Origin of the sequence: Bilifractor sp. LCP21S3_A7 (assembly GCF_052118825.1) — a bacterium.
Lineage (GTDB): Bacteria > Bacillota > Clostridia > Lachnospirales > Lachnospiraceae > Bilifractor.
Window position 1 is genome coordinate 115343 of sequence record NZ_JBQKGL010000006.1, and the last position, 57671, is coordinate 173013.

At 51.7% G+C, this 57671-nt stretch carries 39 protein-coding genes and 1 riboswitch (2 of these 40 running past the window's edge); of the genes, 30 read left to right on the top strand and 9 right to left on the bottom strand.

Going from position 1 to position 57671, the window contains the following annotated elements; genetic code table 11:
• Together glgB and ACTQ1O_RS07305 are read left to right on the top strand one after the other, a co-directional pair.
• On the top strand, positions 1-1435 hold the 3' portion of the coding sequence (gene glgB, locus ACTQ1O_RS07300) for a 1,4-alpha-glucan branching protein GlgB (protein ID WP_441486709.1). It extends 680 nt beyond the left edge of the window; the window shows 1435 of its 2115 coding nt (coding positions 681-2115); its start codon lies beyond the left edge, outside the window; its stop codon occupies positions 1433-1435.
• Positions 1436-1767: 332 nt separating this feature from the next.
• On the top strand, positions 1768-3570 hold the full coding sequence (locus ACTQ1O_RS07305; RefSeq protein ID WP_441486710.1) for an ammonium transporter: 1803 nt from the start codon (positions 1768-1770) through the stop codon (positions 3568-3570).
• Positions 3571-3776: 206 nt separating this feature from the next.
• Here ACTQ1O_RS07305 and ACTQ1O_RS07310 read toward each other — a convergent pair whose 3' ends face one another.
• Positions 3777-4349: a DUF1836 domain-containing protein gene (locus ACTQ1O_RS07310; RefSeq protein WP_441486711.1), complete on the bottom strand. Its 573-nt coding sequence runs from the start codon at positions 4347-4349 to the stop codon at positions 3777-3779.
• 827 nt (positions 4350-5176) lie between these two features.
• On the opposite strand from ACTQ1O_RS07310, the gene ACTQ1O_RS07315 reads away from it, so the two are divergent.
• The 3 genes from ACTQ1O_RS07315 (at position 5177) to ACTQ1O_RS07325 (ending at position 7521) form a co-directional block, all read left to right on the top strand.
• On the top strand, positions 5177-6028 hold the full coding sequence (locus tag ACTQ1O_RS07315) for a DegV family protein (protein WP_441486712.1): 852 nt from the start codon (positions 5177-5179) through the stop codon (positions 6026-6028).
• Between the two features lie 207 nt (positions 6029-6235).
• A complete protein-coding gene (locus ACTQ1O_RS07320; RefSeq protein WP_441486713.1) occupies positions 6236-6625 on the top strand; it encodes a hypothetical protein in 390 nt (129 codons plus the stop codon).
• A 110-nt stretch (positions 6626-6735) separates the two neighbouring features.
• Positions 6736-7521, top strand: a complete 786-nt coding sequence (locus ACTQ1O_RS07325) for a thymidylate synthase (RefSeq protein WP_441101125.1) — start codon at positions 6736-6738, stop codon at positions 7519-7521.
• A gap of 105 nt (positions 7522-7626) precedes the next feature.
• Here the strand turns inward: ACTQ1O_RS07325 and ACTQ1O_RS07330 are convergent, their stop codons facing one another.
• Positions 7627-8445, bottom strand: coding sequence for a histidinol-phosphatase HisJ family protein (locus ACTQ1O_RS07330; RefSeq protein WP_441486714.1), 819 nt, complete (start codon positions 8443-8445; stop codon positions 7627-7629).
• Positions 8446-8809: 364 nt separating this feature from the next.
• Here ACTQ1O_RS07330 and ACTQ1O_RS07335 point away from each other — a divergent pair, with 364 nt between their 5' ends.
• The 19 genes from ACTQ1O_RS07335 to ACTQ1O_RS07425 all read left to right on the top strand — a co-directional run bounded on the left by ACTQ1O_RS07335 (position 8810) and on the right by ACTQ1O_RS07425 (position 38462).
• Positions 8810-9361 (top strand): CidA/LrgA family protein, encoded by a 552-nt coding sequence (locus ACTQ1O_RS07335; RefSeq protein ID WP_441486715.1) that lies wholly within the window; start codon positions 8810-8812, stop codon positions 9359-9361.
• Positions 9362-9376: 15 nt separating this feature from the next.
• Positions 9377-10069, top strand: a complete 693-nt coding sequence (locus ACTQ1O_RS07340) for an LrgB family protein (RefSeq protein WP_441101122.1) — start codon at positions 9377-9379, stop codon at positions 10067-10069.
• Between the two features lie 429 nt (positions 10070-10498).
• Positions 10499-11977, top strand: a complete 1479-nt coding sequence (locus tag ACTQ1O_RS07345) for a C40 family peptidase (RefSeq protein ID WP_441486716.1) — start codon at positions 10499-10501, stop codon at positions 11975-11977.
• 202 nt (positions 11978-12179) lie between these two features.
• A riboswitch (cobalamin riboswitch) is annotated at positions 12180-12370 on the top strand.
• Between the two features lie 200 nt (positions 12371-12570).
• Complete coding sequence (locus ACTQ1O_RS07350) at positions 12571-16308, top strand: Ig-like domain-containing protein (protein WP_441486717.1); 3738 nt, start codon at positions 12571-12573, stop codon at positions 16306-16308.
• Positions 16305-17654 (top strand): ABC transporter substrate-binding protein, encoded by a 1350-nt coding sequence (locus ACTQ1O_RS07355; RefSeq protein ID WP_441486718.1) that lies wholly within the window; start codon positions 16305-16307, stop codon positions 17652-17654. Before ACTQ1O_RS07350 ends, ACTQ1O_RS07355 begins: the two co-directional genes overlap by 4 nt.
• Before the next feature lie 478 nt (positions 17655-18132).
• Positions 18133-19629, top strand: a complete 1497-nt coding sequence (locus ACTQ1O_RS07360; RefSeq protein WP_441486719.1) for a S1C family serine protease — start codon at positions 18133-18135, stop codon at positions 19627-19629.
• A gap of 521 nt (positions 19630-20150) precedes the next feature.
• On the top strand, positions 20151-21773 hold the full coding sequence (gene ilvB, locus ACTQ1O_RS07365) for a biosynthetic-type acetolactate synthase large subunit (protein WP_441486720.1): 1623 nt from the start codon (positions 20151-20153) through the stop codon (positions 21771-21773).
• A 14-nt stretch (positions 21774-21787) separates the two neighbouring features.
• Positions 21788-22261, top strand: a complete 474-nt coding sequence (ilvN, locus tag ACTQ1O_RS07370) for an acetolactate synthase small subunit (RefSeq protein ID WP_441101345.1) — start codon at positions 21788-21790, stop codon at positions 22259-22261.
• A gap of 78 nt (positions 22262-22339) precedes the next feature.
• A complete protein-coding gene (locus tag ACTQ1O_RS07375; protein WP_441486721.1) occupies positions 22340-24055 on the top strand; it encodes a family 43 glycosylhydrolase in 1716 nt (571 codons plus the stop codon).
• Between the two features lie 33 nt (positions 24056-24088).
• Positions 24089-24694, top strand: a complete 606-nt coding sequence (gene thrH, locus ACTQ1O_RS07380; RefSeq protein ID WP_441101343.1) for a bifunctional phosphoserine phosphatase/homoserine phosphotransferase ThrH — start codon at positions 24089-24091, stop codon at positions 24692-24694.
• 110 nt (positions 24695-24804) lie between these two features.
• Entirely contained in the window at positions 24805-25503 is a 699-nt protein-coding gene (locus tag ACTQ1O_RS07385; protein ID WP_441486722.1) for a YkgJ family cysteine cluster protein, read from the top strand.
• A gap of 24 nt (positions 25504-25527) precedes the next feature.
• Positions 25528-26991, top strand: coding sequence for a hypothetical protein (locus ACTQ1O_RS07390; protein ID WP_441486723.1), 1464 nt, complete (start codon positions 25528-25530; stop codon positions 26989-26991).
• On the top strand, positions 26992-28401 hold the full coding sequence (locus ACTQ1O_RS07395; protein ID WP_441486724.1) for a M18 family aminopeptidase: 1410 nt from the start codon (positions 26992-26994) through the stop codon (positions 28399-28401).
• A gap of 147 nt (positions 28402-28548) precedes the next feature.
• Positions 28549-30639, top strand: a complete 2091-nt coding sequence (locus tag ACTQ1O_RS07400) for a PAS domain-containing hybrid sensor histidine kinase/response regulator (protein WP_441486725.1) — start codon at positions 28549-28551, stop codon at positions 30637-30639.
• A gap of 328 nt (positions 30640-30967) precedes the next feature.
• Complete coding sequence (locus ACTQ1O_RS07405) at positions 30968-32572, top strand: hybrid sensor histidine kinase/response regulator (RefSeq protein ID WP_441486726.1); 1605 nt, start codon at positions 30968-30970, stop codon at positions 32570-32572.
• A 31-nt stretch (positions 32573-32603) separates the two neighbouring features.
• Positions 32604-32987, top strand: a complete 384-nt coding sequence (locus ACTQ1O_RS07410) for an Hpt domain-containing protein (RefSeq protein WP_441486727.1) — start codon at positions 32604-32606, stop codon at positions 32985-32987.
• A 258-nt stretch (positions 32988-33245) separates the two neighbouring features.
• Entirely contained in the window at positions 33246-33836 is a 591-nt protein-coding gene (locus tag ACTQ1O_RS07415) for an AAA family ATPase (RefSeq protein WP_441486728.1), read from the top strand.
• Between the two features lie 360 nt (positions 33837-34196).
• Positions 34197-36965 (top strand): bifunctional amino acid transporter/iron-containing alcohol dehydrogenase, encoded by a 2769-nt coding sequence (locus ACTQ1O_RS07420; protein ID WP_441486729.1) that lies wholly within the window; start codon positions 34197-34199, stop codon positions 36963-36965.
• 126 nt (positions 36966-37091) lie between these two features.
• A complete protein-coding gene (locus tag ACTQ1O_RS07425) occupies positions 37092-38462 on the top strand; it encodes an aspartate aminotransferase family protein (protein ID WP_441101334.1) in 1371 nt (456 codons plus the stop codon).
• Between the two features lie 373 nt (positions 38463-38835).
• Here the strand turns inward: ACTQ1O_RS07425 and ACTQ1O_RS07430 are convergent, their stop codons facing one another.
• The 4 genes from ACTQ1O_RS07430 to ACTQ1O_RS07445 all read right to left on the bottom strand — a co-directional run bounded on the left by ACTQ1O_RS07430 (position 38836) and on the right by ACTQ1O_RS07445 (position 44508).
• Positions 38836-39939 (bottom strand): PDZ domain-containing protein, encoded by a 1104-nt coding sequence (locus tag ACTQ1O_RS07430; protein ID WP_441486730.1) that lies wholly within the window; start codon positions 39937-39939, stop codon positions 38836-38838.
• 354 nt (positions 39940-40293) lie between these two features.
• The gene (locus tag ACTQ1O_RS07435) at positions 40294-40932 is read right to left on the bottom strand and encodes a DUF4340 domain-containing protein (RefSeq protein WP_441486731.1); all 639 of its coding nucleotides are present in this window, start codon (positions 40930-40932) and stop codon (positions 40294-40296) included.
• A 238-nt stretch (positions 40933-41170) separates the two neighbouring features.
• Positions 41171-43429 (bottom strand): Gldg family protein, encoded by a 2259-nt coding sequence (locus ACTQ1O_RS07440; RefSeq protein ID WP_441486732.1) that lies wholly within the window; start codon positions 43427-43429, stop codon positions 41171-41173.
• A complete protein-coding gene (locus ACTQ1O_RS07445) occupies positions 43429-44508 on the bottom strand; it encodes an ABC transporter ATP-binding protein (RefSeq protein WP_441486733.1) in 1080 nt (359 codons plus the stop codon). Before ACTQ1O_RS07445 ends, ACTQ1O_RS07440 begins: the two co-directional genes overlap by 1 nt.
• 412 nt (positions 44509-44920) lie before the next feature.
• Here ACTQ1O_RS07445 and ACTQ1O_RS07450 point away from each other — a divergent pair, with 412 nt between their 5' ends.
• From ACTQ1O_RS07450 to ACTQ1O_RS07460, 3 genes are all read left to right on the top strand, one after another.
• Positions 44921-45646: a hypothetical protein gene (locus ACTQ1O_RS07450; protein ID WP_441486734.1), complete on the top strand. Its 726-nt coding sequence runs from the start codon at positions 44921-44923 to the stop codon at positions 45644-45646.
• A gap of 95 nt (positions 45647-45741) precedes the next feature.
• Positions 45742-46413, top strand: coding sequence for a class I SAM-dependent methyltransferase (locus ACTQ1O_RS07455; RefSeq protein ID WP_441486735.1), 672 nt, complete (start codon positions 45742-45744; stop codon positions 46411-46413).
• Between the two features lie 120 nt (positions 46414-46533).
• A complete protein-coding gene (locus ACTQ1O_RS07460; protein ID WP_441486736.1) occupies positions 46534-48729 on the top strand; it encodes a Tex family protein in 2196 nt (731 codons plus the stop codon).
• A gap of 388 nt (positions 48730-49117) precedes the next feature.
• Here the strand turns inward: ACTQ1O_RS07460 and ACTQ1O_RS07465 are convergent, their stop codons facing one another.
• The 3 genes from ACTQ1O_RS07465 to ACTQ1O_RS07475 all read right to left on the bottom strand — a co-directional run bounded on the left by ACTQ1O_RS07465 (position 49118) and on the right by ACTQ1O_RS07475 (position 52827).
• On the bottom strand, positions 49118-50485 hold the full coding sequence (locus ACTQ1O_RS07465; protein WP_441486737.1) for a sodium-dependent transporter: 1368 nt from the start codon (positions 50483-50485) through the stop codon (positions 49118-49120).
• Positions 50486-50512: 27 nt separating this feature from the next.
• Positions 50513-51697 carry a MocR-like pyridoxine biosynthesis transcription factor PdxR gene (gene pdxR / locus ACTQ1O_RS07470; RefSeq protein ID WP_441486738.1) on the bottom strand — a complete coding sequence of 395 codons (1185 nt, stop codon included), beginning with the start codon at positions 51695-51697 and terminating at the stop codon, positions 50513-50515.
• Between the two features lie 266 nt (positions 51698-51963).
• A complete protein-coding gene (locus tag ACTQ1O_RS07475; RefSeq protein WP_441486739.1) occupies positions 51964-52827 on the bottom strand; it encodes a YitT family protein in 864 nt (287 codons plus the stop codon).
• A gap of 646 nt (positions 52828-53473) precedes the next feature.
• Between ACTQ1O_RS07475 and ACTQ1O_RS07480 the strand changes: the two genes are divergently transcribed.
• The 3 genes from ACTQ1O_RS07480 to ACTQ1O_RS07490 form a co-directional block, all read left to right on the top strand.
• The gene (locus ACTQ1O_RS07480) at positions 53474-54508 is read left to right on the top strand and encodes a 3-deoxy-7-phosphoheptulonate synthase (protein WP_441100446.1); all 1035 of its coding nucleotides are present in this window, start codon (positions 53474-53476) and stop codon (positions 54506-54508) included.
• A 142-nt stretch (positions 54509-54650) separates the two neighbouring features.
• Complete coding sequence (locus tag ACTQ1O_RS07485; RefSeq protein ID WP_441486740.1) at positions 54651-56270, top strand: vWA domain-containing protein; 1620 nt, start codon at positions 54651-54653, stop codon at positions 56268-56270.
• A gap of 152 nt (positions 56271-56422) precedes the next feature.
• On the top strand, positions 56423-57671 hold the 5' portion of the coding sequence (locus ACTQ1O_RS07490; RefSeq protein WP_441486741.1) for an ATP-binding protein. The gene runs 260 nt beyond the window's last position; 1249 of the gene's 1509 nt are visible here — the first part of the coding sequence; its start codon is at positions 56423-56425; its stop codon lies beyond the right edge, outside the window.

The window sequence follows — 57671 nt, forward strand, 5'->3', positions numbered from 1 at the left end:
GAAGCGGTTGATCGACACCTGCCATCAGCACGGGATCGGCGTGATTCTGGATGTCATCACCGTGCATTTCGCGGTGAATGATTATGGTCTGTGGAAGTATGACGGAACACCGCTGTATGAGCATGCGTTTGCCGATAAGAGCACCAGCGAATGGGGCAGCTGCAACTTCAACCATTCCAGAGGTGATGTCCGGAGCTTTTTGAATTCCGCAAGTGAATACTGGCTTTCGGATTTCCATTTTGACGGACTTCGCTTCGACGCGGTGGGAAATCTGATCTACTGGCAGGGCAGCGAAAATCTCGGCAGAGACGAGAACGCGATTGTGTTCCTGCAGAATATGAACCGCGGATTAAAGAAGCTTGACGGGAATGTCCTTTTGATCGCGGAGGATTCTTCTGCCTATCCGGGCGTTACAAAGCCCGTGTCGGAGGGAGGACTCGGATTTGACTACAAGTGGGACATGGGGTGGATGAACGACACTTTGAATTATTTCCGCACCCCTCCGCAGAACCGTTCCGCAGAGTACCATAAGCTGACCTTTTCCATGCAGTATTTTTATAATGAAAAATATCTGCTTCCCCTGTCGCATGATGAGGTGGTTCACGGAAAGGCAACCATCATGCAGAAGATGGCAGGCGATTACGCGGACAAGTTCCCGCAGGGAAGAGCGCTGTATCTGTATATGATGACACATCCGGGCAAAAAGCTCAACTTCATGGGCAATGAGATCGGACAGCTCCGTGAATGGGACGAGAAGCGGGAGCAGGACTGGTTCCTGACGAAGTACCCGATTCATGACGCGTACCACAGACTGACGGTTGATATGAACGAGATCTATATGAAGCATTCCGCCTTCTGGCAGAAGGACTATGACCGTCTCGGGTTTCAGTGGATTGAGGCGGATGACACCAGCCAGAGTGTCTATGTGTACCGGAGAACGTCCGACACTGAGGGGATTCTGTGCTTTTTCAACTTCTCAAACGAGGAACAGACCTATTCTTACAGGCCGACAGGCGATGAGAATCTTCATCTGCTGATCGACTCGGACAATTGCATCTATAACGGCACAACACCGGAGGATAAGCTGGAGCGTCTGATTCGTGTGAGAAAAAAGAATGGAGCGGTTCCGGTTACTCTCGCTCCGTATTCCGCAAGGCTCTATCAGGAGGTGATGCCGGCGCTGGATCCGGACGAGAAAAAAGCCGGACAAGCCGGCAGGGCAGGCTCTTCGGGCAGCGCAGCAAAGACAGCAGGTCCGGCAGACGGCAGGACGAAAGTTGCTGGTCCGGAAAATGGAGGGACGGAAGCATCGGATCCGGGAGAAGGCAGAGCAAAGGAAGGGATTCCGGCAGATCGAGGCAAATCACGGCAGTCTGCGGGCAGGAAATCTCGGCGTACGCATTCCGGTCACGGAGAGAACCGCAAAGATAAGTAAGAAAAAGCAAAAATACGCAAGAAGGGACATTAATAGCAGAAATAAGAGCTGCCTACTTCAAATTAAGCATTTTCAATTTGGGGTAACATGCTTATAATGTGACCATGTACAGAGAGGTACCGATTTGTCGGTATCTCTCTTTTTTTACGCGAACAGTGAGCCGCAGCCGAATGCGAAGTATTTGTATGCGGCGAGCGTCGCGATAGCGAGATATAACTCGCATAGCGCGTTTTATCTCGTTGTATAAGCCCGGGGATGCATGCTGCGAAGCGGCGCAGTAACCTGGAGGACTTATATCATTCGTTCTGTATTCGATTTCGGGAGGAGAACATATGGATTACAGTATTACAGACACTTTATGGGTTTTTCTGGCGGCGATCCTCGTATTTTTCATGAATCTTGGATTCGCTTCCGTTGAGGCTGGCTTCGCCAGATCCAAGAACACGGTAAACATTCTGTCAAAGAACTTTATCGTCTTCGCGATTTCGTCTCTGGGCTTTATTCTTCTGGGATGGGGCCTGATGTTCGGGGGAACCGGCGGGTTTGTCGGAACCTCGCATCTCTGGGTTCTCGGAAACGCGGACCTTTCGTTTTATGACAATACGCTGACCAGTGCGGTTCCGTTCTGGGGCAAGTTCTTCTTCGAGCTTGTATTCTGCGGAACAGCGGCGACGATCGTATCCGGTGCCGTGGCGGAGAGAGTCAAATATGTGTCCTTCATAATTTTTTCCTTTATCCTGACACTGCTGATCTATCCGATCATCGGACACTGGATCTGGGGCGGCGGCTGGCTTGCACAGATCGGCTTCAAGGATTTCGCCGGTGACACCGTGGTGCATTCTCTCGGAGGATGGTCAGCGCTGAGCGGAGCTCTGATCCTCGGACCCCGTATCGGAAAATATGACAAAAATGGCAAACCGAGGGCAATCCCCGGACACAACATGTCTCTGGCGGTTATCGGACTTTTCGTGCTCTGGCTTGGATGGTTCGGATTCAACCCGGGCTCTACCCTGACCTTCCAGAACCCGTCAGATGTCATGCACATCCTCATGACCACAAACTCATCCGCCATCATGGCGGTTCTGACATCCACGATCACAGCATGGATCGTGATCGGCAAGCCGGACCTCGGCATGACGGTTAACGGATGCCTGGCCGGACTTGTAGGAATTACCGCAAGCTGCGCATATGTAACGGTTGGAGCTTCCATGATCATCGGCGCGATCGCCGGTGTCATCGTGGTATTCGCGGTCGGCTTTTTCGATAAGCTTCATATCGATGATCCGGTCGGCGCGTGCGCGGTTCATCTGTGCAACGGCGTCCTTGGAACGGTGGCGGTCGGCCTGTTCTCGTGCAGGGGAGTAACAACTCTTTCCACAGAAAACGGACTGTTCTACGGCGGCGGGTTCCATCTGCTCGGGGTAGAGCTCCTCGGCATTGTCGCAGTCGGAGCCTTCAGCTTTTTTGCATCGTTTGCGGTGTGGCAGATTCTGAAGCATACCATTGGAATTCGTGTCACGAAAGAGGAAGAACTTCAGGGTCTGGATATCGGCGAGCATGGAAACGTTGCTTATCCGGATTTCGCTCCGGCGACAGCTACTGCCTTCAATACGGAAATTGATGATGACGATGAGAGAAAATTCGGAAGCGGAAAGATTGCGGCTGCAATCGGCGGAAGCACACCGGCGGATCTGAAGAAGGCAGCAGGCGCGGAGGCAAGTGTTCAGGAGGCTGTTCCGGTCACAAGAGTGGAGAGAGCCGGCGCAAAGATCACGAAGGTGTCCATTGTGGCCAACCAGACACGGTTCGCGGAGCTGGAGGATGCACTGGAAAATATTGGCATCACCGGAATGACGGTTACCAACGTCTTTGGACACGGCATGCAGAAGGGACATTCGACCTACTTCCGCGGCGTACCGGTGGAGACGAGACTTCTTCCGAAGATCAAGCTGGATGTGGTCATCTGCAAAGTATCCTCTGAGGAGCTGATTGATACGGTTCAGAAGGTATTGTATACCGGCAGATACGGAGACGGAAAGATTTTCCTGTACGATGTCGAGGATGTCGTAAAGATTCGTACCGGTGAGCATGGATATGACGCCCTTCAGGATGATCCGGGAGCACAGGACGACTGACAAAGGGCGAGAAAGAAATTTTAATATGGAAAAGATCCCGTATCAGCGGACGATGGAATTTTCATCCGAAGATACGGGATCTATTATTTACGCGAACAGTGAGCCGCAGCCGAATGCGAAGCATTCGTGTGCGGCGAGCGTCGCGATAGCGAGATAAAACTCGCGCAGCGTGTTTTATCTCGTTCTGTGTCTATTGTTCTGCGGTCTTAATTCGGTGTTCTTAATTCTGTGTCCTTTCTCTCACTGCCGGCCTTGTCTTCTCCGTTTTCCGCCAGCTGGGCATAGTAGAAGTAGCGGTCCATGTAGATTTTGTGAGAAATTGTGATGACCGTATTGCGAAGCAGAATGTGCCCCTCGGAGTCATCGGTTGATGCCGGCGGAATTCTGTCCTCTGCCCCGGTCATGTGGTGCAGAGCCTCTTCCATCTTCTTGCGGAACTGCTCATAGGAATATTCCGTGTCATAATCTTTCTCCTGAATCGCAAGAAGAAAACGGATTTCCTCCAGCGAGAGAACGCATTTGGTAACCGCGATGAAGAACAGAAGGGCAATCTGCTCGCGGTAATACATCTTGTGAATCGGATTCGGTATCAGTTTATGCTTTACATAGTTGCTGACCATGGATACGGTCAGCGGATCATCGCGGATTGGATCCAGATAATCATTGATATATGCGACCACCTGCTTCAGATAGAGTCCGACGTTCGGAATCTGCGTATAAGCAGGCATCTGAAAATTGTTCAGACTTTCTGCAATCTGTTCTTCGCGTGTGGTTGGCATCTGTTTCATCTCCCGGAACTGAATATTCGTGCGACTGGACTTATTATGCATGCAGCTTTCTGTGCATGCTTCGCATGCCCAAAACTGCCTGCTTGACGACGGCTTTAATGGCAAACTGTATAAGTCCCCGCGGCACGAGAGCTGCTTCGCAGCTTCCGTGCCGCTAACAGGCATTCGCACTTCCGTGCCGCTTACGCGTCACTTCGTGCTCATACCTGTTGTCGTCGCTAATGTTCTTGCCCATTGGTGAGCAAGCTCCCCATGGGCCAAGAACATTGCGATTGGTAGTATAAAGCCAGCTGCTCCGTTGCTTCGCAACTCTCGCAGCTGCACATGTATGAGCATTCTCGCGTTGCTTCGCACCGCTCCATGCTCATACATGTTAGCGTCGTTCAAGCATGCAGCTTTCTGTGCATGCTTCGCATGCCCAAAACTGCCTGCTTGACGACGGCTTTAATGGAAAACTGTATAAGTCCCCGCGTCACGAGAGCTGCTTCGCAGCTTCCGTGCCGCTAACAGGCATTCGCATTCTCGCGGTGCTTCGCATCGCTTCGTGCTCATACCTGTTGTCGTCGCTAATGTTCTTGCCCACTGGTGAGCAAGCTCCCCGTGGGCCAAGAACATTGCGACTGGACTTATACAGTATATTTTATTCTATTGTGTGAGTCAAGTGAACCGCGTGTGCGGTTTTTGAAAAACTTGACAACGGGTATTTAAGAAACTATTATAGGGACAGAACTGATATTGAGGCAATGCGATACTTTTGCGCGGGAGGGTGGTGTGAGGGTGTCGTTTCGTGGCTGCGGGGCGGCTGCAGGGAGTGATTTATGCAGGAGAAGATTATTGTAATGGCGGACTCTTGCTGTGATGTCGGCAGGGATTTGCAGGAGAAGTATAACATCCGGGTTCTGCCTGTTCATGTGATTTATCCGGAGAGGGAGTACGAAGATGGTGTGGACATTGATCCGAAGACCATTTATCAGCGTTTTCCGGATGAAATCCCGACGACTTCTATGCCGTCTCCAGGGGAGATCCTGGATTTCCTGGAGAAGCTGAGAGAGGAAGGATATACACACTGCATTTCGGTGAATATCTCCGATCATCTGAGCGGGACGGTCAACAATGTGCAGGCGGTCGCCGGTGAGGTGGAGGGATTGACAACCTATGTATACAATACAAAGGATATCTCTTTCGGAAGCGGCGTATATGCGGTGTATGCGGCAAAACTGGTGAGGGAAGGAGTTCCGTTTGACGAAATCTGCAGAAGGATGGAGGAGAAACGTGAGGACTCTCATCTGATGTTCTATATGGACACTCTTGATTACCTGAAAAAGGGCGGACGAATCGGGAATGTCGCCTTTATGATCGCCAATGTGCTTCACATGAAGCCGATCATCGCCTGCGACCCGGACGGAGTGTATTATACCGTGGCGAAGATCCGCGGCGCCAGAAAAGGAAAGCAGAGAGTTATAGACGAAATCGCGAAGAGGGTGGGGGACAGGAAGTGCTGGCTGGCAGTCCTTCACGGAGATGATGAAGAGGAGGGAAAGAGGACGGTTGAGATGATCAGAGAGCGGATCCCTCAGGGAGAACTGATCTACTTTAACCAGATTAACGCCTCCCTTGCCGTGAACACCGGCCCCGGACTGATTGGAGTACTTGCCTTTGTGGAGCCATAAGCCCGGCCTGAAAGCCCCGCTGTTGCAGTTCAGCGGGAACAATCGTATAAAAGTGCACTAAAATATTTTTGAATTTCAGTAAATTTGTTTCAGGGCAGTGGCTTGACCGTGTGAATCAAACTGCTTATAATAAGAATAATGAAGCATTAAAGGATAACCGTCAGTCATCGTGGGGCTGGCGGTCTTTTTTTACAAGGATTCGGAAGCATGTGTGAGGAGAAGCTTTTTGACAATCCGAAAGAGGCGAGAGATGCGCTGTATTATTCGATCTATCCGGATCAGAACGGAAAGATCTGGATCAAGTTCTTCGGTATCTTTCGCTATGACTGGAATTTTCCATCCAAACCATGGAAGCTGCAGGAGTACTTCGGCGCGGACTTTGCGTACGAGGATTTTTTGAACATGACTCCCTCGGAGCTGCATGAGAACCTGTCTGAGATCAGGGATACGGTGGGAAACTTCTCAGATGAGGAGGTCCTGTACAGTATGAATCATTTTTTCACAACATACTGCATGCCTCCGGACGCAGGCAAGGTAACGAAAATGCCGCTGGATCATCTCACGGACCGCACGCCCTGCGGTCTGTATGTGACCTGATCAGGAATATTGTTCGGCGGAAAATTGTCGGGCCGCGCAAAATGATTTGCGGAAGACAATATTATCATATAGGTTTATTTCAATTGCTATGATTGGGAAAGGAAGGACAGATGACCGATTCGTTATATGATTTCGATATGGATGAGAAGATAGTATATGGAAGAAATCTTCCGGAAGCCTATCACAAGGCACTGCTGGCGCTGGATGAGAGCGGACGTGTGAACGACTGCCCGGACTGGAACTGCCGTCAGAAGGAGCTTTCCATGACCATGTGTGTGGCGGAGCCGCTCAGCGAGCCGATGATTTCAAAGTGCTTTATCGGCGGACCGAAGGAGCTGGAGCAGTATCGTCAGGAGATGCTGTACGGCATCCTGGATTTTGAGGTGGAAAAGGGAAACTGGGTGTATACCTACCATCAGAGATACGCGGACCAGATTCCCTTTATCGTGAGTGAGCTGAAGCGAAATCCCGGCAGCCGCCGCGCGGTTATGACGGTGCGGGACAAGCAGGCCGATATGGGAAGCGATGATCCGGCATGCCTGCAGCACATCCAGTATTTCATCCGGGAGGGCAGGCTGTGCTGCAAGGTTCTGTTCCGGTCCAATGATGCCTGCAAGGCTGCTTACATGAACGCGTTTGCTCTGATCATGCTGCAGAAGATGATCGCGGACGAGCTTGGTGTTGGCGTGGGAAGCTACACACACCGCGCGAACAGCTTCCATTGCTATGACAGAGACTTTGAGCTTCTGGAAGGATATGTAAAGCGCATTCGGAAATCCATCGAGGAGGACGACCCGGATGAAGTGACCTTCGATTACGAGGATGGCTGGGACGAGATGATGGAGGAGGCAAAGCCCGCCATCGCGGCACAGGTTGAAGAGCTGAAGCACAACTGAAGCGTAAGGGAAAAAGAAGCGGCAGCGGGAGAAGAATGAAAGCTTTAGCATGAACAGAGACACTGGATGCGGTATCCGGTGTCTTTATTTTTTATAGCCGGCTTCTCATCGCAGATCCATAATTCTGTGAAAAGAGGGAGTCCGCTTCTCAAAGGTTGTGAGCTCCCGGAAGCCGCATTCATATGCAATATCCTGTCCGGCTCTGAGAAATGCCCCGACATCTTCGGGACAGTGGGCGTCGGAGCCAAGCGTGAGAATCCGGCCTCCGCAGTCGTGGTACAGCTTCAGAAGTCTGGGGGTCGGCATGGTGGTCTGCATGGACTGGCGGAAGCCGGACAGATTCAGCTCGATCCCCCGGTCTCTGCGGATGATGACGCGATAAAGATTCTCGATCTTCTCGAGAAACTGTCCGATATTCACGGCGAAGCCTGCCTCAGCCATATAACGAAGCGGATAGGTGATGTGGCCGATGACATCATAATCATATTCAGAGGCATATGTCGTGAGAAGATCCAGATACTGATCATAGACCTGAACCGGGTCATGCTTGCGGAAATTGTAATAGTAGACATCCAGATCATTGTCCATCTGGTGCACCGATCCGATAACGAAATCAAGCTCCGGATGATCGGAGAGGAACCTGCGGCCTTCCCGGGGATTTGACATCGGCTGTCCCAGTTCGGCACCGATGACGACCTTCAGCTTTCCGGCATAACGGTCCTTTGCGTCCAGCAGGTCCGGATACAGATGGCCGCAGTCCAGGATATAGCTGTATTTCTGCAGATGAAAGATGTCCATATGATCGGTAATGGCAAGCTCCGATATGCCACGGTCAATTGCCGCCTGGCACATGGCGTCGATCGTCGCATGGGGAGCGCCATCAAAGGAAAAACAGGTGTGGGTGTGGTAGTCCGTGAAATACATGATTCAGATTCCCCTTTCTGTGCAGCGGAAGGCCGCCCGGCGCATGACGAAGGTCATGCGTGCGCATAGGCCATTCATCCATGCGGAGCATTTGCAATGTATGTATTCGTGATGCATGTATTCGTGATGTATGTATTCGTGCTGTATGTGTTTGTGATGCATAAGATTGTGATATCTGTATTTATAGCAGTTGTATTCCGTTCGCACAACAGTATAGCATGGATATCCGGCGGTTTGAGGAAAAATCCGAAAAAACAACTACTTGAAGTCAGATTCTGACGAGTTATTTTCGAAGGGATCTCCTATTATGTAAAAGATATTTATCGCACAAACACTTATCGCAGCACAAAGGGGAGAAACAGTCATGAAGTACATGAAACAGTTTGCGATCATTCTGGCAGTATCCTGCATCGGAGAGCTCCTGAATCATTTTCTGCCGCTTCCGTTTCCGGCCAGTATCTACGGTCTGGTGATCATGCTTATTCTGTTAATGACACACATCGTCAAGCTTCCGGATGTAGACGAAACAGCGACCTTCCTGGTGGACGTCATGCCGATGATGTTCATTCCGGCGGGCGTAGGCCTGATTACGGCATGGCCGGATCTGCAGCCGATCATCATTCCGATTCTCGTGATCACGATTGTGAGTACATTTCTCGTCATGGGAGTGACCGGAAAGGTAACCGATGCTCTGGTGAAGGGAACAGAGACCGGCGAAGAGAAAGAGCTTGCTGATGAGATCAGTGAGGATCTTGGGAGGATCAAATCCCTGCAGGAGGATGTCACGAGAAAAGAAGCTGCAAGGGTACTGGTGGAGGAAGAAGAATCCGAAAAGCCGTCCAGACTTGGTGAGGAACTGAGCCGGAGAGCTTCAAAGGACCAATTTGAGAAGAAGAACAAAACTGAGAACAGGTAAGAAGGAGAAAAGATCATGAATAACGTAATGCTGTGTTCTGCTACTATCGGTTTTGTCATCAGCCTGGTCACCTACGGATTCGGCGTCTGGCTCCATGACAAGACAAAGCTCGATATCATGAATCCGCTGCTGATCTCGATCGCTCTGACAATCGTGATTCTGCTCGCCTGCAAGGTAGATTACAAAAGCTACAACGACAGCGCAAAATATCTGAGCTACCTGCTCACACCTGCGACCGTCTGCCTGGCAATTCCGCTGTACAAGCAGATGGCTCTGTTAAAAAAGAACTTCCGGGCGATCCTGATCGGCGTCCTCGCAGGCTGCCTTACCTCCATGGGATCGGTACTGATCATGAGCAAGCTGTTCCGGCTCTCACACGCGGACTATGTCACCCTTCTTCCGAAGTCCATCACCACGGCGATTGGAATGGGAGTATCTGAGGAACTGGGCGGCGTCGTAACGATTTCTGTTGCGGTCATTATTGTCACCGGAATTATCGGAAATGTAATTGCTGTCGGAATGAGTAAACTCCTCTGCATCAAGAGCCCGATCGCAAGAGGGCTGATGTGCGGAACCTCTGCTCATGCCATCGGCACCGCAAAAGCTATGCAGATGGGAGAGATCGAAGGAGCCATGAGTTCCCTTGCCATCGTTGTATCCGGACTGATGACTGTCATACTTGCAAGCTTCTTTGCGATGCTGGGATGACCACGCAGGAACATATAATCGCACATCATCAGGATCATCAGGCATACTTGTTGCTCCGCTTCGGAATGCTTTTAATGTAAATCAGAAAATACAGATATCAGAAAAGACCTCACAGAACGCACCCATAAAGAGACGCAGAGGGACAAGCGGCACCTGGAAGTACAGAAAATTCTTTTTACAGGAAGGTATAGTTGATTACAAGCCCCGGCAAATCGCCGGGGCTTTCGTCATTCTGTCAGGCGCGGGTGAAGAATGGATTTTGGGTTAAGCATAAGACAGGACAATACTTTGTAACAAAAATGTAAAAAATTCCCATCACGCCGTTGCATTTTTGGGTGCCCTGTGATAGTATTGTAAAAGATTACAGAAAGTGTAACAAGAAGATTACAAAAATGCGCCTGAAGTTTTAAGCGCAGGGAGGTTATATTTTTGAAGGTCAGATTTAAGCGTTTACTTACAATTGGAATTGCAGCTGCCATGCTTAGCGCACAGCCGTTGCCTGTAAGTGCGGATGATTTCGACACTCAGATTCAGAATGCGGACAATGCAATCAGTGATCTGCAGAATCAGCAGGCAGAGACGAATCAGAATCTTACAGACATCCAGAATTCTATCTCCAGTATGGAATCCGACAAGCAGCAGATCCTTTCACAGATCGATGGATATGATCAGGAGCTTGTGATCACGATGGCGTCTATCTCTTCTCTGGATGATCAGATCGAGCAGAAGACGAAAGAGCTGGAGCAGACAACGGCTGATCTTGAGGAGGCAGAGAAGGATCAGGACACACAGTATCAGGCCATGAAGAAGCGGATACAGTACCTCTATGAGGAGGGCGGAGACAGCGGTTGGGCAAGCGTCATGATCGGAAGTCTCAGCCTTTCCGAGGGGCTTGATAATGTAGATAACACAAAGTCTCTTTATGATTATGACAGAGAGGAACTCGAAGCATATACCGAGACTGTATCAAAGGTTAAGACGCTGAAGGCACAGGAAACTTCTCAGAAATCTTCTCTGGAAGCTTCCAAACAGGAGCTGGAAGGCGCTAGGGAGAACCTGGAGTCTCTGAAGGCGGACGCGGAAGCAAAGGGAGAGGATCTGGATTCCCTGCTTTCGGATGCTCAGAGCAAGGCGGATGAGTATTATTCCCTGATCCAGGAACAGAATGCTCAGATTTCCGAGCTGCAGTCTCAGAAAGAAGCAGCACAGAATGCGAAGGCTGAGCAGGAAGCACAGCAGAAGGCAGCGGCAGAAGCAGCGGCGAAGCAGGCAGCAGAGCAGGAGGCAGCGGAGAAACAGGCTGCGGCACAGCAGGCAGCAGCACAGCAGGCGGCTTCTCAGACAGCAGACACATCCGCGGCGACCAGCGGATCATCCGCGACTACTTCTGCGGGAACAGACAGCTCTTCTGCAGATGCAGGTGCTGCAGACACGGGTACTTCAACTACAACTACGACAGACACAAGTACTGCAGACAGCAGTACCTCCTATGACAGTGGTTCTTCTGCTTCATCGTCTGTTTCGTCCGGGACCTCCTCCTCGGCTTCGACGGTGGGTGGAGTAAGCGGTCAGGATGTCGTGAACTATGCGCTTCAGTTCGTGGGCAATCCTTATGTATGGGGTGGAACTTCACTGACAAACGGATGTGACTGCTCTGGATTTGTTCAGCAGGTATACGCACACTTCGGTATTTCACTGAGCCGCACGACCTATACACAGGCGAATGAGGGCATTGCTGTATCATACAGTGAGATGCAGCCCGGCGACGTTATCAACTACGGAAGTCATACCTCAATCTATATCGGAAATAACATGATCGTTCATGCGGCGGATGAGTCTCTCGGCATTATCACTCAGAGCAATCCGGCATTTGAGCCGATTGTCACTATTCGCCGGTTCATCTATTAATCACGCATCGTACTCTCTGGAGCATGAAGATCCATAGAGATGTCTATTTCGAGTGGAGTATTTATTAACAGCCAGACAGGTATTTGATCCTGTCTGGCTGTTCTGCGTCGGATGTATCATTTATATCGGATACTGATTTATATATTTGCGGCATAGACTTTTTTACCGGTTGTAATTTATCAGTAATCCGCTATAATAAGAAAACAGGCAGATGATTATCAGTGCCGTCAGTTTGACGGACAATAGGAAATCAGGTGGAAAACCTGAGCGATCCGGTCACTGTAAGCAGCGAGCTAACCGCTGAATGTCATTGCATTGCATAAGGGAATGCGAGAAGGCGCGGGAAGTGTCTGAACTGCAAGCCAGGAAACCTGCTGATAATCCATAGAACCCGATTGTGCTTCCAGGGAAAGCAGAATCCTCAGAGAAATTTTCCGGACGAACAGAGCGTTCGTTTTCAGAATATTTCTTTTTGGCATGCGCTTTTCCGGTGCATGCTTTTTTGAGGCAAAAAACGGTCGGGTGCAAGTTTTGAAATGATCTGTTAAATATTTAGAAGTCAGTTAAACTGCATCTAAGGGGGAAGGTTCTTTATGAAGAAAAGAAATGGAAAACAATATCTGGCAGTGCTGCTTTCTGCAGGGATGGCTCTGTCCGGGGCTGTGCCTGCATGGGGCGAGGAAAGCCATCCGGTACAGGCGCAGGCAGAGCAGACTGCAGAGGAACCAGAGGAACAGAGTGTTTCTGCGGCCGTACAGAAGCAGTTTGAAAATGCACAGACAGTGGAGAATTCTGTGACAGATACATCTTCTTCTGCAGCAAAGGTTCCTGCTTCGTCAGCAGGAAGTCCTGACACGGCTGCTGCAGACAGCGCGGCAACAGGAACTGATGCGCAGGCTGAGGAAAAGACTACAGAAGTAGCTGAAAGTACGGAGGACTCCGGCCAGAATACAGGTAGAATTTCCGTGACTGCTGTTGCAATTAAGGACAGCCGGAATAAGATAGCTAAAAATATAGAGGGAAAAGATGCGCTTCTTCTGGTAGCAGGAGATGCTGAACAGGATCAGCTGACCGCTGAGATCACGCCAGCGGATGCAGCCGATCATACGGTCACATGGAAATCTGAGGACGAATCCGTAGTAAAAGTAGATGCAGACGGAAAACTGACTGCAGGCAGAGAAGGTACTGCAAAGATTACTGTAACGACCACAGACGGCGGGCGCAGTGCATCTCTGCTTGTAACGGTGCAGGCTGCCAAAGAGAATTCTTCTGCGGCAGATGGCGGAAAACAGGGATCTGCATCGGGGAAAGCAGAGGAAACACAGAAAACGGCAGATGACGCCGGAAATGATACAGAGGATTCAGACAATGTGCAGAAACAGGATGATTCCGCCTCTGTGATCTCTGGTTTTTCTACAGAAGGAGCGGAGGCGCTTCTGAAGGAAGAACCGAAGGTTCTGGCGTTAAGAAGTTTTATGATGGCTGCATCGGAAAAGGCCACTTCAGATGGAGAAAGCAGTTATGTACGGGCTTCCTATAATAACAGTACAGCGCTTGCAGATGGGACGTATCAGCCTGCAGACCAGAAAATGCCGACGAACTGCAAGGGAAAGCAAATACTTTCCTGCGATAAGATTCTGGTGAATAGCGGAAAGGCGTATGTGATACTGACCGCAACTTCCGGATTTACTACCTACTATGACGGAACTGCATCGGGAAAAGCGGACGCGGAGACGGAGAATACTTCGGCAGGATTCTATAAATTCAGCGGAGGACAGGTAACAGTTCCGGTTGCGCTGAATTCGGAAATGACATTTTCCGCTTATAACCCTTCGATGGGAAAATGGTTTTCTTATAGCTTTACAGTTAATCTGGAAAATACAGCACAGCCGGAATATGATAATACCACAACGCTGCCGGACGGAGATTATCCGGGAAATGATGAACCAATATCCACATCGGCGAATGGAATAAAAGTTTACTGTGATCAGATTGTCGTCAAGGATGGGACGGCAAAGGTTCATATTTACTTTACCAGCAAGAATTATTCTCATGTGTATATCGGCGCGGCGGCAGGTTATGAGCAAAATACAAAAAATCCGGAGAAAGTGGATGAAAAACTTGCTGCTCTCCTGAATGACAAGGTCAGGACAATTCCGACAAGCCAGGAGGTGATTAATGGTTCAACTGTAAGTGCGGCCTGGATTCCGGTAAAGCTGAATACGCCCATGACATTTTCCGGCAGAAATACCGGTATGACCGGGAAAGTTATATGGAAAACCTTTCCGGATATTACCTTCCGCGCCGAGGAAAAAAAGATGAACCTTTCTGTTTCCGTAAAGGATGAGAATGGTAACGCCATTCCCGCGGATGTTACCGTTGCGGAAGGAAGCCAGACATTCCCTGCGAAGGAGGGAAAATATTCTCTGACTGTGGGAACTGCTTACACCATTTCCGCGTCCGCGGACGGGTATGAATCTGCCAGTGTTTCCTACACAGCGGCGGACACTTCGGAAGATACGGTCATCCTTTCATTGAAGAAAAAAACGCAGGAAAGCGGCTTCCGGACAGGAGTGCTGACAATTAAAAAGACCCCTGCAATGTTTAAGATCGTTTCTGCCTCACTGGAAGGAACGGAGAATAATCGGAAGCTCAGAATTGCGCTGAACGGAACGTCCTATACACAGTTGTTCCGGGGATCTCAGGCGGATGCGGCAAAATCGGACAGCGCAGCCAGAATCGGTTATTCTGTGAATCAGAGCGGAAAATACGAGTTTGTGATTCCAGTGACGGAAAAAGACGGAACGTTTTCTCTGGCAGCGCTTTCCAAAAACAGGAACGCATGGTATGCGCGGACGATTACGCTGGATCAGTCGAATATGACTATTTCCTGTGAGGCTATGGACTGGCAGTCGGATCCCTATAAGCCTGTACCGGATGGAGCGGGAAAGCAGCAGGGAGGAAGCAGCGTACAGGGCGGCGGTCAGGGCAGCTCAGGTAATGGAAAGAAAACTATATCTGACAGTAAGGCAGACAAAACAGAAAGTACAAAGGGTGCAACCAGCGGCGGAAATGCAGTGGGTAAATACCGGTTCTCCTATTCCGGCGGTTCCGGAAGGGCAGTTATCTCCTGCAGTAAGGTGGAAATCGTAAACGGACAGGCATATGCGACGATTACCTTCTCCAGAGCAAACGGCGGCACGTCCAACTACACGGCGGTCCGTGTGGGAGGAAGAACCTATAACGGCTCCAACACATTTACCATACCGGTGAATCTGAATGGAAATACAGCAATCAGTGCTCTGACATCAGCCATGTCGGCGGAGCATTGGATTGATTATACCCTGTATATCGGGGAATCCGGCAGCAGCGAGACCGGAACTTCTGTTAAGGATTCCACAAAAGCACTGGATGAGAAGGCACCTGAGATAACCGGAATTAAGAGTATCGGGGAGACGGAAATTACTTATTCCGATAAACTGAAAATCTTTAACTATGAGAACGACATCCATCTGATTGAGGTAAATCTGATTGCGGACACCGCAAGAACTGATACCTCTGACGAGGCAGAACAGACAGATGAGAGCACTTCGGAGAGCGGGAAGACAAAATCGACAGATTCCCCAGAGAAATCTGTCGATGCAGAGACAGATAACGTGGAAGAATCCGTAAGTTCCACCTCTTCTGCGGCGAGTCCGGAAGAGAAAGAGGAGAAGCTTTACACCAATCCTATTGTAAAGTATCTTGTTGTTCCTGAGAGCCAGGAAATTCCTGCCGGATTGGAGAAGGATGTAATCATCATCCGTCAGCCTGCGGACAAGACCTTTGTCACGTCTCCGGAGGCGTTGAAAATACTGTCAGAGCTTGGCAAAACAGAGGATATTAAAGCCCTGGGTGTGGAAGATAACGATATCGAAGATGGATCCGTCCGTTCTGCGCTGGAAAAAGAAGACGGTGAGGATGGAAAGATCTATCAGGCGGGCACCTATGATAAATGGGATCTGAAAACACTGATTAAGCAGGAAACGAATTTCGCGATAGAGTCCTCGAAGATCCTCCCGAAGGAAGAAAAGAACGCGGATGAGGATATGAAATCCTTTGAAAAGCTCGCCTCTCAGGCGGTTCAGATGGACATGGCCATGTTTGTGGACAGAAGCGCAGATGAGAAGAATGATCTTGCAAAGGCAGAATGGTACAAGGTATACGGGATTATTTTTGATGCGCAGGATCAGGCGGAAGAATTATATAAGAAAGCAGTGGACAAGGCTTCAGAGCAGGAGAAAAAAGAGGCTGTTGAAGCGCTGAAAGCGGAGAAGAGTACAGAAAAATGAAGAACAAGAACATATTTCTGAAACAAGGGATTCCACTGCTTCTGTCAGCGGCAATACTGCTGTCCGGATGTGGCGTTTCTTCTGGTGACACCGTTTCTGTGGGCTCCGGATCGACACAGAACAGCCCGGCATCGGAAACAATGGAAGATTCAGGAAGCACGGTGTCCGTATCCGGGGGAGAAACGGTTTCTGCAGTTTCTTCCTCAGAGGATACCGGGATATCTTCGTCGGAATCCACTTCTGCAAAAGCGGCAGAGGCAGAAACCACACTGCAGACGGTAAGCGATCCGGACAGCGCTCCGAAGATAGACGGACTGACGTACACCGGCACCATGGCGCTTCAGTATGCGACCTGTTTTAACGTATATTACTATGAGGGCGGCTATAAGTTGATTTCTGTTCCGAAGAGCGGAGATTATCTTCTGGTGCCTGACGGAAAGGAAGCACCGAAGGGACTGTCTGATGACATTACAGTAATCGGACAGCCGCAGAATATATATCTGGCGGCAACTTCTGCCATGTCTCTGTTCTGCGCGCTGGACAGTCTGAATGTTATTACTATGTGCGGGATCAAGGCGGATGACTGGACGATTGACGCGGCCCGAAAGGCTATGGAAGACGGATCCATTATTTTTGCGGGAAAATACAATGAGCCGGATTATGAAACTATGGTAGAGAAAAACTGCGATCTTGCCATTGAATCGACGATGATTCTGCATAACCCGGAAGTGCAGGAGATGATTGAGAACATCGGTATTCCGGTGTTTATCGACCGATCGAGTTATGAATCCGAAGCGCTTGGCCGCACAGAATGGATCAAGCTTTACGGAGCAATGGTAAATAAAGAGGATGAAGCGTTTGCTCATTTTGCGGAGCAGACGAAGGTTATTTCGGATCTGGAGGGAGAGAAGAACACAGGAAAAACGGTGGCTTTCTTTTCAGTGGGAACAGATGGCACAGTGACTGTTCGTTCCGGCAATGATTATATCGCCAACATGATAAAGGAAGGCGGCGGTGACTACATTTTTGCGGATCTCGACACCGGGGAGGACTCCAGTGTATCGGTCAGCCTTTCCATGGAAGAGTTTTACAATAAGGCCAACCAGGCGGATTATCTGATTTACAACGGAGCCATCGAAAACGGACTTGGATCGGTGCAGGACCTGATCGACAAGAGCAATACCTTTGCCGATTTCAAGGCTGTCAGGGATGGAAATGTATGGCAGGTGGGAAAATCCATGTATCAGGCCACGGATACCGTCGGGCAGTTTATCACCGATGTCCATCTGATGCTGACAGGAGGCGATGAGTCGAAGATGACCTTCCTCTCCAGGGTAGCCTCATAGTCAATCCCGAACGATCCGGCGCAGCACGGTCTGGTGAACGTGAATGATCCGGTATAGCACGGTCCGGTGAACGTGAATGATCCGGCCTCGTACTATACGTTTATTATCAGTTGAACCTGAACCGGAAAAGCTGCCGGGACCGGATCGGTGCGTTGCGGTCCGGGACAGAAAATGCACATATTGCAAGCATCACACTTTCATCACAATCTCATCAAAAATGAGACACAGAATTCACAAAATTAGATCACAGAGTTTCGATACTATATAAATCGTAAGGAAGATATACAGAACAAAGGGAAATTTCAACGTCGCAGGGTTTGATACGAAGCGGCTGAATATCGAATCGAATGGACATCGAATCGAATGGACATCGAATCGAATGAATATCGAATCCTATGAATATCGAAACGAAGAAATCAGGCAGGAATTCAAAAGCTCTGCGGACCAGGCGGCGGAGAATGGTGAAAGGGTGAATATTATGAGTGAATTCAATAACGGTTATTATGACAATAACAACAATAGCAATGGACAGAATGATTTTCAGCAGAATGGGAACGAGAATAAGAAGCTGAACCGGAGGGAACGCCGCAGGCTGGCAAGGGCGGCAAAAAAGAACGGGAGCGGGCACAGATGGGGCACGGTAATCGCCAGCGCACTTGTCTTCGGACTGATCGCGGGAACCGTAACCTATGGTGTAAATGCCGGAGCCTCGGCATTGAATACAACCACTTCTTCAACGTCATCGTCTGCCGCGACACAGACCGCTACACTGACTAAGGCTTCGGATTCCGGCGAGAACAGCACATCGTCATCCTCCTCTTCAAGTGGCGATCTGACTGTCTCGGAGGTGGCGGCAAAGGCAATGCCGTCCATGGTTACGATTTCTACCATGTCGGTAGAACAGATGCAGAGTTTCTTCGGCGGATCCCAGCAGTATGAGGTGGAAGGCGCAGGAACAGGAGTTATCGTCGGAATTACGGATGATGAGGTTCTGATTGCTACCAATAACCACGTCATCGACGGCGCGACGACGATTTCTGTAGGATTCTCCGATGATTCTGTTGTGGAAGGCCAGATCAAGGGCACGGATTCGGACAATGATCTCGCACTGGTAGCAGTCAAAAAGAGCGATCTGAGCGATGATACACTCGGCCAGATCAAGGCGATCACCATCGGGGATTCCGATGATGTACAGCTTGGAGATCAGGTTGTCGCCATCGGTAACGCTCTCGGATACGGACAGTCTGTCACCTCCGGATATGTGAGCGCTCTGAACCGTGATCTCAGCTTCTCGGATGGAAGCACGACGACGCAGTCAACCGGTCTGATTCAGACCGATGCCGCGATCAACGCGGGCAACTCCGGCGGTGCTCTTCTGAATATGAAGGGTGAGCTGATCGGTATCAATGAGGCGAAGAGTTCTTCCTCGAGCGGGGAAGCTTCCGTCGACAACATGGGATACGCAATCCCGACGGCAAAGGCGGAGTCGATCCTTGAAAAGCTCATGAATGAAACCACAAAGACGACTTACAGTGATGATAAGAGAGGATATCTCGGCGTTTCCACGGCGGATGTAACCGAACAGTACGCTCAGGTATACAGCATGCCGGAGGGCATCTGTCTGACGAGTGTTCCGGACGGAAGCCCGGCGGCAGAGGCAGGACTGCAGAAGGGGGATGTCATAACGGCGATTGACGGAACATCCGTCTCCACAACAGACGATCTGACGACGCAGCTTAGATATCATAAATCGGGCGACACCGTGACCATCACCTATCAGAGATCGGATAACGGAAAGTATACCGAGGGTTCTGTCAAGGTTACTCTGGGAAGCAAGAGCGATGTGGAAGCTCTTACCGGAGATTCCGGATCGGGAAGCATGGACAACTCCGGCAGCAGTTCCGATTCTGACAGCTCAGATAATTCCGGAAACGGCGGGTACAGTTATGGATTCGGATTTCCGTTCGGGGGCTGAATCATTTGATGCGGCATGAAGCCAAAAAGAAAAAAGTTCCAGAAGCCTGCAGGGGCCTCTGGAACTTTTTTTACGCGAACAGTGAGCCGCAGCCGAATGCGAAGTATTCGTGTATGGCGAGCGTCGCGATAACGAGATAAAACTCGCGCAGCGTGTTTTATCTCGTTGTGGTTTGTCCGGCTTTTCGAATGGAATCGCGCATCTGATTTGCCGGTCTGATGATTTTCAGACAAAGCTAATAATGCTAACCGATGATTTTCAGACAAAGCCAATAATGCTAACCGATGGTTTTCAAACAGAGTCAATAATGCTAAAATGGGGGCACGGAGTGCGGAGATGCTCCGTGCCCCGCAGGCGGGCACCACAATATGCATAAGCTACGGATTTCGCGCGTGACGATCCTGTCTGCGTTTTCGAAGAGCTTATGCAGTAAAAATGCAATGGCGCATAGGATGAACGGGAGGCAGACGATGCCTTCCGGACACTATGGGTTAGTTTTTTACAAGATTGGAGGAAGAAGAATGAATGGTGCAGAGGCAATGGTGAAGTGTCTGGAAGCGGAGGGCGTTACCAAGATTTTCGGAATTCCGGGAGTCGCGATTGCGCCTTTTTACGATGCGCTCTATGATGCGCCGTCGATTGAGCACATTCTGGTGCGTCAGGAGCAGGCGGCCGGTCATGAGGCGAGCGGCTATGCCCGCGTGTCCAGGAAGACAGCGGTCTGTGTGACCTCTTCCGGGCCCGGAGCGACGAATCTGATCACGGCGCTTGCCACCGCGTATGCGGACAGCATTCCGATCGTGGCGATCACCGGCCAGGTGAACAGCTCCCTTCTGGGAAGGGATGTGTTCCAGGAGGCGGATATGAGAGGCGCCACTGAATCTTTTGTAAAATACAGCTACCTCGTCAAGAATGCGGACGACATTCCGCGTATCTTCAAGGAGGCTTTCTATATCGCGTCCAGCGGGCGCAAGGGTCCGGTACTGATTGATATTCCATGTGACGTACAGAGCGCTGCCTTAAAGAAGGAATTTGTGTATCCCGAGGAGGTAAATCTCCGGGGGTACAAGCCGAACACGAAGGTGAACGCACAGCAGCTCTCGAAGGTGGTGACAGCCATCAATAAGGCGAAAAAACCGCTGATCTGTGTAGGCGGCGGAGTAATCCTCGGAAACGGGGAGGAGCTGGTGCGGGCTTTCTGTGAGAAGAATCAGATTCCGCTTGTGCATACCATGATGGGAATGGGAGTCCTTCCGAAGGCGCATCCGCTGTACTTCGGTATGCTGGGCAACAACGGCAAGCCGTACGCGAACCGCGCGGTTTCGAACAGTGATCTTCTGATTGTGGTCGGGGCCAGAATCGCCGACCGAGCGGTTCCGAAGCCGGAAAACCTGGAAAAACAGGTCAATATCATTCACATCGATATCGATTCTGCCGAGATCGGCAAGAATCTTGGCCCGACGATCCCGCTTGTGGCGGATGCGCGGCTTGTATTTCAGGCACTTCTGGACGCGGACATTCATGTAGACACGAGTGCGTGGCTGGAGCAGCTGGAGGAAATCAAGCACAGCACGGTTGATCATCGGAAGTTCAGTGATGCTCTTGTGAATCCGATGACGCTGGTGCAGCATCTGTCGGAAAAAATGGACGACGACGCGATTTATATCGCGGATGTCGGCCAGAATCAGCTCTGGTCGGCGGACAACTATATCATGAAGAACGGCCGTTTCCTGACGACCGGCGGAATGGGAACAATGGGATATTCCATTCCGGCTGCGATCGGTGCCAAGCTTGTCGACCCGTCCCGGCAGGTGGTTGCCGTATGCGGTGACGGTGATTTTCAGATGTCGATGTTTGAGCTGGGGACGATCGCCGTGAATAAGATTCCGGTGAAGATTCTGGTGATGCGCAACACATACCTGGGTCTGGTCCGCGAGCACCAGGAGAAGAAGTACCATAAGCGTTACTCGGGAGTGCAGCTGCATAAATATCCGCATTATGACAAGCTTGCGGAAGCCTACGACATGGATTATTTTTACGCGGATTCCAATGAGACCCTGGACAGTGAGCTCGACCGATTCCTGGCGTGCCCGGGGGCGTGCATTATGGTCTGCGAGATTGACTCCGCGAACAACACAAATTAAGGAGGGCGCGAAAAATGAAAGGTATTTTTTCCGTACTGGTAGAGAATAAGGACGGCGTGCTCTCCGGAATTTCCGGTCTGTTCGCGAGAAGGGGCTATAATATAGATAGTCTTGCCGTAGGTGAGACGGAGAGAAAGGATGTCTCCAGCATGACAATTGTGTCTACCGGAGATCAGAGAACGATTGACCAGATCGAGAAGCACCTGAACAAGAAGGTGGATGTCATCAAGGTGCGCCGGCTGGACGAGCCGAGGTGTGTGGAGCTTGAGACCATGCTGATCAAGGTCTCCTATTCCCAGACCAACCGGTCTTCTCTCATTGAGATCTGCAGTGTCATGGGAGCAAAGATTCGTCACGTAGCGCCGAAAAACATGGTGATCCTGATTACGGATGAGCCGGATACCATCAATGAATTCATTGAACTGGTGAGAAGCTTTGGAATTCTTGAGCTTCAGCGGACCGGCGTTATTGCGATGTCGAAGGGCTGAGCAGAACTTAGGAATTCTTGAGCTTCAGCGGACCGGCGTTATCGCGATGTCGAAGGGCTGAGCAGAGCGGAGGAAAAAATGACGAAACAGGCATTTAACCCGTATTTACCACTGGATGAATATGTTCCGGACGGTGAGCCGCATGTATTCGGAGACCGCGTGTATGTTTTCGGTTCCCATGACAGGGCAAATGCCGCCACCTTCTGTGCCAGGGACTATGTCGGGTGGTCGGCTCCCGTTGATGACCTCGGAAACTGGACCTGCGCGGGGACGATCTACAGCGCGAAACAGGATCCGCTGTACAATGCAGGGAAAATGGCGTACATGTACGCACCGGACTGCGTCCGCGGAAAGGATGGCAGATATTATCTGTATTACTGCATGGCTGGCTACCGCGGAAAGGGTGGTTACAGCAACCCGGTCAGCGTTGCCGTGGCGGATGAGCCGAACGGACATTACGAGTATTTGGGCATCGTCCGAGACAGCGAAGGAAACCCTCTGACAAAATATGTCTGCTTTGATCCGGCGGTTCTGAACGACGACGGCGTGATCCGTCTGTATTACGGAACATACTACGGTTTTTCGCACAGAATGCCCTCTGCGGCGGCGCGGAAAATCATGGAGAAGCTGTTCGGGCGCACGGCAGAGGAAATCCGCGCGGTAAAGGGCGAGGTTGACGGCGCCTGCATGGTGGAACTGGAGGACGACATGCTCACGGCCAGGACGGAGCCTGTGAAGATTGTCCCGGATGAGTTTGCGAAGAGCGGGCATCCGTTTTTTGAGGGAAGCTCGATCCGCCGTGTGAAATACCGGGTGGCGGCAGAAGAAGAGTCGTCAGCGGAAGAAGAGTCGTCGGCGGGAGAAGAGATGCCGTCGGAAGAACAGCTGTCGGCGGGAAAAGATACGTCGGCAGAAGAACAGCTGTCGGTAGGAAAACAGACGCCGGCGGATGAACTGTCCCGAGCGGAAGAGGCCGGAGTGAGGAGTGAAAGCGGAAAAACGGTTCGTGACACGGATTATGAGATCCGGAAGATGTACATTTTTGTCTATTCTTCGAGACAGAATCACGAGCTGTGCTATGCCACCAGCGAATATCCGGATCATGGCTTTACGTTCCGCGGGACGATTATTTCAAACGGCGATATCTACCTGGATGGAAGGAAGCCGTCCAAAAGGCTTAACCATACGGGAACGAACCATGGAGGCATCGAGTACATCAACGGGCAGTGGTATGTCTTCTATCACCGGCTGACGAATATGAGCGATTACAGCCGGCAGGGATGTGCGGAGCCGATTGAGGTTCTGGAGGACGGCACGATCTGTCAGGCGGAGATGACCAGCTGCGGTCTGAACGGCGGTCCGCTGAAGGCGGAGGGCACCTATCCGGCGGCGATCTGCTGCAATCTGACAAACGGGAGAATGCGGCACGGATCGAATGCCGTCATGGACTATCACGCGCCGAGAATCATGTGCAGCAGAATTCCCGGGACGAAGGGAAAGAAGCAGGAAACGTATGTCGGCCGGATCAGCAGAGATACGATTATCGGCTACAAATATTTTCAGTTCGATGGCGAGGAGGTTACAATCACCGTTACGATGCGTGGACGCGGAGACGGCGTCCTGTACGTGATTACGGGTGACGATGGAGAAGCCGCGGCAGAGATTGAAGTGAGCGGAAGCGGAGAATGGAGGAAATACAGTACCTCCTGGGAACAGGAGGCGGGAACCGCGCCGCTTTATCTGACTTTTGAGGGGAAAGGTCAGTTTGATTTGCTTGAATTTTCACTCGGCTGAAAAAATATACAGCATAACAGGAGGAAAAGAATCGTGTATATCACATGTCTTGATGTAGAAGGAGTACTGGTACCGGAGATCTGGATCGCTTTTTCAAAGGCGAGCGGGATTCCGGAGCTGAAGAGAACGACCCGGGATGAGCCGGATTATAATAAGCTGATGAATTGGAGGCTTGGAATCCTGAAGGAGCACGGACTTGGTCTTAAGGAAATACAGGATGTCATCGCGACCATAGATCCGCTGGAGGGCGCACGTGAGTTTCTGGACGAGCTGCGTTCCTTTACACAGGTCATTTTGATTTCGGATACGTTTGAGCAGTTTGCGGCACCTCTGATGAAGAAGCTGGGCAATCCGACGTTGTTCTGCAACACGCTGGATGTGGCGGATAACGGGGAAATCACCGGCTTCCGCATGCGCTGCGAGCAGTCCAAGCTGACTACTGTGAAGGCACTGCAGTCTATCGGATTTGATACGATCGCGAGCGGAGACAGCTATAACGATCTGGGAATGATTCAGGCCAGCAAGGCAGGCTTCCTGTTCCGAAGCACGGAGAAGATCAAGGCGGATCATCCGGAGATTCCGGCTTTTGAGGAATACGGTGATCTTCTTCAGGCAATCCGGAAGGCTATGGCTGAGTGAACGTTCACATTTTGTGGATAACTTGTGGACATTGTGGATAAATACCGGAGTTATGAACATCGATTTCGGGTTATCCACAGAAAAAGTACAAAATCAGGTGGATAACGTATATGATCCGTGAGGTTGATATTGAGGATATCTGGGACGGGCGGTTTTACCGGGCGGAGGATGAGGCGCCGGTCGGATGCGGGGATTGCAGCGGGTGTTCAGACTGCTGCCGTATGACCGGGGATTCGATCGTTCTCGATCCGCTGGACATGTACCGTCTGACCTGTGGACTGGGCAGAAGCTTTGAGGATATGATCGAGAAGGAAATTGAAATCCGCATTGTGGACGGGATGATCCTTCCGAATATCATGGAACATGACGAAGCGGATCCGTCCAGGGAGGACGGGTGTCCGTTTCTGGACAGCAGCGGACGCTGCGGAATTCACGAGATAAGACCCGGGTTCTGCCGGCTGTTCCCGCTGGGGAGATATTATCGGGATGAGGACCGGAGCTTCCGTTATTTTGTGCAGAAGGGGGAGTGCACAAAGGGCGGTTCTTCCATGGTGAAGGTATGTGACTGGATCGGCGTGCCGGAGGAGGAGACGGGACGATATGAGGCATATATCAATACCTGGCATTTTTTCCTGAAGGATTTGAGTGCAAGGATCGGCATGCTTACGGACCGGAGCAGGGATCAGGTGACGCGGTATGTGCTTCAGATCTTCTATGTGATGCCGTATCAGGTCGGGACGGATTTCTATGTGCAGTTTGACCGGAGAATGAACAGGGCGCGGGAGGGGCTGGCACCGCTGCTTCGGTAATATTTTTGAAGGGAAGCGTTTGTCATGGATTCTTTTTATCTGTCGCATTACTTTGATTTTAAGAATGCGGGACCCTTTTTTCTGGTCTCGTTTCTATGTCTGGCCGGAGTTCTGGCTGTCATTCTGGTCGCGGCGCGCGCGCAGACCGGTTATCATGGCAGGAAGGACGCGCTGAATATGGATACCCGGACGCTGAAAGCGGTCCGGAAAACACATTTTTCTCTGATTGAGAGTTTTTACGAGATGGTGTTCTCGAGTACGGCTGTGCTGCTCTTCCTGAGCGTATACTATTTACTAGACGAGTACTGGTCGCCGCTGTCACAGTACTGGTTCAAGTACAGGGATATTCTGCTGCTGGTCTTCATTCTGCTTTCGGTTCTGGTTACGAGCTGGTTTGACGTGGCTCTTGTTCGTCTTACGCATATCAAGTCGGAGCAGAAGGCATGTATCCGGCTCTTAAGCTCCTTCTATATCATTTTGATTCTGCTCTATATCAAGGTGATCTACCAGGACGACAACTACGACACGCTGATCCAGTATTTTCTCCTGCTGGCAGCTGGCCGTTTCCTGTATTTCGATTTTACCTGGGACTGGTTCAAGGAGACGGTCGCCGGTCTGTGGAGAAACTTGCCGCTTCTGGGGTTGATGGCAGGGTATTCCGCGATTGTATGCTGGTACGGCTTTAAGGTGGACTTTCTCCTGAAGTCGAACGGAGTGATCGTAAGTACGCTGATTGCCCATCTGTTCATGGATCTGTGCATTTTTGTCATGCACAAGACCAGGCTTCTGCGTTTCTTTATCCCGTCAGACGCGGACAAGGATGCGGCGCTTCGCGACGCGCAGGAGTCCGTCAGCCGCAGAGCAGGTGCGCAGCGCGCGGCGGACGCGGAGAACAGAAACTACGCGCAGCGGATGGGAAACGCGGAGAGCAGATACTATGCGCAGCGCGCGGCGGACGCAGAGAACAGAAACTACGCGCAGCGGATGGCGGAAGCCGCCGGAAATCGGGATCTGCGCGGTTATGACGGCATCGCTCATCGGACAGAGCCGGAGTCTCATCTGAATTACGCGCAGCGGATGGGAGACGTGGAGAGCAGATACTATGCGCGGCGCGCGGCGGATGTGGATAATAGAAACTATGCGCAGCGCGCGGCGGGTGTGGAGAACAGAAATTACGCGCAGCGGATGGCGGAAGCTGCCGGAAATCGGGATCTGCGCGGATATGACGACAAGGATTATCGGACAGAGCCGGGGGCTCATCTGAACTACGCGCAGCGGATGGGTTTGCGTCAGGACGTGCAGGATGTGGAAGAACATGAGGGCACACATATTATCCGGAACCCGGAAGAGCTCAGGCCGGAGGAAGACGAGATACACATCCCCGAATACAAGTTGGATGAGACGGAGCGGAATGCTCTTGCGCACGATGCCCGCATGGGGAATTCGAAGCATCTGAATTATTACCAGAGAAAGAAAGAGGAAGAATAAATGTTTGACAATGCGTCTGACCGTGTGCTGGACTTTATCCGCCGGTCACCGAGCTGTTTTCATGTTGTTGAAAACCTGAAGAACGAGCTTCTCGAGCATGATTATGAGGAGCTGAGGGAGGAACAAGGCTGGAATCTGAAGCCGGGCGGGAGATATTTTGTGACGCGGAACGGCTCGTCCATTCTATCTTTCCGGCTGCCGGATCTGTCGGAGGGCGGGATCAGGAGCGCTCATATCATCGCGAGTCACAGTGATTCGCCGACCTTCAAGGTAAAACCGTCGCCGGAGATCTGTGTAAACGCAGATGAGATCAAGCTGAATATTGAAAAATACGGCGGGATGCTGTGCAGTACATGGTTTGACCGGCCGCTTTCCGTCGCGGGACGTGTGCTGGTCCTTGTTCCGGGAGCAGAAGGAGGATCTCCTGCCTTCCGGATTGAACAGAGCAGGGACGGGGAGAAAGCAGGAACACAAGCTGAGAATTCTCCTGCCTTCCAGATTGAACAGAGACTGGTGAATATTGACCGGGACCTTCTGATGATTCCGTCTCTGGCGATTCACATGAACCGGAACGCCAATGACGGCACTGCTTATAATGTGCAGAAAGACATGCTTCCGCTGTTCAGTCAGAACGGCGACCGGGAAGGGTTCCGGAAGCTGATCGCCGATGCCGCGGGCGTTGATGAGGATAAGGGAGAAAAAATCCTCGGAGAGGATCTCTTTCTCGTGAACCGCACACCGCAGTCGGTCTGGGGCGCGGATCGGGAGTTTATCTCGAGTCCGAAGCTGGATGACCTGGAATGCTGCTACAGCTCCTTCCTCGGATTTGTGGATTCGGGAATGGAGGTCGGAAGTGGGACAGGAATCCTTGACATGCATTGTGTCTTTGATAATGAGGAGACGGGGAGCAGAAGCAAGCAGGGCGCGGAATCGACGTTTCTGCGTGATACGCTCGACCGGATTATGGACGGCCTCGGTCTCGGACGTGAGGATTTCCATCGTATACTTGCGAACAGCTTTATGGTATCGGCGGACAACGCGCATGCGGTGCACCCGAATTTTCAGGATAAGGCGGATCCGGTTCTGCGTCCGCGCATGAATCAGGGAATCGTCATCAAAAATCATGCCAATCAGCTGTACACCACCGACGGGGTATCCGAGGCGATTTTCCGCTGTCTGTGCGAGGCTCATAAAATCCCGTGTCAGGGATTTGTGAACCGGTCGGATATGCGCGGAGGTTCGACGCTCGGCAATATTTCCAATACGCAGGTGTCTATGAATACGGTGGACATCGGCCTGGCGCAGCTGGCCATGCATTCATCCTATGAGACCGCAGGTGCCAGAGATCCGCAGTATCTGGCCATGTTTTCGAAATATTTCTATGAGGAAAAGCTGCCGGAAATCCGGTGACGCTTCTTCCAAAGGGTATCCGGGTTTCGCGTCCGGTGCCCGGATCACTGCGGGACTATTTGCGGTGGAACAGGGCAGATTCCGTGATGATATGAAGCGAAGATTCTGCAGGGACATACAACAGTGGTTTTGGAGAGACATCAATGAGTGATTTTCTGGACGGGATCCGGAGTATGGAACAGCGGGGTGGTAGACATGGGAGAGCAGACAAGATTTTTTTCGGATGATACCAGAAGGGAAATAGAGAAGATACCGGTACAGATGATCATTCTCCGGCTGCAGCCGGACAGGATGTGCTGCGAGGCAGTCACGAACAAGCTTCTGGAATTTCTTCAGATCGACAGAGAGTGCGCGGAGGTATCCTTTGCCGGTCTGGATGATTTTCCCGATGAGTGCGGGTGGATGCATCCGGATGACCGGAAGCGGATTGATCATCTGTTTGCGGGGATGAAAAATTTCACAGAGCAGAAATACGTGTACCGTGTCCGGCTGAGACGGAAGAAGGATCCGGATTACCGATGGTATCCGGCTGAAATTTTCGGCAGAAATCTGGGTGAAAAAGGGATTCTGGTGTATTGCAGTCTGGTAGATGCGAGTACAAACGGGGAACGCCGCAGGCAGAAATCATCCGCGGAGAAGATGCGCAAGCTCCTGGTGAACAAGGTCCTGGAGACGACGCAGGACTGTATCTTCTGGAAGGATACGGACCGGCGTTTTGTCGGCGTCAACCGTGCTTTTCTGGAGTTCTACGGTTTTCCCTCTGATGAGGCGCTGATCGGAAAGACCGATGAGGAGATGGGATGGCACGAGAATCCGGAGCCGTTCCGCAGGGATGAGGAGAGAGTCCTGCGGGGAGAAAGCACGCTTCTGGTGCACGGGAAGTGCAGGATCCGCGGCGAGGAGAGGGATATCCTTGCGACCAAGGCGCCGATTTATGACGGAGACGCAATTATCGGTCTGGTAGGAAGCTTCATCGATGTGACCGAGGATTACAATCAGCGAAAGCAGATCGAGCGGCTCGGGGATGAATTGAAGGACGCGCTTCAGGCGGAGAAGAAGACAAATGAGAATCTGAACATGTTCATGTCCAGAATGAGCCATGAGATGCGCACACCTATGAATGCGGTGATCGGCCTTTCCAGCCTGGGCATGAAGGCAAAGGATGTGGATGAGGCCGTGGACTGTCTGCACAAGATCAATATGTCCGGACAGTATCTGCTCGGCATTATCAATGATGTGCTGGATATCGGCAAAATCGACAGCGGCAAGTTCCGTCTGTCGGAGAAGGAGACCCGTCTCGCGGATATCAATACGGCCGCAGATACGATCATCCGTCCCATTGCCAACCGGAAGAAAGTGAATCTGACCTACGATTTCAGCGGCGTTCAGATTCCGGAAGTTATCTGTGACCGGATGCGTGTGCAGCAGATCGTGATAAATCTGATGAATAATGCCGTGAAGTTTACGGATGAAGGCGGGACGGTCCATGTGGAGATTTCCGATCAGGCAGCAGGCGGGAAGGTGAAGCTGAAGATCGTTGTCTCGGACAATGGATGCGGAATGAGCCGGGATTTTCTCAAACGAATTTTTCAGCCATTCATTCAGGAAAACCGGGACCCGGTCAAATACGGCTCGGGTACCGGACTTGGCCTTTCGATCTCAAAGACTCTGGCGGAGCAGATGGGAGGCGGGATCACCGTTTCCAGCGAGGAAGGCATCGGGTCGGTATTCACGGTGACACTCATGCTTGGACTTCCGAAGAAAAATGCGGGGGAGAATGACAGCGGGGGCAAGGAAGGACAGGACACAGCCTCCTGTGACGGACGGGAGGAACGAGAGTTTTCCGCTTTGAAGGGAAAGAGAATCCTGCTCGCCGAGGACAATGAAATTAATCGGGAAATAGCACTGCGCATGATGAAACGTGCCGGCATTCAGGTCGACTGTGCGGGAAATGGAAGAGAGGCCGTGGAGATGGCGGAAAGCTCATCGCCAGGGTTTTACGCGGCGGTGATTCTCGATCTCATGATGCCGACGATGGGCGGCTATGAGGCTGCGGAGCGGATCCGTTCCTCCAGCCGGCAGGATCTGAGGACGATTCCGATTATTGCGATGTCTGCGGATATTTTTGAGGAGTCCGTGAACCGGGCGATTTCCTGCGGGATGAATTCTTTCATCACTAAGCCGCTGGACGCGGATAAACTGTTCGCGACGCTCATGGAAACCATAAATATACTCTGACATATCGGACAGACGGGTGCGGAAAGTGTATAAGCTGTGGATTTACTTCACATTTATTCATGTGATATAATAGATCAAATAAAAAAGATAACGGAAAAACCCACAGAGACCGATGATTTTGCTGTATAAGGAGTGCGAAGCACGAAGCAATCCGCAGCTGATACAGTGTGTGGCGCTGTTCACATCATGTGGCACAATTTATCGTATTTTTTTGCTGGATCCTCTGTTGACTCTGTACCGCTTTGCGGAGTCTGACATCATACATGGTTCCGTTTGACGGCGGTTTTCGGGACACATACAGATCGGCTATGGGGCAAGGGGGATAAATATGAATCCGGGTATTACAGATAAGGAAAAACAGAATCTTTTTGACAGCATCTTTGAGAATATTTATCAGGTTTTTCTAAAGATTGATCTTCTGACCGGAGACGGGGTGACACTTGCCGCAAAGGATAGTGCCTGGAAGGCCAGCACCGGTATGCGGTTCAATTTTGAAAAGATCATCTACACGTACATTCTCGACGTGTCGGCGGATGCGGATCCCATGAAGACATTGAACGAGCTGAAGCTGGAGAATGTCTCTGCGAGGCTGCAGGAGAGTCCGGTATATGAGGTGTACAATACCGTGCACGGAAAGGAAGGGCATCTGCGGGTTTGCGGATTCACATTCTTCCGCGGAGACGGAGACATCATTTATCTTGGGATCCGTGACGCGACCGGCGGTTTCAACGATGTGAACGCGCACATCCGGAAGCTTGAGAGGGCGCTGCAGAAGGCGGATAAGGAGAGCGATGAGAAGAATACGTTCCTGACGCTGCTGAGCAGAAATGTACGCACGCCGCTCTACTCCATTATGGGGCTCACCAGGGCTGCCGAGTCGGATCTCGGAAGCAATACTGCCTTTGATGATTATCTGCACAAGGTGTCCATGTCCGGAACCTACATGAACGAGACCATCAATGACGTGCTGGATCTCCGGAGAATCTCGAGAAATGAGATTGTCCTGAAAGAGGAGGAGATTTATCTCAAGCCGTTTTTTGAGGAGATACAGCGGATGATTGCTCCGTCCATGTATGAGAAGGGCCTGATCTTCCGGATGAACACGGAGAACGTGTCAGATCTGACGGTCATGGCAGATCATCACTGTCTGCAGCAGATTCAGCTGAAGCTTCTGCAGAGCGCGATCAATTATACCATTCAGGGCGGAAGAATTGACCTGGATGTCAGGGAGCTGTTCCGGACACAGGAGATGGTCACGCTGGAGTTCTCGGTGAGAGACCGGGGAATTGTCATTGATCAGGAACGGCTGAAGGTATTGTTCCAGCCATACGATTATCTGAAGAGCAAAATCGATTCCCATATCGGTTCCCTGGATATTGATCTGATTATCCTGAAGAGCTATGTGCGCGCCATGGGCACGGATACGCTTACGGCCGAGTCGGACGCTTCCAGAGGAACCCGCATCTCCGTCACGCTTACAGTTCCGCTGGCGGATGAGCAGTATGAAGAGCGTCCGGATTCACAGGAGATGGATTTCAGCGGGAAGAGAGTACTGGTCGTAGATGACAACGAGATCAATCTGGAGATTGTGCGCAAGATTCTGTACAGCAGGAACATCGAGGTAGTCAGCGCTAAGAACGGGCAGGAGGCCGTGGACCTGTTCCGCAGGGAAAATGGCCGTTATGACCTGATTCTGATGGACATTCTGATGCCGGTTATGGATGGCCTGGAGGCCACCCGCAAGATCCGGGCGATGCGGGATATTCCGGGCGCGGCGCATGTCCCGATCATCGCGATGACGGCAAATGCCTTCCGCGAGAATTTTGAAGAAAGCTTCAATGCCGGAATGGATGCTCATCTTGTGAAACCGATCGAGCCCGAGCGCCTGATCATGGTGATGTCGGATGTAATGGGCCGCAGGGAACAGGTCTGACGTGCGGTTCTGTCCGGCGGGAGGTGATGGTATGGATAAGCTGATCGAAGAATTAAAGAACTGGGGTGCGGATACGGATGCGGGCATTCAGAGGGTGATGAACGACGAGGAATTCTATCGGATGCTCGTCCTGAAGTTCGCGGATTCCCCTGAGTTTGAGACGCTGGAGGCTGCTCTCGACCGTGGTGACAGAAAGGCTGCTTTCGGTATCGCCCACAGCCTCAAGGGCGCCTCCGCCAACCTCAGCCTGACACCCTTCTACCGTGCGGTGGCCGCGGTTGTCGAGGATCTCAGAAAGTATTCCGGTGTTGGAAGAGAAGCTGCTGAAGAGGACACGGAACTCGAGCTGCATCTGCAGCAGTATCGGATGGAGAGGGATCTTCTGATGAGTCTTACGAGGAAGTACGTCGGCTGACCGGAAACTGCCGGTTAATTTGTGGTATATGCGGAGAGACGGAACCTACTGAAAATTAATTATTGAGATCCGTATCTTTAAGTGTTATGTTTCTTAATGTCAAATAAATCAGGTGCGGATATAAAGACAAGGGCGTCTTGCTTATGACATGGTCATGTGCGAGGCGCTTTTGTTTATACATTTTTTAGATTTCTGCTTGTTTTTTATTAGTTCTCTATTCGTTGCTCCGGCCTGAGATTTTGGATAAGGAGGCGGCTGATGAACCATTTGGTTGTCACAATAGGATGTGAGTACGGCGCCGGTGGTCCCCAGATCGGCAAGATGCTTGCGGAAGCTCTGAATATCGAATATTACGACAGAGATCTGATCGATAAGGTTGTCGATCAGCTGGGCGTGGACAAGGAGCTGGTAAAAGAGGCAGATACCAAGGCAAATGTCAAGTACAGCTTTGAGACAAGCCTGGGGCCGAGATACGCGAACCTTACCAATCGCGTGATCTACACGCAGTACGAGGTCCTTCACAATATGGCGGAGAAATCCTCATGTGTGATTATCGGCAGGAGCGCGAACTATATTCTGAAGGACAGGGATGATGTTCTGAATTTCTTCATCTATGCACCGAAGGATGTGAGAATCGGTTCAATCATGGAACAGGATCATGTTTCAAGGGACAAGGCGGAAGCCGAGATCGATTATTACGATGAGATGAATCATTCGAGGCATAAGTACATTACCGGTACATACAGAGGTGACAGGCGCGGAAGAGATCTGATGATCGACAGCAGCAGGCTCGGCTGGGAAAAAACCGCGAAATACCTTCTGATGTTCATAGAGATGCTTCACGAATGAAGGCCTGAATATCGCCGTCAAACGACAGGGCAGAAGCGAAGCACGGAGCAATCCGCAGCTTATATAGTTTGCGCCGCCCCGCTTGCGGGGCATGACGGTTAATTTAAAAATCAGAGATAAGAGATAAGAACGATGCGTGAGCTGCGAATGGCAGCAAAGTACAGCGGGAACTTATACGGTTGCAGATCCGCCTGCGTGTCATGGCAGGGTGGGAACTTATCAAGTTGCGATCCGCTTGCAGAGCATACGAATTCAATCTATGGAAGAAGGACAAGGGCGTCCGGACAGATATGTGTCTGTCTGGGCGCCTTTTCCTGTATTCGGACAGCACAATGAATCCGGAAAGAAAAGGAGGCAGGTATGGAGAGCAAAAAAGAATCGGAATTTACAAAGGTTTTCAGCGCGTGGGATATTCTGGTTATTGCATTCGGCGCGATGATCGGCTGGGGCTGGGTTGTATCTACCGGTGACTGGATCGAGAGAGGCGGAGTAATTGGCGCCGTTCTGGGATTCGTTCTCGGCGGTGTGATGATATTCTTCATCGGCCTTACTTATGCGGAGCTGACGCCCGCGATGCCTGAATGCGGCGGCGAGCACGTATTCAGCTTCAAGGCAATGGGTGCGAATGGCTCATTTGTATGCAGCTGGGCGATCATTCTCGGATACGTCAGTGTCGTATGCTTCGAGGCCTGCGCGCTTCCGACGATCATCACCTACATATATCCCGGATTCCTGAAGGGTTATCTGTATACGGTCGGTGGTTTCAAGGTATATGCATCCTGGCTTGCGGTTGCGGTTGCGATGTCGATTTTTATTACCTATATCAATATCCGTGGCGCGAAAACAGCAGCCGTCCTGCAGACGGTCCTCACTGTTATCATTGGAGGTGCGGGAATTCTCCTGATTGTGGCTTCGGTTATTACCGGAAGCCCGGCCAATCTGGAAGGTCAGATGTTTGTGGGATCCGGAAGCGGAATCGCGCGGAATATCCTGCGCGTGGCTATGATGAGCCCCTTCTATTTCATTGGTTTTGACGTTATCCCGCAGGCGGCGGAGGAGATCAATGTTCCGCTGAAAAAAATCGCCAAGATGCTTCTGCTCTCTATCGTACTTGCCGTTGCGTTCTATGCTCTGGTTATTTTTGCAGTCGGCTACGTCATGAATTCCGGCGCGATCGCCGCCTCTGCCTCCAGCGGATCCGGTCTGGTGACAGCGGATGCGATGGCAGCGGCGTTCAAGACATCGGTGATGGCGAAGGTACTGATCGTCGGTGGAATGTGCGGAATTGTAACGAGCTGGAACTCTTTCCTGATCGGTGGAAGCCGTGCGATGTATTCCATGGCGGAGTCCTATATGATCCCGAAGTTTTTCGGGAAGCTTCATGAGAAATACAAGACCCCGATTACCTCTCTGGTTCTGATCGGCGTACTCAGCTGCCTGGCACCTTTCGCGGGAAGAAAGATGCTGGTGTGGATCGTTGACGCGGGAAACCTTGCCTGCTGTCTTGCTTACTGCATGGTTGCGATGTCCTTCGTGATTCTGCGGAAAAAGTCTCCGGAAATGCCGAGACCCTATAAGGTAAAGCACTACAAGGTTGTCGGCTTTTTCGCCATTGTTCTTTCCGGTTTCATGGTGCTGATGTACATCCTTCCGGGAACCGGCGCTACGCTTTCTCTTCCCGAGTGGGTAATCGCAGGAGGATGGGGAGCGTTCGGAGTTGTTCTGTATGCGGTCTGCAAGGTGAAGTACGGCGAGAAGTTCGGAACTCTTGTCGATGTGGCAAATGATGAGCTGGATGCCGAGGCGGCGAGAGAACGTCAGGCAGCGGCCGGAATCGCAGCCGCAGAGGCGGGCGCAGAGCCGGCGCCGGCGATGGCATCAAAGACCATTTCTCCGGATTTCGCGAAAGCAAAAGCAGTCAATGCAGCCGGAGCCGAAATGCTTCGGGATGCTTCAGCGATTCCGGATACCTTCCAGTATTTCCTGCCGGTGAACCTCGTGTTCGGATATGGAAAAACAAAGGAGGCCGGAGCGCTGGCCGGGAAGTACGGACATAAGGCACTGATCGTCACGGGACGTTCCAGCGCGAAGAAATCCGGACTGCTTGACAGAGTCCGTGACAGCCTGCAGGAAGCCGGCCTGGAGACAGTTCTGTATGACAAGGTTACCGCGAACCCGCTCACCACAACGGCACAGGAGGGCGCGGACCTTGCAAAGCAGGAAGGCTGCGATGTGGTTGTCGGCATCGGCGGAGGAAGCATCATGGATGCCGCCAAGGGCATGGCATTCATGGCAGTCAATGACGGCGCGTTTGACGATTACATCTACAATCGGAGGTCGAGTGATCAGGCACTGCCGCTCGTACTGATCCCCACAACATGCGGAACAGGATCCGAGGGAAATGGTTTCGCGGTGTTCACGAACCCGGAAACCGGAGACAAGAAGTCGCTCCGCAGCCCGGCGATCGTTGCAAAGGCATCGATTGTAGATCCTGAGAATATGATGACGATGCCGAAGAAGGTGCTTGCTTCTGTCGGATTTGATGCCCTGTGTCACTGCATGGAGGCTTATACAGCCCGAAAAGCACAGCCCGTTACCGATGCGCTCTGCATGTACGCGATCCCGCTGATTGTCGGGAACCTGGTGGATCTGTATCAGGGAAAGGAAAGCAGAGAGGCATGGGAGGCAATGTCCATCGCCAGCACCATCGGCGGAATGGTCATCAATACCGCCGGAGTCACCCTTGCCCATGCGATGGAGCATCCGGTCAGCGGTTTGAAAAATGTAACACACGGCGTAGGACTTGCTGCCATCACGCCTTATGCGATTGCAGCTTCCTGGGAGGGAAACCGTTTCAAATATGGAAAGCTTTCGAGAATGCTCGGGGGCTACACGGCAGAGGATTGTGCCGAGAAGGTGCGCACCCTGCTCAGGGAGCTTGATCTGAACATCACGCTGGAGGATCTGGGCGTCACCGAGGGAGATATCCCGTGGCTGACGCAGAACTGCTTCAAGGTATCGAAGGCAAACATCGATAATAACCCGACAATGCTCGCCGAGGAGGATGTGGCGGAGATTTACCGGAAAGCTCTTCACGGAGAGTCGCTGAATCTCGCGCGTACCGCCTGAAACAACGGCATTGGTATTAATCTTTCTTTAAGAAGGCACGGACACGGGACAGTGGAATTTCCAGAGATCTCGTGCTCCATACCAGATATAAATGTTAAATATTTTTTTGTACAGGAGGAAAAGAAAATGGCATTAGCAGAAGATTTACCGAAGATTGTAACTGGTCAGGTTCCGGGACCGAAGGCAAAGGCTATTCTGGACAGAAGAGATGCGGCGGTTCCAAAGGCTCTGTGCGGCCAGACTTATCCGGTCGTTATCGAGCGCGGCGCAGGCCCGATCGTGAAGGACGTTGACGGCAACGAGTTCCTTGACTGGATCGGCGGCGTGGGCGTACTGAACATCGGATATTCTCATCCGGAAGTCATCGAAGCGGTCAAGGAGCAGTCCGAGAAATATTTCCACACAATCTTCAACGTCATCTGTCATGAAGGATATATAAAGCTGGCTGAGGGACTGAACAAACTGATCCCGTGCCGCGGAGATGTGAAGAAGACCTATTTTGCAAACTCCGGTGCCGAGTGTGATGAGAACGCAATCAAGGTTGCGAAATCCTATACACACCGCGGAGGCGTGATCTGCTTCACCGGTGCTTTCCATGGACGTACAAACCTGACGATGGCACTGACCGCGAAGAAGGCATTCGCACAGGGCATGGGACCCTTCCCGGCTGAGATCTATCGTGCGCCGTATCCGTACCTGTACCGCGCACCAAAGGGATACAGCGAGGAAGAGGCGATCGAATACTATCTGAACGGATTGAAAAAGGTATTCGACGAAGGAATCCCGGCAAATGAAGTTGCATGTATGATTGTTGAGCCTCTTCAGGGCGAGGGCGGATTCATCCCGGCTCCGATTGAATGGGTAAAGGCGGTCCGCAAGATCTGCGATGACAATGGAATCCTGCTGATCGCTGATGAGGTTCAGTGCGGAAACTGCCGTACCGGAAAATATTTCGCGTCCGAGTACTGGGCTGAGGCGGGAGCTGCTCCGGATATCGTTACAACCGCGAAATCCATCGCTGCAGGCATGCCGCTCAGCGCAATCACCGCAAGAGCAGAGATCATGGACGCTGTTCCGGCAGGAACCATCGGTGGCACCTATTGCGGCAACCCGGTTTCTGTCGCTGCAGGCAACAAGGTAATGGAGATCTATCTGAGAGATGACTTCCCGGCAAAGGCAAGACATATCGGCGAGATGATTATGGGAGGATACAAGGAGCTTCAGAAGAAATATCCGGTGATCGGCGATGTGCGTGGTCTTGGAGCGATGATCGGTATCGAGTTCGTAAGAGATCCGGAGACAAAGGAGCCTGCTACAAAGTTCACTGCAAACCTGATTCAGTGCGCGCTTCAGAAGGGACTTCTGATCGAGAATGCAGGAACAGCAAGCAACATTGTTCGTTTCCTGGCACCGCTCGTAATGACAGATGAGCAGACAAAGAAAGGACTTGAGATCTTCGAGGAGTCCATCAAGGAAGCACTTGCAATGGGTCTGTAATCAAGGATCCGTGATGAGACCGCGCAGTCATTGAAGGGAGAGAGCCGGATGAAGGTTCGCCTTATGACAGAAGAGCACGACACCGGCTGCGCGGCATGAAGAGGGTACTTCGTACAAAATATATATATTTAACAGGGGCGGGAGCACGCCGGTCAGATACCGCGTGCTCCCGCTTCTTCGTTATACCTGCTGAGATCGAAATGGGATCCGGTCTCGCTTGCACCTGCTGAGATCAAAATGGGATCCGGTCTCGCTTGCACCTGCTGAGTTCGAAATCGGATCCGGTCTCTCTTATGCCTGCTGTCTCCGAAATCGCATTCGGTCTCTTATATAAGCTTTGTGTGTGACGAGCCTGGTCTGCGTTTCCAAGAGGTTAGCCCTGTGATTCTCCCTGTGCTTCCGCGTAGGAGATCAGTGTGGCATCGTGCGTGGAGGTCTTCCAGTCATCGCCGTCCTGACGCTCGATGGTGAGCTTGATCTTGTCACCGGAGGAATGTCCGGAGATGATCTTTTTGAGTTCGTCATAGGAGCTGACTGAGGTACCATCAACAGCCGTGATGATGTCTCCCTCTTTAAGGCCTGCGAGAGATGCGGGGCTTCCGGAGAGGACGGTCTTGACATATACGCCGTCCGGATAACCGGAGGTATCGACATCGGTCAGGGAATCAATGTCGGCGCAGGTGATTCCAAGGAAGCCGGCGTTTTCATTTACCGAGGAGGAATTGTCGGAACTGCTGTCTACGCTGTTCTGATCGGAATTGCCGCTGTCGGAATCATTGTCATTACCGTTGTTTCCGGAGTTGTTTTGTCCCGGAAGCTGGAAGCCTCCGTTGTCCTGACTGAAATCAGGCAGGTTATCGGAAAGATCCGATTCGATGGATTTCTCGATCTTTGACGCTGCTCTGTCCATTGAGCTGCTGATGGCAGCCGGAATTGTCAGAGACAGGATCCCCGCTGCCACAACACCTGCGACGGCTCCGGTGAGAACGGTGAACCCGATTTTCTTCCCGATGCCGCTGTGGTGTCTGCATCCTCCATTGGCGTAGGGATTGCTGTTCCAGGGACCATTGCCGGCATTGTTGTTCCATGGGCCATTTCCGGCGGAACCATTACTGCCATTGCCGTTCCATGGGCCGTTTCCTGTGGAACCATTGCCTGTGCTGCCGTTCCATGGCCCGTTTCCCGTAGACCCATTGCTGTTTCCGTTACTGCTCCAGGAGCTGCCGCCGTTTCCAACGTAGGGGTTGCCGTTTCCGTTATTGCTCCACGGATTGCGGCTTCCGGAGGAAGTGTCAGAGTTCTGGCTTCCCCAGGGATTGGGATTGCCCTGGTTTGTTCCGTTGTTCTGCGCGGACGAATCTGCAGCGCCAGTCGCGTTATTATGGTTTGTTTCGCTGCTGTCAGACCCCATTGCGTTACTGCTCTGGCTGCCTGTGTTGTTCTGATTCATCTCATTATTATTCTGGTCATCATACATGATTCATGTCTCCCTTCGATCGGATGCAGATAATTTTCGTGCATCCGTTTAATTTCAATATCTGTGGTATGTCTGTTACATCTAATGGTTTAATGATAGAAAACAAACGTGAAAAATAAGTGAACACAGGGTGAAAATCCGATGTAAAACCGAAAAAGCTCCCGGCGCCGGCAGAATTGCCGGTATCCCGGGAGCTTTTTCAGACTGCAGCTGAAGGATCATTCCCTCAGATACAGATGTCGGCGCAGCCGCAGATTAAATGAAACAGAGCTGTCCGTGGCGCGGCAGATTTTATAGAGGTGTCGGCGCAGCCGCAGATTTTATCCATAGAGATATCGGCGCAGCCGAAGGATTTTAGCTCGATGCGGATGTCGACGTGGCTGAAGTGCCGGCAGCGGATGATCCCGAGACAGCTTCCGTTGGCGTATCTTCGCTCGAAGAGGAAGATGTGGAGGCCACGAGATTCGAGGTCGTCAGGTTAAAGTCACTGTAGATCGTTGAGGATATCGTGTAGACCGTATCCGCGTCATCGACGCGCAGATAGTACTCAGAGATCTGGCTGTTGTAGTCACCGACCTCGAGCTTATGCGTTGAGCCGTCCGAGAAGGTAATCGTGATTGTCATGACCGGACTGTCGAGACCATACTGCGTGAAGTCTGTCACATCTGTGATTTCGTTGTCCGAGCTGAGATCCGAGAGCGCATCGGTCATGGTCTTGATCTGTGTGGTATCCACCTTTTCATCCGGGAAGTCAGCAAAACTCCAGGTGTCGGCATCAGCGTCATGATTGACGTTGAATCCGCCGGCGTCATTGGCTGCAGTAATGTTCTTAATTCCGGAGATATCATCGTCCGAGAGGGAGAGTGCGGTATAGGAGGTACTCTTTTCAGTTGCTTCCTTGTGGGCGCTGTAAGCCTTTGCGGCAAAATAGGCGCCAATGGCGCACCCCAGAATGACCAGAAGAGTAATCAGCTGAATTTTCTGTTTTTTCATTTTATCTCATCCGTTCTAATCATAATGTCTTGTCTGCTGTTGTCTGCTGTCCGTGCTGTACCCTGTCCGTGCTGTATTCAGCCGGTGCTGCATTCAGTCGCTGCTGTATCCAGTCCGTACAGTATTCGGTCGGTACTGTACTCAGCCGGTGCTGTATCCAGCCTGAGCTGTATATACAAACGGGTTCTGTCCTGCATCTCTCCATCGGGGAGAGATGCAGGGCAGGAACGTAAGCGTTTTATTTTTTCCTTCGGATAACCCAGATTGTGATTCCGAAGGCCAGAAGAACAACCGGGATCAGGATGACAAACAGGATGGTGAGAAGGACAGCGGTGCGTGTGGCCATGGTGATGGTGGTGTTGTCCATGGACTTTGACGGGATGGAAATCGTCGTCGTGTCGGAGGTCACAGCGCTGATTGAGCCGCTGAAGAGCGACAGGTTGGAGCCGGAAACCATCTGGTTTGCGTTATCGTTGAAGATGTACGGGGACGTATACACGACCGCCGTTGAGGTAATGGTATCTGTGCTGCTGTCCGCCGAGGAACTGCTGGATACGCTGTCCGCCGAGCTTGCGGATACCGATTCTGAGGATGACGAGGTTCCGGATACGCCGTTCGCTGTCGATGAGCTGGTCACGGTGTTGTCTGCGGCGCTTCCATCTGAACCGCTGATTGTCTTGACTGCCTTCAGACCGACGATTCGCGCGGCAAGCTGATCGCTGTCGGTTTGCTCCATGTCGGACTCGCTTGAAACACTGCTGTGCACATACGCGCTCTCTGAGGTCTGCAGAAGAGGTGTGTATGCAACCTGGCTGTTGGAGCTGTCGTAGGTGATCTCCTGAGAAAACGGCGACATGATGTATCCGTTTGTGATACCGGAGGTGATATCGTTGCTCTCCACATTCGGGAGAAGGTAGGAGGGATACTGATAGTAGCGGCTGCTGTCGCTGTCCAGAACAACGCCGTCATTCAGCGTGATTCCAAAGTAGGACAGAAGCGCCTTGTAATTCGACATATCGCCGGTCGCTTCATAGTTTGTGACCGCGATGACATTTCCTCCTTTATTGAAGTAATCCTCGAGTTTCTTCAGATCGTCAGAGGACAGGTCAGAGGTCGGCGCGTTGATGATGACTGCCTGTGCGTCATCCGGGACACTGTCGTTCTGCATGAAATCCAGATCCTGTACCGTGATGTTCATTTTGCTTACGGCATCGGTGAAAGTACTGGACAGGGCGGTTTCGTTGTGCCCGGTCAGTGTGTAGATGACCGGATTGCTGTCGCTTGTGACATAGTCAATGGCAGAGGTGATCTGACCTTCACCGTCATATCCCGTAGTTTTCTGGGAATAGGTGGTGTAATCCGTGGAGGTCTCATACACATCGCTGAAATTGACAATCTTGCTCTTGTCACCGCAGGTGACGATCAGAGAGTTCATATAGACATTGGAAGAATCATCAGTGTACTTCTGGATAAAGGTTGGATTTTCCGCAGGATCGACGTAGCTGACCTTGATATGCTTCGACAAAGCCTCATAACTCTTCAGTGTTTTATTCAGGGTCTTGTCAGATGCACTTTCCTTGTCAAGCACATAGATCGTGACATCGTCCTTCAGGCCGGAGACGAGATTCTTCGTATCGTCGGTGAGGGAGTAGAGACGGCTGGAGGTGACGTCAATATTCTGCATGGAATCCGGAAGCTTTGTGACTGCCAGGTTCACGATAACGGTGATGGCGAGAACAACGACGATCATGACCGAGCTGTACGCTCCGAAGGAGATCGTTTTTTTCGAAATAGAATACCTTCTCTTCTGGATAACCTGCGTAGTCAGGAACAGGAAGAGGAAGATAACGGTCGCCATATAGATGATCGCGGTGATGTTCAGACTTCCGGAAAGGAAGTTCTCAAACTGGCCCCGGACATCGATGGCGGTCAGGAATTTCGTGAGTACGGTATTGGAAGAGACCATGTTCTGAATGGTCGGGATCAGATACATCACGAAGAGGCAGAGGAAAGACAGAACGGCCGCAATGATCGGGTTTTCTGTCAGAGAGGATGCAAAAACACAAATCGCGATGCAGGCCAGTCCGTAGAGCCACATGCCGAGGATGGCGATATAATCCGATCCAAAGGATACATTTCCGAATGCCGACAGGATCAGAGGATAGATGCAGGTCATCAGAGTCGGAATCGTGTAGATTTCCGCCAGAGCCAGGAATTTCTGGAATACGACCTGTCCCACGGATACCGGGGCGGTGAAGAGAATCTGGTCCGTCTTCTGGCGCTGTTCCTCAGAGAAGGAACGCATGCAGAGGATCGGCATCAGTATCAGGAAAATGATCTCGACGGTGCTGATGGTTCCCGTGATGTCAGAGCTCAGGCTCAGAAAATTATAGTTCGATACAAAAAATGACAGGAACGCCCAGAATACGGCGATAAAAAGCCAGCCCGTTACGGAATGAAAGTTTGATTGAAAATCTTTCTTTGCAATTGCCTTCATCAGTCAGACACCTCCTTGTGATCAGAATCCGCAGGATCCTGGCTGTGCTTCGGGGCACTCTTGTCATCCGAAGCGCCGGAATCCTGGCTGTGCTTTCCGGTGCGCTTGCGATCAGAAGCGGGGCGTGCGTCATCACTGGTAAGAGACAGGAAGACATCTTCCAGAGAGCGTTCGCTCTGATTCATGGACAGGAAGTACATTCCTGCGCCGAATACAGCCTGGGAAATGGCCGGACGGATATCCAGCGTCTGTTCCGAGTGAATGACCGCGTGAAGCTGGAGAGGTGCGCCCTTTCCGGGATCTTTTGCGACAGAGACGTTTACGCCGGATACCAGATCAATGCGGCGAAGCGCGTCGCCCAGGGTCTGCTCATTGTCTCCGAGAACGTCGATGATGACCTCCTGCTTATGGCTCATGGCCGTGCGGAGATTCTCCGGCTTATCACTCGCGACAAGCTGGCCCTTGTTGATAATCCATACGTAATCGCAGAGACTGCTGACATCGGAGAGAATGTGAGAACTCAGGATGATGATGTGATCCTTCCGGAGCGTTCTGACATAGTCGAACATCTCCTTCTGCTGCTCGGGATCAAGTCCGACGGTCGGCTCGTCCAGAATGATGATCTCCGGATTGTTGATGATGGCCTGTGCCAGTCCGACACGCTGCTTATATCCCTTTGACAGGTTTTTGATCAGGCGGTTCTGCATGCCCTTTGTGCCTGTCTTCTGCATGGCGTTCTCCACGGCGCCCGCGCGGTCCGCCTTCGGGATCTCCTTCAGTTCTGCCGCGAAAAATAGATATTCCTTTACCGTCATATCCGGATAGACCGGAGGAATCTCGGGCAGGTAGCCGATTCTTTTCTTGGCATCCTCCGGCTGCTTCAGAATGTCGAAACCGTCGATCTTAACGGTTCCGGACGACGGCGCCAGATAGCCGGTCATCATATTCATGGTCGTGGATTTTCCCGCGCCGTTCGGACCGAGAAAGCCGTAAATGGTGCCCTTTTCCGCTGTGAAGCTCAGGTCATTTACCGCAATGTGATCGCCGAAGCGCCGCGTCAGATGTTCAACTTCAATCATCTCGTAACTCCCTTCATATTGTCGTGTATGCGTGAAACGGGCTCTGTTTCCCTGTGCGGGAGAAGACAGGCCGATTTTCACACCATGAAAAAGAGTAAAAAAAATATGTGTTCTTTTGTGCATGCAACTGTGAAAAAACTGTGAAGTCTGTTCCGCACGCGATATTTCGTACGAAAGCAATGGATTGTAATGAGGCGCCGGGAGTTTTATACTTATAATTATGGAAAGAACGGTATGCCTGCAGTTTATGTCATAGAAAGAACAGTAACTACGCAGACTATATTATCGAAAGAATAGTAAGCACGCAGGCTATTTGTAGAAAAGGCAGTAAGCCCGCAGGGGCGATGCAAGGGGAAGATCAGACATTATGGCGCGCAGAACGATGCAACTATTATCACCGAAGGTTTTTAATGTGTATGACAGGGAGGGCTGGACTGTCCGCGATGACAGAGACGGCTGCAGATCAGAGTACAAGCCGATGATCAATGATACGCTGAACGGCGCGGTGATCTGGTTCTCACATTACCCGGAAGGGTACTGGAAGCCGGATCACAGGCACAATTGTGCTCACGGGATCTATGTGATCGACGGAGCCCTCCAGATGGGTGAGTCTGTTTTTAAGCCGGAGACCTTTATCTGGAATCCTGCCGGTTATCCGTGCGGCCACGGGGCGGCACCGGGAAAGGAATGCCATTTTCTGTTTGTGGCAAACCGGCCGTTTGACATCGAGTTTCTGGGAGAAGAGGAATCCCGGAGGGAACGTGTCATCCAGGAGCTGAATAAGAAGGAAAATCAGCTGAGAGTTTTCCCTGCCTTCGACAGCGAGGTCTGGTGTGAAAAGGAGGAACCGATCGGCAGCCGGTTCTACGCAAAGCCGCTTCTGATCGATCACGAGACCGGGATGACCGTGGAATATATTCGGTTCCCGGCGGATTTTGAGAGACCTGCCCACAGATACACCTGTGCTTACGGACTTTACATCATCCGGGGCAGGCTGGTGACCTCCTTCGGTGTGTGCACGAAGGGAGATTTTATCTGGTTTCCGCCGCGTTATGTCAATGAAAGATTCCGCACAGATGACGAAGAGTGCCTGGCCCTGATGATCACGAACAGGCAGTACAATGTGGTGATGGTCTGAGCCGCCGGAATGGTTTCGAATTCCATAGGGAAGAGACGGAGTCAGTACAGAGAACGAGAATAAGCGGGGTTAGTATAGAGAATCAGGAGAAAAATATGAAGGATAAGAATCAAAACAGCGAAGATCAGGATAATTATGAAGAGCAGCAGAGGATCACGGAGGAGGGCAATCCGGCGAAGCCTTCGGGCAAGGCCGGGGCGCAGATGCTGCACCGGATGAATGAAAGTCATGACGCCGTGACAAACTGGGGTCTGGACTTTTTGACGTTGCAGTCCCGGGACGTTGTCATGGATATCGGCTGCGGGGGCGGCGCCACGCTGCACAGGCTTTCGGTGAGAGGAGCCGGTTATGTCGTGGGCGTGGACTATTCGGCGGTATCTGTGCATCAGTCGCTGGAGCTGAATCAGGAAGACGTCTCTGATGGAAAAATGTGTGTGCTGCAGGCGTCTGTGGAGGAACTTCCTTTTGATGATGAATTTTTTGATGTGATTACAACGGTGGAAAGCTTCTATTTCTGGCCGGATCCGCAGGAGAGCCTGAAGGAGGTCAGACGTGTGCTGAAGCAGGGAGGTCACTTTATGCTGATCGCGGACATCTACGACAATGGAAAACTGCCGGAAAGCGCGAAGGAAAACATCCGCAGATATCAGATGACAGTCCCGACGGCAGAAGAGTACCGGACGCTGTTCCGTAACGCCGGCTTCTCCGATGTTCTGATTCACACAAAGGACGGGGAGAACTGGATTGCCGTAGAAGGAATCCGGTAAGGAACTTGCCGACCACTGAGTTTTCTAGTAAAGTATGTTGAGGATTGCTCTGTCAGCAGTGATGCTTTTGACAGGCGTATCATGAAAGAAAGTAAAAAATAGTATTGGAGTATTGAACCGATGGATATTGCAAAGCAGATTGCGAAGGAACTGGAGATTGAGCCGTGGCAGGTGGAGGCGGTGATCAGCCTGATTGACGAGGGAAACACAATCCCTTTTATCGCCCGCTACCGGAAGGAAAAGCACGGGGAGCTGAATGACGAGCAGATTCGTAATCTGAGCGAGAGACTGGGGTATCTGCGAAATCTGGAGGACAGAAAGGCAGCTGTACGGTCTTCCATTGAAGAGCAGGGCAAGATGACGGACGAGCTGTCAAAGGCGATTGACGGCGCGGAAACGCTGGTGTCTCTTGAGGATATCTACCGGCCATATAAGCAGAAGCGCCGGACGCGCGCGGTAGTCGCGAAGGAGAAGGGACTGGAGCCTCTGGCGCAGATCATCCTGGAGCAGAAGATTACCCGGCCGGTTGAGGAAGAGGCGAAGGCCTTTATCAGCGAGGAAAAAGGTGTGAAAACCGCTGCGGAGGCAATTGCCGGCGCTTCAGACATCATCGCGGAGATGATCTCCGACAATGCGGATTTCCGCACCGGAATCCGCAGCTTCACGAGAAAGACAGGTATCCTTGTTTCTCAGGCGAAGGATCCGGAGGTGAAGTCGGTCTACGAGATGTATTATGACTTTCAGGAACCGGTATCGAAGATCACGGGTTATCGCGTACTCGCAATCAACCGCGGAGAGAAGGAGAATATCCTGACCGTCCGAATCGAAGTGGATGTGAGAAAAATCATCCTCTTCATTGGTCATACGCTGATCAAAAGCAACAACCAGTATACGATGCCGGTTCTGATCTCCGCCATGCAGGACAGCTACAAGCGGCTGATCGGGCCGGCAATTGAGCGGGAGATCCGCAGTGAGCTGACGGAAAAAGCAGAGGACGGCGCGATCAAGGTCTTTGACAAAAACCTGGAGCAGCTTCTGATGCAGCCTCCGATTGCCGGACAGGTTGTTCTCGGCTGGGATCCCGGATACGCGCACGGCTGTAAGCTGGCGGTTGTGGATGAAACCGGAAAAGTGCTGGATACGGCGATTATCTATCCGGTTCCGCCTTCATCAAACATGAAGCCGAATCAGCGGAAGCTGGAGGAAGCGAAGAAGCTGGTCAAGAACTGGATCCAGAAGTATCATGTCACATTGATTTCATTGGGAAACGGAACCGCGTCCAGAGAGTCCGAGCAGGTCATTGTGGATCTTCTGAAAGAAATTCCGGACTGCAAGGTGCAGTATATGATCACGAACGAGGCAGGTGCCTCCGTATATTCTGCCAGCAAGCTGGCGGCGGAGGAGTTCCCGGATTTTGACGTGGAACAGAGAGGTGCTGCATCCATGGCAAGACGGGTCCAGGATCCGCTGGCCGAGCTGGTCAAGATCGATCCGAAGGCGATCGGGGTGGGTCAGTATCAGCATGACATGAATCAGAAGCGGCTCGGAGAGGCGCTCGGCGGCGTGGTCGAGGACTGTGTAAACCGCGTGGGCGTGGATCTGAATACTGCATCTGCTCCTCTTCTGGAGCATGTGTCCGGCGTCAGCAAGACGCTGGCAAAAAATATTGTCGAGTTCCGCGAGCAGAACGGCCGCTTTGTCAGCCGAAGGGAGCTCTTGAAGGTTCCGAAGCTTGGACCGAAGGCATTTGAGCAGTGCGCGGGCTTCATGAGGATTGCGGGAGGCAGCGAGCCGCTGGACAATACCGGTGTTCATCCGGAAAGCTACGGCGCGGCGGACGCCCTTGTGGACGAGCTCGGTCTGAACAAGGAAGAACTCTTTGCGTCGACCGCGGTTACCGGAGCCGGACAGACCCGGAAATCCGGACAGAAGGTGGTCGTAAAGGATTATCCTTCCATGGCGGAAAAGCTCGGAATCGGCGAGCCGACCCTGCGCGATATTGTAAAGGAGCTGAATGCGCCGGGAAGGGATCCCCGTGAGGATATGCCGAAGCCGATCCTGCGAAGCGATGTCCTCGGCATGGAAGATCTGAAGGTGGGAATGGTTCTCAAGGGAACGGTCCGCAATGTCATCGATTTCGGCGCGTTTGTGGACATCGGTGTTCACCAGGACGGTCTGGTGCACATCTCCGAGATGTCCGATCATAAGTTTGTAAAGCACCCGCTCGATGTCGTCTCCGTCGGGGATGTCGTAGAAGTCAAGGTCATCAGCGTAGATCTCGAGAAAAAACGGATCGGACTTTCGATGAAGATCTGATATATCGATGGAATCATTCGGTGCCATAAATGCAAGTGAAAAATAAGTGACAATAAGCCCCGGAAAGAAATGAAATCTTTCCGGGGCTTATTTACGCGAACAGTGAGCCGCAGCCGAATGCGAAGTATTCGTGTGCGGCGAGCGTCGCGATAGCGAGATAAAACCCGCACAGCGTGTTTTATCTCGTTTACCGCGGTGCATGCAATGTCCTGCGGACCGTGAACAAGAGCATGCAGACCGCTGAAGATACACAGGCAGGGCATATGCAGACCGCTGAAGATACACAGGCAGGGCATATGCAGACCGCTGAAGATACACAGACCGGGCATGTGCAGTCTGCTGAAGACAGACATCCAGGCATATGCAGTCTTGCGTTAGCAGGAAGAAATCAGAAGTAGGTAACGATACCGTACACAACCAGGAATCCGACAATCACCGGAAGCACATACTTGAAGTACCACTTGAGCTTCCCTGAGATCCGGATGCCGGAGCCCTCGTTGACCTCGCTGAGGTAATTCTCAAAGCCCCATCCGTATTTCCAGGTACAGAAGAGAATGATGACAAAGGAGCCGACCGGAAGACAGATGTTGCTGACGAAGAAGTCCTCCATGTCCATGATTGTGTTGCCTGCCCTAAGCGGCTGGAAGCTGCTCCAGAGGTTAAAGCCGAGGGCGCAGGGGATTGAGCCGAGCGCGATGAGGATTCCGTTGATGAGTCCTGCCTTTTTGCGGGGCGTGTGGTGCAGGTCGATGGCGAATGCCTGAAGGTTCTCGAACACACCGATCATCGTGGAGAGCGCCGCGAAGAACAGGAAGATGAAGAACAGTGTTCCCCACAGTCTGCCCAGAGCCATCGAGGAGAAGACTCTCGGCAGGGTCAGGAAGATCAGGCTCGGACCGGCGTCCGGTGAGATGCCGTAGGCAAAGCATGCCGGGAAGATGATCAGACCCGCCGTGATGGCGACAAAGGTGTCCAGGCATGTCACGATGACGGCTTCCCCTGCGAGGCGCTTGGTCTTGTCGATGTAGCTTCCGAAGATCTCCATGCCTCCCATACCGATGCTCAGGGTGAAGAAGCTCTGATTCAGAGCGGCGTACATGACGTTCCACACGCCCGCCTTCTTGATGTTGCTGATGCTCGGCTTCAGATAGAAGGAAAAGCCCTTGCCGGCGCCGGGAAGAGTCAGGCTGCGGATTCCGAGAACGATCATGATCAGAATCAGGGCGATCATCATGATTTTCGTGATTTTTTCAACACTGCCCTGAAGCCCGTTGCTGCAGACCACGGCGGTTATAAGAACAATGATGAGCATAAAGCCCGTCAGAATCGCCGGTGAGGAGATCATGTGGGCGTAGACGGATGTGATCTCCACGGTGCTCTTTCCATCAAAGCGCCCGGCGGCCATCTGTACCGCATAGTAAAGGATCCATCCCGATACGACGGAGTAGAACATCAGAAGCACATAGTTTCCCGCCATAGACAGATAGCCCATCAGATGCCATTTCGTTCCTTTTTTCTCGAGCATGCGGTACGCGGGAAGAATACTTCTGCGGCTGGCCCGGCCCATGGAGTATTCCATGGTCATGATCGGAATTCCGAGAATCAGCAGAAAGACGATGTAAATCAGCACGAAGAATCCGCCGCCGTACTTACCGGTTATGTAGGGGAATCGCCACACATTGCCGATTCCGATGGCACAGCCCGCCGACAGCAGAATGAATCCAAGTCTGGATCCAAGCGTTTCTCTTTTTTCCATATTTCCCCCAAAGTGTAAATGATAAAATTATAGAAGTTCGGTTGTTTCCCTTTCCTTCCGGCGTTTTCTGCGCACGCTGTTGATATGCCGTTCGAAGTCTCCGCTGTTGATCAGGTCTGTCAGGACATACTGCTCAAAGGTGGGGACGGTGCTTGAATAGAAGCCGACCTTCGTCTGAAACTGTCCCACAAGCTCCTCCGGCAGGATCATATATCCGATACGGATGGAGGGTGAGACGGTTTTGGAAAAAGTGTTCAGATAGATCACGGTCTTCATGGGCTCCAGGGAGAAGAGCGTGTCTTCGGCCTTGGAGGATACCGTGAATTCCGAATCAAAATCATCCTCGATGATGGTTCCGTTTCTGTCTGCCGCCCACCGGATGTATTCCCTCCGCTTGGAGGCAGAAGCTGTGATGCCACTCGGGAAACTGTTGAAGGGCGTCACATGAAGAACGGTGGCCTTTGTGGCCGCGAGCTCGGTGCTCAGGATACCCGCGGGTCCCATTTTGAGCATATCGCAGACGACACCGTTCGCCGCGTACATGCGGCGGATTTTCTCATAAGAGGGATCTTCGAGAGCGTAGATCCGGTCATGGCCGAGCAGCTGAACGATCAGGCTATACAGGTATTCCGCTCCGGATCCGATGATGACCTGAGACGGTTCGATGCGGATGCCGCGGCTTCTGGCCAGATAGGATGCGATCGCAATCCGCAGCTCGGGAATGCCGCTTCCGGGAGACTTGACCAGAACCTTCTCTCCCTGACAGGTCAGAACCCTGCGCATAGTCCGCGCGAGGATGCTGTACGGAATGCCGTCAGAGCTGTCCGAAACACCGGAGCGCATCGTCTCATCCAGCACATCACGTTCCTGGCGTTTCAGCCGTTTCTCGGAAAAACGCGGCGGATAAGGATGCGTGTGACTACCGGCGCCTCCTCCGCGCGCGGTCATTCCCGCCACGGGAACGACGTCCGCTTCCCGGTAGCAGACATAATAGCCGCTTCGCTCCCTCGACTCAACGTAGCCCTCGTCACACAGGATCGCGTAGCTGTGCTCGACGGTGATGATGCTTACTCCTACCTCGGAGGTGACCAGTCGTTTGGAGGGCAGTTTCGTGCCGTAGGGATAGGCTCCTGTCACAATGTCCTCCCGCATCTGCAGATAGAGCTGCATATAGGCGGGCTGTTTGGAATTTCGGTCGATTGAGTATCGCATGGCAGTTTACTGAAAACGGTGATTGCGCCGGTTTACAGCGCAACAGTTTAACGCGAAAAACACTTCCATGATTATATACGAAACGTGAATGAATTTCAATTTTTTTGGGAGAATACTACACTGCGGCAACTGCGGTCGGGAAAACCTCCCGGAGCAGGTCTGATTTACGCGAACAGAGAGCCGCAGCCGAATGCGAAGTATTCGTGTGCGGCGAGCGTCGCGATAGCGAGATAAAACTCGCGCAGCGTGTTTTATCTCGTTTCGAATCATAGCCGGGGCTGCTTGAAGTTGCCGACGAGTTTTTCGGATTTCACGACATTTATGATGGCGTGTGGATCTGCCCGGCGTATCACTTCAATAGCTTCGCTTGCCTCGTAGCTGGATGTGACGGCAAGCAGAAGACTGGTCTTTTCACCAGTATAGCCTCCGGTGCCGTCCAGAATGGTGACGCCATGGTCAAAGCGCCGGAGATAGGCGTTTGTGACATCGGTCTTGTGCTTGGTGAATATCTGAAGCACGACCCGTTTGTAGCGGTTGTGGAAGGTATTAATCATCCGGGTGGATATGAACTGAAAAATGATGGAATAGCCGGCCTGGCCCCATCCTGCGACCGATCCGAAGATTGCCAGCTGCAGGCAGTTGAAGAAAAAGACCTGCATCCAGATCTCATTCCCCGTCTTGTTTGATACATAGAGGGCGATGAAATCTGTTCCTCCGGTGGAACCGCCGCCCTGAAGGGCAATCGTGGTGCCCGCACCCCAGATCACACCGCCAAAGATTACATTGAGAATTTCCTGGTCGAAGATCCGGTAGTGAGGGAACAGATGCATGAACAGAGACAGCATCAGAATCTGGATCAGGGACAGCAGGACAAATCGCTTTGATATATGGCGGATGCAGAAAAGCGCGACCGGAATATTGAGCCCCAGATACACAACGATCAGGGGAACATTTACATGGAACAGGCCGCCGACGACATGTGTCAGACGGGAGATGCCCATGACTCCGCCCGGGAGCAGGTTGGCTTCTTCAATCAGCAGGTTATTGCCGCAGGCCATGATAAAAGAGGAAAGAATCATGGCGCCCAGAGAGAACATATTTCTTCTGGTGAATATTTTGTTTTCAGTCATAGCGGGTTCTCCTCGTTACTTTTGTTTCCTTCGATTTGTAATCTGAAGGATACGGAATTTCTACATCTCGATTGTTCGATAAAAGCTTTTGACTCTTGAATGGATGTAAATATGATGGTAAATCTGAAGGATATCGAATTTCTACAGCTCTATTGTACAGGAAAAGATATCTGAAAGGAAAGTATCCGGAGGGAATTCTTTCAAGGAATTAACGGACCTGTTGATCGGTCCGGGAGGTGGCTTGACGTTATTTAACCCGAGATGGAGATTAACGTGAGTGAACCCGGTCTATGAGTAAATGTGAAGAACCCAGTCCATGAGTAAATGTGGACGGCCCCAGCCTGTGAGAAAATGTGGACGGTCCTGGTGTGGGGGTTACTGTGACTGAATCGGGGCGGGATGTGCGTTGTTTGCGTGGAAGTTCGATGGAAAATGCTGCGCGATACCAATTGGGAAGAAAATTTAGGCATATGTGTGCCTCAGCAGGGCGAAAATGTGAAATATCTGGCAGAATGTGAAAAAAATATCGTGCCGGGTTGATTTGATGTGTATTTATGGTATCATATAAAGACACGCTTCTTTTACACTTTAAAGCGCGAAAATAGATTCGGAACGATCCGATCATGAAACAAGGAGAAAAGACACTATGGAAATGCAGATGAATTTTATCCGGAAACTTCCGACACCGCAGGAGCTGAAGGCGGAGTTTCCGCTTGACCAGAGGCTGAAGGATATCAAAGAGCAGAGAGACCAGGAGATCGAAGCTATCTTTACCGGGAAGGATGACCGCTTCCTTCTGATTATTGGGCCCTGCTCTGCGGACAATGAAGATGCTGTTCTGGATTATATGAACCGTCTGGCAAAAGTACAGGAAAAGGTGAAGGACAGAATCTTCATCATTCCCCGTGTCTATACGAATAAACCGAGAACGCTCGGCACCGGATATAAGGGAATGCTGCATCAGCCGGATCCCGAGGGCAAGGAGGATATGCTCGCGGGCATCATCGCGATCCGGGATATGCACACGAGAGTGATCCGGGAGACCGGCTTCACCTGCGCGGAGGAGATGCTCTATCCGGAGAATCACAGATATCTGTCGGATCTGCTGTCCTATGTGGCGGTCGGCGCGCGCTCCGTGGAGGATCAGCTGCACCGCCTCGTGGCGAGCGGCATCGGCATCCCTGCAGGAATGAAGAATCCGACCTCCGGCGATCTGACGGTTATGATGAATTCCATCACAGCGGCTCAGTCCAGACAGAAGTTCCTTTACAGGGGATGGGAGGTTCAGACGACGGGAAATCCGATGGCACATGCTATTCTCCGCGGATATGTTGACAAATTTAACAACAGTATGCCAAATTATCATTATGAGGATCTTCGGAATGTCTGCGAGCTCTATGCGGAGCGGGATCTGAAGAACCCGGCGGTGATCGTGGACTGCAATCATGCGAATTCCGGCAAAAAATACATTGAGCAGATCCGTATTGCCAAGGACGTTCTTCACAGCATGCATGTATCCGAAGACATTCACAGGATGGTGAAGGGACTCATGATCGAGAGCTATCTGGAAGATGGAAACCAGAAGATCGGTGAGGGCATCTATGGAAAATCAATCACAGATCCCTGCCTTGGCTGGGAGAAGTCCGAGAAGCTGATCTGCGAGCTGGCGGAACTGGTATAAGCTGACAGAACGCTCAGAAAATAAACAGACCAGAATAGCGCGTTCAGAACACTCAGAAGATAAACAAACCCAAACAGAGCGTTCAGAAAACAAACAAACGAACCGGCGCAGCCTGCAGGACTGTGCGAAGAAGAGTAAGTGAATGTTAACAGATAAGACGCAGAAAACTGAAAGAGATAAAACCGCGTATCCGGATTCGCGGGAGGCGCTTGCCGGGCAGATTCTGCAGTTCGTGCGGGACAAACTGATCACGGAGATGCCCTATCTGAACCGGGCGCTCCTGGCGATGCCGGTGGTCTTTTATACACCGTCCGCAGAGAAAGCTGATGGACCGGGAGACAGGACGAATTCGGCTCCGAAGGGCGATCATGAAAAGAAGACCATCGGGGAAAAGCTCGCCGGAAGTCTGCTCGGTATTGATGCCGGCGGGTACCGTTTGGCGGATCTTCCTGCGGGCATCGGAACCAACGGCAGCTACATTTACTGTGATGCGGAATCAGTGATCCGGTTGTTTCGAGAGGACCGGATCCGACTGATCCGAACCTGCCTTCACATGATTTTCCACTGTCTCTTTCGGCATCCGTTCCGGTATGCAAGACTGGAGACGGGGCTGTGGGACCTGGCTGCCGATATCGCCGCGGAAAACGCGGTGGAGGAGTGCGGCCTTCGTGATCTGGAGCTCCCGGAAGACTGGGAGCGCAGAAACCGGATCCGCCAGCTGCGCAGATACACAGAGAAGATGACCGCCGAGAGCCTTTATCGTTTGTTCCTTGGAGAATCTGTACCGGAAAAGGACGGCAATGTTCCGGGAGAAAATCAGGTCACGAAGGATGGCAATGTTCGGGGAGAGAATCTGGCCTCGAAGGACGGCAATGTTCCGGGAGAAAATCTGGTGTCGGAAGAGGACAATGCTCATAGAGAGAATGGTGTTGAGGAGCTCCGTGAGCTCTTTCGTTTTGATCTGCACGAGCCATGGCTGATGGAAGATCATGTCTGGAAGGAGATGATCATCCGCCGGGGCGGAGATTCGGTCGGACAGAAGTGGCAGACCATCAGCAGCGGCGTGCAGAAGGATATGGAGTCCTTCGAGAAGAACCAGGCAAGAGTTCCGGGTGGATTGAAAAAGGTTTTTCACGAGCAGTACCGCAAAAGCGGAGAGTATGAGTCGTTTCTCCGGAAGTTTGCGAGATCGGCGGAAGAGATTCACGTCAACCCGGATGAATTTGACTATATCTATTATACCTATGGCATGCAGCTGTACCGGAACATGCCGCTGATCGAGCCGCTTGAATATCGGGAGACCATGAAGATCCGTGATTTTGTCATCGCGCTGGATACCTCTGGCTCCTGCCAGGGATCGACGATCCGTAACTTTCTCCACAAGACATGGTCCGTGCTGAAAACAACAGAAAGCTTTACAGAACGGATGAATCTTCATATTATACAATGTGACAGCGACATACAGGAGGACAGAAAGATAACCTCCGATGAAGAGTTTGAGCGGTACATGAAGAGCATTGAGATTTCCGGGTCCGGAGGAACAGACTTCCGGCCCGTGTTTGAACGGGTAGACCAGATGAGAGCTTCCGGGGAACTGAGAAATCTCCGGGGACTCCTTTATTTCACGGACGGATACGGGACGTTTCCGCTGCGGAAACCAGAGTATCAGACGGCGTTTATTTTTGTCAGAGAAGGATTTGAGATTCCGAAGGTGCCGTCGTGGGCGATGAGGCTCGTTCTGGACGCGGAAGACCTTGGTTAGCGGAAGCAAAGCTGAAGATGCGTGAGCAGTAAGCCGCGTCCACCGGGCACGCATCGCAAAAGTGCTGACAGGCTGGCGGAACAGGCCCTGAAAAAGAAAACGTAATACAAACGGAGACGCAAAAAGAGTCAGAGATACAGAAAGAGACAGGAATGAATATACAGCAGGCAAAGGAACAGATTCGTCAGGCAGTCATGATCTATCTGATGAAGGATGAATATGGAAATTACAGAATTCCTCTGGAGAGGCAGAGACCGGTGTTCCTGATCGGCGCGCCGGGAATCGGAAAAACTGCAATCATGGAACAGATCGCGAGGGAGCTTGATATCTCCCTCGTCTCATATTCCATGACGCACCACACGAGACAGAGTGCTCTCGGTCTGCCGTTTATCTCCCGCAAGAGCTATCAGGGCGAGGCCTGCAATGTTTCCGAATATACGATGAGTGAGATTATCGCCTCCATGTATGAAAACATGGAGAAATCCGGAAAGAAGGAGGGTATCCTGTTTCTGGATGAGATCAACTGTGTATCGGAAACGCTCGGTCCTTCCATGCTTCAGTTTTTACAGTACAAGACCTTCGGCAATCATCAGATTCCGCGGGGTTGGGTCGTGGTGACTGCCGGCAATCCACCGGAGTACAACCGCTCGGTGCATGAGTTTGATATCGTCACACTGGACCGCCTTAAGGTCCTGAAGGCGGAGCCGGACTATGCCACATGGAAGACCTATGCAGAAAAGCAGGGAATTCACAAGGCGATTCAGTCTTATCTGGATATCAATCCGGATGATTTCTATTCGATCGAGACGACAATTGACGGCAAGAATTACGTGACGGCGCGCGGCTGGGAAGATCTCTCCGAGGCAATTTTTCTCTATGAGGAACAGAGTTTCCCGGTTGATGAGATGCTGATCGGACAGTATCTGCACCATCCGAGAATCGCCGCGGAATTTGCAACGTATTATCAGCTGTACCGGAAGTACCGGGAAGACTACCAGGTCCGCCGCATTCTGGACGGGACCGCGGAGAGCCAGATCGTGGCGAGAGCGGGGAAGGCACCCTTTGATGAGAGGATCACGCTTCTTGGGCTTCTGACGGAGGCGCTGCTGCCGGAAATCCGGCAGAACGTGCGGGAGGAAGACTGTCTGAAGGGTCTGCACGCCGGACTGGCTGAGATCGGTGCCGGGATACAGGAAAAAAATGCGCGGTCCGTCTCGGAGCTTCTGACAGAAGCTATGCAGAAAGAAGAGCAGAAGCTGGAGGAGCTGACGGCGGCAAACGGGATCACAGACGATGAGAGGCTCCGGAGGCAGTACCCCATCGCCTTTGCCGGGGAGTGTCTGAAGGATTTTCGTCTGGAGAAGCCTGCGGGATCCGACAAAGAATTTGAAATTGTAAAAA

Coding starts and splice junctions, on each gene's coding strand:
- ACTQ1O_RS07305 (WP_441486710.1), top strand. CDS start 1,768: ATGGATTACAGTATTACAGACACTTTATGGGTTTTTCTGGCGGCGATC.
- ACTQ1O_RS07310 (WP_441486711.1), bottom strand. CDS start 4,349: ATGCCAACCACACGCGAAGAACAGATTGCAGAAAGTCTGAACAATTTT.
- ACTQ1O_RS07315 (WP_441486712.1), top strand. CDS start 5,177: ATGCAGGAGAAGATTATTGTAATGGCGGACTCTTGCTGTGATGTCGGC.
- ACTQ1O_RS07320 (WP_441486713.1), top strand. CDS start 6,236: ATGTGTGAGGAGAAGCTTTTTGACAATCCGAAAGAGGCGAGAGATGCG.
- ACTQ1O_RS07325 (WP_441101125.1), top strand. CDS start 6,736: ATGACCGATTCGTTATATGATTTCGATATGGATGAGAAGATAGTATAT.
- ACTQ1O_RS07330 (WP_441486714.1), bottom strand. CDS start 8,445: ATGTATTTCACGGACTACCACACCCACACCTGTTTTTCCTTTGATGGC.
- ACTQ1O_RS07335 (WP_441486715.1), top strand. CDS start 8,810: ATGAAGTACATGAAACAGTTTGCGATCATTCTGGCAGTATCCTGCATC.
- ACTQ1O_RS07340 (WP_441101122.1), top strand. CDS start 9,377: ATGAATAACGTAATGCTGTGTTCTGCTACTATCGGTTTTGTCATCAGC.
- ACTQ1O_RS07350 (WP_441486717.1), top strand. CDS start 12,571: ATGAAGAAAAGAAATGGAAAACAATATCTGGCAGTGCTGCTTTCTGCA.
- ACTQ1O_RS07355 (WP_441486718.1), top strand. CDS start 16,305: ATGAAGAACAAGAACATATTTCTGAAACAAGGGATTCCACTGCTTCTG.
- ACTQ1O_RS07360 (WP_441486719.1), top strand. CDS start 18,133: ATGAGTGAATTCAATAACGGTTATTATGACAATAACAACAATAGCAAT.
- ilvB (WP_441486720.1), top strand. CDS start 20,151: ATGAATGGTGCAGAGGCAATGGTGAAGTGTCTGGAAGCGGAGGGCGTT.
- ilvN (WP_441101345.1), top strand. CDS start 21,788: ATGAAAGGTATTTTTTCCGTACTGGTAGAGAATAAGGACGGCGTGCTC.
- ACTQ1O_RS07375 (WP_441486721.1), top strand. CDS start 22,340: ATGACGAAACAGGCATTTAACCCGTATTTACCACTGGATGAATATGTT.
- ACTQ1O_RS07385 (WP_441486722.1), top strand. CDS start 24,805: ATGATCCGTGAGGTTGATATTGAGGATATCTGGGACGGGCGGTTTTAC.
- ACTQ1O_RS07390 (WP_441486723.1), top strand. CDS start 25,528: ATGGATTCTTTTTATCTGTCGCATTACTTTGATTTTAAGAATGCGGGA.
- ACTQ1O_RS07395 (WP_441486724.1), top strand. CDS start 26,992: ATGTTTGACAATGCGTCTGACCGTGTGCTGGACTTTATCCGCCGGTCA.
- ACTQ1O_RS07405 (WP_441486726.1), top strand. CDS start 30,968: ATGAATCCGGGTATTACAGATAAGGAAAAACAGAATCTTTTTGACAGC.
- ACTQ1O_RS07410 (WP_441486727.1), top strand. CDS start 32,604: ATGGATAAGCTGATCGAAGAATTAAAGAACTGGGGTGCGGATACGGAT.
- ACTQ1O_RS07415 (WP_441486728.1), top strand. CDS start 33,246: ATGAACCATTTGGTTGTCACAATAGGATGTGAGTACGGCGCCGGTGGT.
- ACTQ1O_RS07420 (WP_441486729.1), top strand. CDS start 34,197: ATGGAGAGCAAAAAAGAATCGGAATTTACAAAGGTTTTCAGCGCGTGG.
- ACTQ1O_RS07425 (WP_441101334.1), top strand. CDS start 37,092: ATGGCATTAGCAGAAGATTTACCGAAGATTGTAACTGGTCAGGTTCCG.
- ACTQ1O_RS07430 (WP_441486730.1), bottom strand. CDS start 39,939: ATGTATGATGACCAGAATAATAATGAGATGAATCAGAACAACACAGGC.
- ACTQ1O_RS07435 (WP_441486731.1), bottom strand. CDS start 40,932: ATGAAAAAACAGAAAATTCAGCTGATTACTCTTCTGGTCATTCTGGGG.
- ACTQ1O_RS07440 (WP_441486732.1), bottom strand. CDS start 43,429: ATGAAGGCAATTGCAAAGAAAGATTTTCAATCAAACTTTCATTCCGTA.
- ACTQ1O_RS07445 (WP_441486733.1), bottom strand. CDS start 44,508: ATGATTGAAGTTGAACATCTGACGCGGCGCTTCGGCGATCACATTGCG.
- ACTQ1O_RS07455 (WP_441486735.1), top strand. CDS start 45,742: ATGAAGGATAAGAATCAAAACAGCGAAGATCAGGATAATTATGAAGAG.
- ACTQ1O_RS07460 (WP_441486736.1), top strand. CDS start 46,534: ATGGATATTGCAAAGCAGATTGCGAAGGAACTGGAGATTGAGCCGTGG.
- ACTQ1O_RS07465 (WP_441486737.1), bottom strand. CDS start 50,485: ATGGAAAAAAGAGAAACGCTTGGATCCAGACTTGGATTCATTCTGCTG.
- pdxR (WP_441486738.1), bottom strand. CDS start 51,697: ATGCGATACTCAATCGACCGAAATTCCAAACAGCCCGCCTATATGCAG.
- ACTQ1O_RS07475 (WP_441486739.1), bottom strand. CDS start 52,827: ATGACTGAAAACAAAATATTCACCAGAAGAAATATGTTCTCTCTGGGC.
- ACTQ1O_RS07480 (WP_441100446.1), top strand. CDS start 53,474: ATGGAAATGCAGATGAATTTTATCCGGAAACTTCCGACACCGCAGGAG.
- ACTQ1O_RS07485 (WP_441486740.1), top strand. CDS start 54,651: ATGTTAACAGATAAGACGCAGAAAACTGAAAGAGATAAAACCGCGTAT.